The organism is Achromobacter arsenitoxydans SY8, assembly GCF_000236785.1.
In the GTDB taxonomy this organism is placed as follows: Bacteria; Pseudomonadota; Gammaproteobacteria; order Burkholderiales; family Burkholderiaceae_B; genus Achromobacter; species Achromobacter arsenitoxydans.
The window spans coordinates 113,226-168,052 of the sequence record NZ_AGUF01000040.1; the positions used below are offsets into that span (position 1 = coordinate 113,226).

The 54,827-nt window shown below is 67.9% G+C and carries 54 protein-coding genes (1 of these 54 only partly in view); 22 read left to right on the plus strand and 32 right to left on the minus strand.

The window, feature by feature from the left end; genetic code table 11:
* On the minus strand, positions 1-1,451 hold the 5' portion of the coding sequence (locus tag KYC_RS10025; RefSeq protein ID WP_008161582.1) for a phosphoenolpyruvate carboxykinase (GTP). 406 nt of this gene lie to the left of the window's left edge; only the first 1,451 of its 1,857 coding nucleotides appear in the window; the start codon lies at positions 1,449-1,451; its stop codon lies off the left edge, out of view.
* Between the two features lie 141 nt (positions 1,452-1,592).
* Positions 1,593-3,212, minus strand: coding sequence for an acyl-CoA synthetase (locus KYC_RS10030; RefSeq protein ID WP_008161584.1), 1,620 nt, complete (start codon positions 3,210-3,212; stop codon positions 1,593-1,595).
* Positions 3,213-3,377: 165 nt separating this feature from the next.
* Between KYC_RS10030 and KYC_RS10035 the strand changes: the two genes are divergently transcribed.
* A complete protein-coding gene (locus tag KYC_RS10035) occupies positions 3,378-4,103 on the plus strand; it encodes a TetR/AcrR family transcriptional regulator (RefSeq protein WP_043518042.1) in 726 nt (241 codons plus the stop codon).
* Here the strand turns inward: KYC_RS10035 and KYC_RS10040 are convergent.
* Positions 4,067-4,978, minus strand: coding sequence for an SDR family oxidoreductase (locus tag KYC_RS10040; RefSeq protein ID WP_008161592.1), 912 nt, complete (start codon positions 4,976-4,978; stop codon positions 4,067-4,069). The two genes, KYC_RS10035 and KYC_RS10040, sit on opposite strands and share 37 nt — an antisense overlap.
* Positions 4,979-5,115: 137 nt before the next feature.
* On the opposite strand from KYC_RS10040, the gene KYC_RS10045 reads away from it, so the two are divergent.
* The 5 genes from KYC_RS10045 (at position 5,116) to KYC_RS10065 (ending at position 10,023) form a co-directional block, all read left to right on the plus strand.
* Positions 5,116-5,910: an enoyl-CoA hydratase/isomerase family protein gene (locus tag KYC_RS10045; RefSeq protein ID WP_008161593.1), complete on the plus strand. Its 795-nt coding sequence runs from the start codon at positions 5,116-5,118 to the stop codon at positions 5,908-5,910.
* A 113-nt stretch (positions 5,911-6,023) separates the two neighbouring features.
* Entirely contained in the window at positions 6,024-7,301 is a 1,278-nt protein-coding gene (locus tag KYC_RS10050) for a Zn-dependent hydrolase (RefSeq protein ID WP_008161594.1), read from the plus strand.
* A 13-nt stretch (positions 7,302-7,314) separates the two neighbouring features.
* The gene (locus tag KYC_RS10055; RefSeq protein ID WP_008161596.1) at positions 7,315-7,650 is read left to right on the plus strand and encodes a YbbN family protein; all 336 of its coding nucleotides are present in this window, start codon (positions 7,315-7,317) and stop codon (positions 7,648-7,650) included.
* Between the two features lie 53 nt (positions 7,651-7,703).
* Positions 7,704-8,588: a DMT family transporter gene (locus tag KYC_RS10060; protein WP_050814859.1), complete on the plus strand. Its 885-nt coding sequence runs from the start codon at positions 7,704-7,706 to the stop codon at positions 8,586-8,588.
* Positions 8,589-8,652: 64 nt separating this feature from the next.
* Complete coding sequence (locus KYC_RS10065; protein WP_008161599.1) at positions 8,653-10,023, plus strand: carotenoid oxygenase family protein; 1,371 nt, start codon at positions 8,653-8,655, stop codon at positions 10,021-10,023.
* On the opposite strand, the gene KYC_RS10070 is transcribed toward KYC_RS10065, so the two are convergent.
* Both KYC_RS10070 and KYC_RS10075 read right to left on the minus strand, forming a co-directional pair.
* Complete coding sequence (locus tag KYC_RS10070; RefSeq protein WP_008161600.1) at positions 10,008-10,892, minus strand: DMT family transporter; 885 nt, start codon at positions 10,890-10,892, stop codon at positions 10,008-10,010. The two genes, KYC_RS10065 and KYC_RS10070, sit on opposite strands and share 16 nt — an antisense overlap.
* Positions 10,883-11,611: a GNAT family N-acetyltransferase gene (locus KYC_RS10075; protein ID WP_008161601.1), complete on the minus strand. Its 729-nt coding sequence runs from the start codon at positions 11,609-11,611 to the stop codon at positions 10,883-10,885. The genes KYC_RS10070 and KYC_RS10075 overlap by 10 nt, the downstream gene beginning before the upstream one ends.
* Positions 11,612-11,734: 123 nt before the next feature.
* Between KYC_RS10075 and pdxR the strand changes: the two genes are divergently transcribed.
* Positions 11,735-13,243: a MocR-like pyridoxine biosynthesis transcription factor PdxR gene (gene pdxR / locus KYC_RS10080; RefSeq protein ID WP_008161602.1), complete on the plus strand. Its 1,509-nt coding sequence runs from the start codon at positions 11,735-11,737 to the stop codon at positions 13,241-13,243.
* A gap of 7 nt (positions 13,244-13,250) precedes the next feature.
* Here pdxR and KYC_RS10085 read toward each other — a convergent pair whose 3' ends face one another.
* From KYC_RS10085 to KYC_RS10105, 5 genes are read right to left on the minus strand one after another with little or no spacing between them, the layout of a single operon-like run.
* Positions 13,251-13,757, minus strand: a complete 507-nt coding sequence (locus KYC_RS10085) for a MaoC family dehydratase (protein WP_008161603.1) — start codon at positions 13,755-13,757, stop codon at positions 13,251-13,253.
* A gap of 46 nt (positions 13,758-13,803) precedes the next feature.
* Entirely contained in the window at positions 13,804-14,991 is a 1,188-nt protein-coding gene (locus tag KYC_RS10090; RefSeq protein WP_043518044.1) for an acetyl-CoA C-acyltransferase family protein, read from the minus strand.
* 14 nt (positions 14,992-15,005) lie between these two features.
* Complete coding sequence (locus KYC_RS10095; protein ID WP_008161606.1) at positions 15,006-15,926, minus strand: SDR family NAD(P)-dependent oxidoreductase; 921 nt, start codon at positions 15,924-15,926, stop codon at positions 15,006-15,008.
* 27 nt (positions 15,927-15,953) lie between these two features.
* The gene (locus KYC_RS10100) at positions 15,954-17,210 is read right to left on the minus strand and encodes a CaiB/BaiF CoA transferase family protein (RefSeq protein WP_043518046.1); all 1,257 of its coding nucleotides are present in this window, start codon (positions 17,208-17,210) and stop codon (positions 15,954-15,956) included.
* A gap of 11 nt (positions 17,211-17,221) precedes the next feature.
* Positions 17,222-18,199, minus strand: coding sequence for a Bug family tripartite tricarboxylate transporter substrate binding protein (locus KYC_RS10105; protein ID WP_008161612.1), 978 nt, complete (start codon positions 18,197-18,199; stop codon positions 17,222-17,224).
* A gap of 127 nt (positions 18,200-18,326) precedes the next feature.
* Here KYC_RS10105 and KYC_RS10110 point away from each other — a divergent pair, with 127 nt between their 5' ends.
* Positions 18,327-19,247 (plus strand): LysR family transcriptional regulator, encoded by a 921-nt coding sequence (locus KYC_RS10110; protein WP_238531908.1) that lies wholly within the window; start codon positions 18,327-18,329, stop codon positions 19,245-19,247.
* A gap of 18 nt (positions 19,248-19,265) precedes the next feature.
* On the opposite strand, the gene KYC_RS10115 is transcribed toward KYC_RS10110, so the two are convergent.
* On the minus strand, positions 19,266-19,562 hold the full coding sequence (locus tag KYC_RS10115) for a hypothetical protein (RefSeq protein WP_008161615.1): 297 nt from the start codon (positions 19,560-19,562) through the stop codon (positions 19,266-19,268).
* Positions 19,562-20,194 (minus strand): LysE family translocator, encoded by a 633-nt coding sequence (locus tag KYC_RS10120; RefSeq protein ID WP_008161618.1) that lies wholly within the window; start codon positions 20,192-20,194, stop codon positions 19,562-19,564. Before KYC_RS10120 ends, KYC_RS10115 begins: the two co-directional genes overlap by 1 nt.
* Positions 20,195-20,346: 152 nt before the next feature.
* Between KYC_RS10120 and KYC_RS10125 the strand changes: the two genes are divergently transcribed.
* Complete coding sequence (locus KYC_RS10125; RefSeq protein WP_008161619.1) at positions 20,347-21,174, plus strand: DUF72 domain-containing protein; 828 nt, start codon at positions 20,347-20,349, stop codon at positions 21,172-21,174.
* An 18-nt stretch (positions 21,175-21,192) separates the two neighbouring features.
* Here the strand turns inward: KYC_RS10125 and gorA are convergent, their stop codons facing one another.
* Positions 21,193-22,551: a glutathione-disulfide reductase gene (gorA, locus tag KYC_RS10130; RefSeq protein ID WP_008161621.1), complete on the minus strand. Its 1,359-nt coding sequence runs from the start codon at positions 22,549-22,551 to the stop codon at positions 21,193-21,195.
* A gap of 172 nt (positions 22,552-22,723) precedes the next feature.
* On the opposite strand from gorA, the gene KYC_RS10135 reads away from it, so the two are divergent.
* The gene (locus KYC_RS10135) at positions 22,724-23,347 is read left to right on the plus strand and encodes a LysE family translocator (RefSeq protein ID WP_008161623.1); all 624 of its coding nucleotides are present in this window, start codon (positions 22,724-22,726) and stop codon (positions 23,345-23,347) included.
* Positions 23,348-23,359: 12 nt separating this feature from the next.
* Here the strand turns inward: KYC_RS10135 and KYC_RS10140 are convergent, their stop codons facing one another.
* Positions 23,360-23,686, minus strand: coding sequence for a c-type cytochrome (locus tag KYC_RS10140; protein ID WP_008161625.1), 327 nt, complete (start codon positions 23,684-23,686; stop codon positions 23,360-23,362).
* A 74-nt stretch (positions 23,687-23,760) separates the two neighbouring features.
* On the minus strand, positions 23,761-24,843 hold the full coding sequence (gene nirK, locus KYC_RS10145) for a copper-containing nitrite reductase (RefSeq protein ID WP_008161627.1): 1,083 nt from the start codon (positions 24,841-24,843) through the stop codon (positions 23,761-23,763).
* A 191-nt stretch (positions 24,844-25,034) separates the two neighbouring features.
* Here nirK and KYC_RS10150 point away from each other — a divergent pair, with 191 nt between their 5' ends.
* Positions 25,035-25,814: a Crp/Fnr family transcriptional regulator gene (locus tag KYC_RS10150; RefSeq protein WP_008161629.1), complete on the plus strand. Its 780-nt coding sequence runs from the start codon at positions 25,035-25,037 to the stop codon at positions 25,812-25,814.
* 12 nt (positions 25,815-25,826) lie between these two features.
* Here the strand turns inward: KYC_RS10150 and KYC_RS10155 are convergent, their stop codons facing one another.
* The 4 genes from KYC_RS10155 to KYC_RS10170 form a co-directional block, all read right to left on the minus strand.
* Positions 25,827-26,663, minus strand: a complete 837-nt coding sequence (locus tag KYC_RS10155; RefSeq protein ID WP_008161631.1) for a formylglycine-generating enzyme family protein — start codon at positions 26,661-26,663, stop codon at positions 25,827-25,829.
* 111 nt (positions 26,664-26,774) lie between these two features.
* Entirely contained in the window at positions 26,775-29,060 is a 2,286-nt protein-coding gene (locus KYC_RS10160; RefSeq protein WP_008161634.1) for a nitric-oxide reductase large subunit, read from the minus strand.
* Positions 29,061-29,282: 222 nt separating this feature from the next.
* Positions 29,283-29,639: a hypothetical protein gene (locus KYC_RS10165; protein WP_238531909.1), complete on the minus strand. Its 357-nt coding sequence runs from the start codon at positions 29,637-29,639 to the stop codon at positions 29,283-29,285.
* A 206-nt stretch (positions 29,640-29,845) separates the two neighbouring features.
* On the minus strand, positions 29,846-30,517 hold the full coding sequence (locus KYC_RS10170; RefSeq protein ID WP_238531910.1) for a hypothetical protein: 672 nt from the start codon (positions 30,515-30,517) through the stop codon (positions 29,846-29,848).
* Between the two features lie 255 nt (positions 30,518-30,772).
* On the opposite strand from KYC_RS10170, the gene KYC_RS10175 reads away from it, so the two are divergent.
* Positions 30,773-31,483, plus strand: a complete 711-nt coding sequence (locus KYC_RS10175; protein ID WP_008161641.1) for a hypothetical protein — start codon at positions 30,773-30,775, stop codon at positions 31,481-31,483.
* Positions 31,484-31,528: 45 nt separating this feature from the next.
* On the opposite strand, the gene KYC_RS10180 is transcribed toward KYC_RS10175, so the two are convergent.
* On the minus strand, positions 31,529-32,431 hold the full coding sequence (locus KYC_RS10180) for a LysR substrate-binding domain-containing protein (RefSeq protein WP_008161643.1): 903 nt from the start codon (positions 32,429-32,431) through the stop codon (positions 31,529-31,531).
* A gap of 86 nt (positions 32,432-32,517) precedes the next feature.
* On the opposite strand from KYC_RS10180, the gene KYC_RS10185 reads away from it, so the two are divergent.
* From KYC_RS10185 to KYC_RS10210, 6 genes are all read left to right on the plus strand, one after another.
* A complete protein-coding gene (locus tag KYC_RS10185; protein ID WP_008161645.1) occupies positions 32,518-33,375 on the plus strand; it encodes an HpcH/HpaI aldolase/citrate lyase family protein in 858 nt (285 codons plus the stop codon).
* A gap of 12 nt (positions 33,376-33,387) precedes the next feature.
* Positions 33,388-34,596, plus strand: a complete 1,209-nt coding sequence (locus KYC_RS10190) for a CaiB/BaiF CoA transferase family protein (RefSeq protein WP_008161648.1) — start codon at positions 33,388-33,390, stop codon at positions 34,594-34,596.
* Between the two features lie 94 nt (positions 34,597-34,690).
* The gene (locus tag KYC_RS10195) at positions 34,691-35,692 is read left to right on the plus strand and encodes a cyclase family protein (protein ID WP_008161649.1); all 1,002 of its coding nucleotides are present in this window, start codon (positions 34,691-34,693) and stop codon (positions 35,690-35,692) included.
* A gap of 98 nt (positions 35,693-35,790) precedes the next feature.
* On the plus strand, positions 35,791-36,765 hold the full coding sequence (locus KYC_RS10200) for a tripartite tricarboxylate transporter substrate binding protein (protein WP_008161651.1): 975 nt from the start codon (positions 35,791-35,793) through the stop codon (positions 36,763-36,765).
* 94 nt (positions 36,766-36,859) lie between these two features.
* Positions 36,860-37,318: a carboxymuconolactone decarboxylase family protein gene (locus KYC_RS10205; RefSeq protein WP_008161653.1), complete on the plus strand. Its 459-nt coding sequence runs from the start codon at positions 36,860-36,862 to the stop codon at positions 37,316-37,318.
* A gap of 35 nt (positions 37,319-37,353) precedes the next feature.
* Positions 37,354-38,061, plus strand: coding sequence for an aspartate/glutamate racemase family protein (locus KYC_RS10210; protein WP_008161655.1), 708 nt, complete (start codon positions 37,354-37,356; stop codon positions 38,059-38,061).
* Positions 38,062-38,067: 6 nt separating this feature from the next.
* Here KYC_RS10210 and KYC_RS10215 read toward each other — a convergent pair whose 3' ends face one another.
* Positions 38,068-38,778, minus strand: a complete 711-nt coding sequence (locus tag KYC_RS10215; RefSeq protein ID WP_008161657.1) for a Crp/Fnr family transcriptional regulator — start codon at positions 38,776-38,778, stop codon at positions 38,068-38,070.
* Between the two features lie 161 nt (positions 38,779-38,939).
* On the opposite strand from KYC_RS10215, the gene KYC_RS10220 reads away from it, so the two are divergent.
* Together KYC_RS10220 and KYC_RS10225 are read left to right on the plus strand one after the other, a co-directional pair.
* Entirely contained in the window at positions 38,940-40,595 is a 1,656-nt protein-coding gene (locus KYC_RS10220; RefSeq protein ID WP_008161660.1) for an acyl-CoA synthetase, read from the plus strand.
* A 36-nt stretch (positions 40,596-40,631) separates the two neighbouring features.
* Positions 40,632-42,401: an acyl-CoA dehydrogenase gene (locus tag KYC_RS10225; RefSeq protein ID WP_008161663.1), complete on the plus strand. Its 1,770-nt coding sequence runs from the start codon at positions 40,632-40,634 to the stop codon at positions 42,399-42,401.
* 76 nt (positions 42,402-42,477) lie between these two features.
* Here the strand turns inward: KYC_RS10225 and KYC_RS10230 are convergent, their stop codons facing one another.
* Complete coding sequence (locus KYC_RS10230) at positions 42,478-43,698, minus strand: MFS transporter (RefSeq protein WP_008161665.1); 1,221 nt, start codon at positions 43,696-43,698, stop codon at positions 42,478-42,480.
* 118 nt (positions 43,699-43,816) lie between these two features.
* On the opposite strand from KYC_RS10230, the gene KYC_RS10235 reads away from it, so the two are divergent.
* Positions 43,817-44,299: a winged helix-turn-helix transcriptional regulator gene (locus KYC_RS10235; RefSeq protein ID WP_008161666.1), complete on the plus strand. Its 483-nt coding sequence runs from the start codon at positions 43,817-43,819 to the stop codon at positions 44,297-44,299.
* A 17-nt stretch (positions 44,300-44,316) separates the two neighbouring features.
* On the opposite strand, the gene KYC_RS10240 is transcribed toward KYC_RS10235, so the two are convergent.
* The 4 genes from KYC_RS10240 to KYC_RS10255 all read right to left on the minus strand — a co-directional run bounded on the left by KYC_RS10240 (position 44,317) and on the right by KYC_RS10255 (position 47,929).
* Entirely contained in the window at positions 44,317-45,288 is a 972-nt protein-coding gene (locus tag KYC_RS10240) for a pyridoxamine 5'-phosphate oxidase family protein (RefSeq protein WP_008161668.1), read from the minus strand.
* Positions 45,289-45,308: 20 nt separating this feature from the next.
* Complete coding sequence (locus tag KYC_RS10245) at positions 45,309-45,938, minus strand: glutathione S-transferase family protein (RefSeq protein ID WP_008161670.1); 630 nt, start codon at positions 45,936-45,938, stop codon at positions 45,309-45,311.
* Between the two features lie 105 nt (positions 45,939-46,043).
* Positions 46,044-46,931 (minus strand): LysR family transcriptional regulator, encoded by an 888-nt coding sequence (locus tag KYC_RS10250; RefSeq protein WP_008161673.1) that lies wholly within the window; start codon positions 46,929-46,931, stop codon positions 46,044-46,046.
* 47 nt (positions 46,932-46,978) lie between these two features.
* Positions 46,979-47,929, minus strand: coding sequence for a LysR substrate-binding domain-containing protein (locus tag KYC_RS10255; protein ID WP_008161675.1), 951 nt, complete (start codon positions 47,927-47,929; stop codon positions 46,979-46,981).
* A 112-nt stretch (positions 47,930-48,041) separates the two neighbouring features.
* Here KYC_RS10255 and KYC_RS10260 point away from each other — a divergent pair, with 112 nt between their 5' ends.
* Complete coding sequence (locus tag KYC_RS10260) at positions 48,042-48,716, plus strand: NAD(P)H-dependent oxidoreductase (RefSeq protein WP_043518054.1); 675 nt, start codon at positions 48,042-48,044, stop codon at positions 48,714-48,716.
* Here the strand turns inward: KYC_RS10260 and KYC_RS10265 are convergent.
* The 6 genes from KYC_RS10265 to hmpA form a co-directional block, all read right to left on the minus strand.
* Positions 48,632-49,492 (minus strand): helix-turn-helix transcriptional regulator, encoded by an 861-nt coding sequence (locus KYC_RS10265; protein WP_008161679.1) that lies wholly within the window; start codon positions 49,490-49,492, stop codon positions 48,632-48,634. The genes KYC_RS10260 and KYC_RS10265 overlap by 85 nt on opposite strands.
* A 20-nt stretch (positions 49,493-49,512) precedes the next feature.
* Positions 49,513-50,472, minus strand: a complete 960-nt coding sequence (locus KYC_RS10270; RefSeq protein ID WP_008161680.1) for a proline dehydrogenase family protein — start codon at positions 50,470-50,472, stop codon at positions 49,513-49,515.
* A gap of 90 nt (positions 50,473-50,562) precedes the next feature.
* A complete protein-coding gene (locus KYC_RS10275; RefSeq protein ID WP_008161683.1) occupies positions 50,563-51,471 on the minus strand; it encodes a DMT family transporter in 909 nt (302 codons plus the stop codon).
* 157 nt (positions 51,472-51,628) lie between these two features.
* Positions 51,629-52,876, minus strand: coding sequence for a D-amino acid dehydrogenase (locus KYC_RS10280; RefSeq protein ID WP_008161684.1), 1,248 nt, complete (start codon positions 52,874-52,876; stop codon positions 51,629-51,631).
* Positions 52,877-52,983: 107 nt separating this feature from the next.
* Entirely contained in the window at positions 52,984-53,421 is a 438-nt protein-coding gene (locus KYC_RS10285; RefSeq protein WP_008161686.1) for an Rrf2 family transcriptional regulator, read from the minus strand.
* A 58-nt stretch (positions 53,422-53,479) separates the two neighbouring features.
* Positions 53,480-54,697, minus strand: a complete 1,218-nt coding sequence (hmpA, locus tag KYC_RS10290; RefSeq protein ID WP_008161687.1) for an NO-inducible flavohemoprotein — start codon at positions 54,695-54,697, stop codon at positions 53,480-53,482.
* Positions 54,698-54,827 lie beyond the last annotated feature (130 nt).

Below are 54,827 nucleotides of genomic sequence, written 5' to 3' on the forward strand. Positions count from 1 at the left end.
CTCATGTTGTAGCCGCAGAACGGCAGCATGGCGAACGGATCGCGGCGCACCACGCCTTGCTGGCCGGCAGCGGCGGCGGTGGTTTCCGAGCCCATCGTGGCGGCCATGTAGACGCCTTCGACCCAGTTGCGAGCCTCGGTGACCAGCGGCACGGTGGTCGAGCGGCGGCCGCCGAAGATGAAGGCGTCGATGACCACGCCCTTGGGGTTTTCCCATTCGGGGTCGATGGACGGGCACTGCGCGGCCGGCGCGGTGAAGCGCGCGTTCGGGTGCGCGGCCTTGCGGCCGGTTTCGCGCGCGATTTCGGGCGTCCAGTCCTTGCCCTGCCAGTCGACCAGGTGCGCGGGCGGGGTGTCGGTCATGCCTTCCCACCAGACGTCGCCGTCGTCGGTCAGCGCGACGTTGGTGAAGATGACGTTGGCCTTGAGCGTGGCCATGGCGTTGAAGTTGGTCTGCTCGCTGGTGCCCGGCGCCACGCCGAAGTAGCCGGCCTCGGGGTTGATGGCGTGCAGGCGGCCGTCCGGGCCCGGCTTGATCCAGGCGATATCGTCGCCGATGGTGGTGACCTTCCAGCCGTCCATGCCCTGCGGCGGGATCAGCATGGCGAAGTTGGTCTTGCCGCAGGCCGACGGGAAGGCGGCGGCGACGTGGTACTTGCGGCCCTTGGGCGAGGTGACGCCCAGGATCAGCATGTGTTCGGCCAGCCAGCCCTGGTCGCGGCCCATGGTGGACGCAATGCGCAGCGCGAAGCACTTCTTGCCCAGCAGCGCGTTGCCGCCGTAGCCCGAGCCGTAGCTCCAGATTTCGCGGGTCTTGGGGAAATGGACGATGTACTTGGTGGGGTTGCACGGCCAGGCCACGTCGGCTTCGCCGGCGGCCAGGGGCTTGCCCACGGTATGCAGGCAGGGCACGAAGTCGCCGTCCGTGCCCAGCACGTCATAGACCTGCTTGCCCATGCGCGTCATGATGCGCATGTTGACCGCCACGTAGGGGCTGTCGGACAGTTCCACGCCAATGTGCGCGATGTCCGAGCCCAGCGGGCCCATCGAGAACGGCACCACATACAGCGTGCGGCCGCGCATCGAGCCGTCGAACAGGCCGTTGAGCGTGTCGCGCATTTCCGCGGGATCGGCCCAGTTGTTGGTGGGGCCGGCGTCTTCCTCGCGGTCGGAACAGATGAAGGTGCGGTCTTCGACCCGCGCCACGTCGGACGGGTCGGACCAGGCCAGGTATGAATTAGGGCGCTTCGCGGGGTTCAGCCTGCGCATGGTGCCGGCCTGGACCATTTGTTCGCAAAGGCGGTCGTACTCTTCCTGCGAGCCGTCGCACCACACGACATGGTCCGGCTTGGCCAGCGCGACGAAACTGGCGACCCAGTCGATCAGTCCGCGGTGCTTGACGTACGCGGGTACGTTCAAGGCTGCCAGTCCCCCGTCCAAAGGCTTATTCATTGGGGTTATCTCCATACTAAGGCTAATGGGCATACGGCCCCAATTGCGTGGGGCCGTATACAGTTTGCGCCATCATACTTGCAGCGCCGGGCAACCCGTCAACCCATCCTCATGGAGGAGATTGTCACCGGGTGAGACGATTCAGGCCGCGCTTTCATCGCGCAGCGCCTTGCGGATAATCTTGCCGGTCGCGGTGGTCGGCAAACTGGTTACAAAGCGGATGACGCGCGGGTACTCGTGCGCCGCAAGACGCGTGCGCACGTGCTCCTGCAGCGCCTTGACCAGCGCGTCGTCGCCCTCGTAGCCCTCGTTCAGCACGACGAACGCCGCCACGACCTCGGTTCGCTGGGCGTCCGGCAGGCCCACCACCGCCGCCATCCGGACGGCCGGATGCCCGATCAGGCAGTCCTCGATGGGCGCCGGGCCGATCCGGTAGCCGGCGCTGGTGATGACGTCGTCGTTGCGGCCGACAAAGCGGATGAAGCCCTGCGCATCGCGCACGCCGATGTCGCCGGTCAGCAGGTAATCACCGACGAACTTGTCGGCGGTCGCCTGCGGGTTGTTCCAGTAGCCCAGGAACATGACGGGGTCCGGCCGCTTTACGCCGATGTTTCCCTCTTGTCCATCCGCCACCTCGGCGCCCGTGTCATCCACAATAGCAACGCGATGGCCGGGCGCGGCCCGCCCGATCGCCCCGATGCAGGGGTCGAACAGCGACGAGCACGAGGACACCAGCATGTTGCATTCGGTTTGGCCATAGAACTCATTGATGGTCACGCCCAGGACGCGGCGGCCCCAGTCGATCAGCTCGGCGCCCAGAGACTCGCCGCCGCTGGCCACCGACCGCAGCGCCCGGGGGCCGGCCGCCTCGGGCCACTCGCAGCCGCGCATCATCTTCAGCGCGGTGGGCGGCAGGAAGGTGTGCGTCACGCCGTGGCGCGCCATGAGTTCCAGCGCCGAGGCCCCGTCGAATTTCTCGAAGCGCCGCGCCAGCACCGGCACGCCGTGGTGCCAGGACGGCAGCAGCACGTCCAGCAGGCCGCCGATCCAGGCCCAGTCGGCCGGCGTCCACATCAGGGCGGCGTTTTCCGGGAAGAATTCGTGCGACATTTCGACGCCCGGCAGATGCCCGAGCAAAACGCGATGCGCATGCAGCGCGCCCTTGGGCTTGCCGGTGGTGCCCGACGTATAAATGATGACGGCCGGGTCGTCGGCCGAGGTGGACACGGGCTGATAGGCGTCGGATTCCCGGGCCAGCGCCGGATGAAACGGCACGGTCCCGTCCTCTTCCCCGTCGATGCAATAGATCACCTTCAAGCCGGGCAGGCTGGCGCGGATCTCGCGCAGCTTGCGGCAACCTTCCGCGTCGGTGATCAGCGCAGCCGCGCCGCTGTTGGCCAGCCGGTACTGGATGGCGTCCACGCCGAACAGGGTGAAGAGCGGCACCGCCACCCCGCCCATCTTGTAGACGGCGATATGCGCGACTGCGGTTTCAGGCGCCTGCGGCAGGTAGATCGCCACGCGGTCGCCGCGCTGGATGCCGTGGCGCTCCAGGCTGTTGGCCAGCCGGTTGGACTGCGCCTTGATCTGGTCGAAGGTATAGCGCGTCTGGGCGCCGTCGCTCTTTTCGTAGATCAGCGCCAGACGGCCGCTGCCGTCGGCCCATTTATCGCAGGCGTCGACGCCGATGTTGTAGGCCGCCGGCACCTGCCATTGGAACTGGGACACGAGCTGCGTGTAGGAATCGGCTCTGGACAGCATGGTTTGTCTCTGATGTTGTTTTGGATAATCCAGGACTGCTCAATCCGTGGCGCGGCCGGCGGGCAGCGCCGCCTGGGCCGCCTTGCCACGGACTTGACCCTGGCTCAATAATAAAGGTCCCTGTCGTCGGCGAGAACCCGCGCCGCCCCCAATCTTCCGGCCCGAATGGAAAAAGCCTCCGCCGTCCCGATGCGCCGCCCGCCGGCCAGCGCCAAATCCGAACAACGCATCCGCGACATCCTGCGCGTCGCGCGGCTTGTCTTCTCCGAATCCGGCTTCCAGGCGGCCACCACGACCGAAATCGCGCAGCGCCTGGGCGTGTCGGAAGCCACCATCTTCACCTACTTCGGCGGCAAGCGGGAACTCTGCGTGCGGGTGATCAGCGACTGGTACGACGAAATCATCTCCAAGGTGGAAGACAACCTGCCGCACGTCCACGGGGCGCGCGCCCAGCTTCATTACCTGGTCCACACGCATCTGCGCCACCTGCTGGCCGAGGGCCCCGGCCTGTGCGCCTTCATCCTGTCCGAAGGACGTGCGCGCAACGACGACTTCGGCGAAATCTACGCCGACCTGCAGCGCCGCTACACCGCCCCGCTGATGCGCATCCTGGCCCAGGGCCAGGCGGATGGCGACATCCGCGGCGACATGCCGCTGCGGCTGCTGCGGTCGGCGGTTTACGGGCCGATGGAACACGTGCTGTGGGACGCGATGCTGCGCGGCGCGCGCGGCGACATTGCCGCCACCGCCGACCACCTGGTCGGCTTCCTGTGGCAGGCCCTGCAGCCGCCACGCCGGGACACGCTGGCGCTGGCGCAGTTCCGCGGCGAGGTGCAAAACGCCCTGCACCGCCTTCAGGCCTCTGAAAACAGCGACGGCGGCGCGTACTGAGGAAAGCCGTTGTAGGTCTCGCCGCGTTCGGCGGGCGCAAGCCGCCAGGAATGGCGCGCATTGGGCACGCCGCCGTCTACGCGGATCACTGTGCCATTGATGAACGCCGCGGCCGGCGACAGCAGGAAGACCACTGCCGCGGCCAGTTCGGCCTCGGTGCCGAAGCGCTGCAGCGGCACCTTGGTCTTGAGGTCGCGCAGCACGCTGCGGTACTCCTCGTCATAGCTGTCCATGCCGCTGGAGGCGATCCAGCCCGGCGCGACCGCGTTGACGCGCACGCCGGCATGCGCCCATTCGCAGGCGGCGGTCTCGGTCAGGTTCCAGACCCCGGCGCGAGCGGCCCCGGAATGGCCCATGCCCGGCATGCCGCCCCAGATGTCGGCCAGCATGTTCACGATGGCGCCGCCGTGCTGGCGCATGTGCTGTGTGTAGACCTCGCGCGACACCAGGAAAGTGCCGTGCAGATTGTTCTGCACCACAGCATTCCAGCCGTTGAAGCTGATGCGGTCCAGCGGGGCGGGAAACTGGCCGCCGGCGCAGTTGAACAACCCGTCGATGGCGCCGTGCTCGGCCAGCGCCTGGGCAACCAAGGCGCGCACGCCGGCCTCATCCCGGATGTCGCAGGCGTGCTGGCTGATGCGGCCGGCGGCCTCGGGGTAGATCCGGGCGATCTCCCCGGCTGTCGCTCGCAGCTTGTCGGGGTTGCGGCCCACCAGGGCCAGGCCGGCGCCCAGGGCGGCCAGTTCGTGCGCCGTGCAGCGGCCCAGTCCGCTGCCGCCGCCGGTCACCATCACGGTCTTGCCGTCGTACAGCCCGGGGCGGAAAACCGATGCGTAGCGCTGATCGGCGGCCGGGCCGCCTGCCTGCTCGTTCATGTCTCTCTCCATTATTTTTTTGAGGATAACTCAATACTGTTGACGACTGTATCGCCGAACCTCGCTTTTACCCATAAAATCAGCCCATCAGATGGACATATCCGTTGAGCCATAGTCAATAAATCGAGAGACACCCCATGACGCTGCAAGCACCGCTGGACCTCGCCCTGGACGGCCCCATCGCCCGGCTGACGCTGAACCGGCCCGACATGCGCAATGCCTTCGACGATACGCTGATCGCCGCGCTAACGGCGGCCATCAAGACGGCCGCGGACGCCCCGCAGATCCGCGTCCTGCTGCTGACCGGCGCGGGCAAGGCCTTTTGCGCGGGCGGCGACCTGAACTGGATGCGCAAGATGGGCACGCTGACCGACGCCGACAACCGCGCCGACGCGGCCCGCCTGGCCGGCATGCTGCACGCGGTCTGGGCCTGCCCCAAGCCGGTCGTGGCGTGCGTCAACGGCGACGCCTACGCCGGCGGCATGGGGCTGGTCGCCGCCTGCGACATCGCCATCGCGGCGGACAGCGCGCACTTCTGCCTGTCCGAAACCCGCCTGGGCCTGCTGCCCGCCACCATCAGCCCCTACGTCATCCGGGCCATGGGCGAGCGCGCCGCCAACCGCTACTTCCTGACGGCGGAACGCTTCGATGCCGCCACGGCACTGCGCTTGGGGCTGGTGCACGACGTCGCGCCGGCGGCGCAGGCGCTCGAAGCCGCCGAGTCCATCTGCCGCACCCTGTGCGCCAACGGGCCCGGCGCCGTGCAGGCCAGCAAGCGCCTGGTGCGCGACTTTGCGGGGAAGTCCCTGGACGACGGGCTGATCGCGGACTCGGTGGCGCGCATCGCGGCTATCCGCAGCACGGAAGAAGCCCGGGAAGGCGTAACCGCCTTCCTGGAAAAGCGCGAACCCGCCTGGCGCAAGACGGCGTAGGCGGACGGCGGCGCAGCGCGGGGCGCGGCGGGGCGGCGCTTTGATGTCGCACGCCCCGTCCCGGCAAGCCGCGCCATTGATGCCATAATCCAGGGCGATCTTCTGGAAGTCTCATGCCGCAAGCCACACCGCCCGCCTTTCCCCCCCTGAACGCCGAACGCCTCTGGTCCCGCGTCGAAACCCTGTCCACATTCACGCTGCCGGACGTCCCCTGGACGCGCCGCGCCTTTTCGCCGCTGTTTGACGATGCGCGCGCCTGGCTGCGCAGCGAATTCGAGGCCGCAGGCCTGGCCACGCGCCTGGACGCGGGCGGCAACCTGATCGGCACGCGCGCCGGGCGCGACGCGGCGCGCAAGCCCATCGCCACCGGCTCGCATTGCGACACGGTAATGAGCGGCGGCCGCTTCGACGGCATCATCGGCGTGCTGGCCGGCATCGAAGTCGCGCACACGATGCGCGAGCACGGCATCGAACTCGACCATCCCTTTGAAGTCATCGACTTCCTGTCCGAGGAACCCAGCGACTACGGCATCTCGTGCGTTGGCAGCCGCGCGCTGTGCGGCCAACTGACCGCCGACATGCTGTCCGCCCGCAACCCGCAAGGCGAAACACTGGCCCAGGGCATCGCCCGCATCGGCGGCGACCCGGCCGCGCTGGACGCCCCCCTGCGCCGCGCGGGCGAAACCGCCGCCTTCGTCGAACTGCACATCGAACAGGGCCCCGTCCTTGAAAGCCGCAAGCTGCCGATTGGCGTGGTCACCAACATCGTCGGCATCCGCCGCGTGCAGATCGTCGTGGAAGGCCAGCCCGACCACGCCGGCACCACGCCCATGGACATCCGGCGCGACGCCCTGGTGGGCGCGGCCCGCATCATCGACGCCGCCAGCCGCCAGGCCAGCGCCGCCAGCGGCAACCCGCATTACGTGGTCGCCACCGTGGGCCGCCTTTCCATGACGCCCAACGCCGCCAACGCCGTGCCCGGCCGCGTCGAACTCACGCTGGAAATGCGCAGCGACAGCAACGCCGTGCTGGACGCCTTCCCGGAGACCCTGATGGCCGGCGTGGAAGACGACCTGAAGGCGCTGCGCCTGACGGCCGGCTTCACGCAACTGAGCCGCGCCCAGCCCACCGACTGTTCGCCGCTGGTCATGGACGCCGTGAAGGCGGCGGCCGACCAGCTCGGCTACGCGTCGATGCGGCTGCCCAGCGGCGCCGGCCACGACGCCGTGTACATGGCGCCCACCGGCCCCATCGGCATGATCTTCATCCCCTGCCTGAACGGCCGCAGCCACTGCCCCGAAGAATGGATCGAACCCGCGCAACTGCTGGACGGCACCCGCGTGCTGTACCAGTCGGTGCTCGAACTGGACCGCGTGCTGCGCGGCGCCTGAGGACCCGGACCCCATGGAACAGATAGAACTCAACGACAGCACCGCCGACCGCTACCTGCTGGACGCCCCCGGCCTGTCGCTGCTGGTCTTCCACAGCCGCACCTGCGGCACCTGCCGCGTCGCGCGCGAACAACTGCCCGGGCTGGAACTGCCGGTGGAACGCGTCTGCTGGGTCGCCGCCGGCGACAATCGCGGCCTGGTCGAGCGCTACGAGGTCTTCCACCTGCCCGCCATGTTCGTCACCCGCGACGGCGCCTTCTTCGGCCCCGTGCAATCCACGCTGGCCGAATGGGACCTGCGCCAGCAGATCGGCCTGGCGCTGGACAGCTACCCCGCCGAACTGCCGTGAACGCCGCCGCCAAGCCGCAGCGCCTGCCGCTGGACGCGCTGGCCACCGGCTCCATGCTGCTGCTTTGCGTGTGCTGGGGCTTCCAGCAAATCGCGATCAAGCTGGTGGCGGACGACATCGCGCCCATCATGCAGATCGGCCTGCGTTCCACCTTCGCGGCGCTGGTGCTGGCCGCGGTGGTGTGGCGCGGCGAGGGCCGCCGGGCGTTCACCGATGGAACCGCCCTGCCCGGCCTGCTGGTGGGACTGCTGTTCGCGGGCGAATTCCTGTTCGTCGCCCAGGGCCTGGTCTATACCACGGCCTCGCACATGTCCGTGTTTCTCTACACCGCGCCCATCTTCGCGGCGCTGGGCCTGCATTGGCTGCTGCCCGAAGAACGCATGAAGCCGCTGCAGTGGCTGGGCGTGGCGGTCGCGTTCTGCGGCATTGCGGTCGCCTTCCTGGGCAAGGGCGGCGACCAGGCCGCCCACGCCGGCGCCCGCAACATGCTGCTGGGCGACGCCATGGGCCTGGCCGCAGGCCTGCTGTGGGGCGCCACCACCGTGGCAATCCGCAAGACCTCGCTGTCGGAAGCCGCCCCCGCCAAGACCCTGTTCTATCAGATGGCCGTGGCCAGCGTGGGCCTGCTGGCCTTCGCCGTCGCCACCGGCCATCACGGCGTCCGGTACACCCAGGCGGCGGTGCTCAGCGTGGCCTTCCAGGCGGTGGTCGTTGCGCTGTCCAGCTACCTGGCGTGGTTCTGGCTGCTACGCCGCTATCTCGCGTCGCGCCTGTCCATCCTGTCGTTCCTGACGCCGCTGTTCGGCGTGAGCTTCGGCGTGCTGATCCTGGACGAACCGCTGGACGCGGGCTTCGTGGCCGGGGCCGTCATGGTGCTGGCGGGGATCACCCTGGTCAGCGGCGCGGAAATAGTCAGGGAACTGCTGCGCAGGCGCTAGGCGTCAGGCTCGCACTTGCCGGCGCAGTCCGGGTAGCATGAACAAAACTCCCCCGGAGCCGCCCATGCAACCCTGGCACAGCGACAACCCCGCCCTGGCGCAAGCCTTCGCCCCCGTCTTCGACGAACGCGACGACACGGACCTGCAGGTCGACGGCGAACTACCCGCGGGCCTGAACGGGGTCTTCATGCGCAACGGCCCGAATCCGCAGTTCGAGCCGGTCCCGGGCTACGCCTACCCCTACGACGGCACCGGCATGGTCCATGCCCTGCACCTGGACGCGGGACGCGCGCGCTACCGCAACCGCTGGGTGCTCACCCGTGAATTACAGGAAGAGCGCCTCGCCGGCCGCCGGATCTACAACCCCACCTTCGGTCCGCCGCCGCAGGCCAACCTGGCCAACGCCAATGTGCTGCGCCACGCCGGCCGGATCTACGCGCTGTACGAAGGCGGCTGTCCCTATGAAATGGACGGCGCGCTGGCCACGCTGGGGCCCGAAACCTTCCAGGGCAGACTGACGGGCGCGTGCTCCGCGCATCCCAAGGTCGATCCCGCCACCGGCGAGATGCTGGCGGTGAATTACGACCTGATCGCGGGCACGCTGGAATACATGCGCGTGAACGCGCATGGCCAGGTCGACCGCCAGGTGCAATTCGCCTCGCCGTGGCCGGCGCTGGTCCACGACATCGGCCTGACGGCGACGCACGTGGTCGCGTTCGTGTGTCCGCTGGTGTTCGATTTCAGCCGGGGGCCGGCGGCGCCCGCCTGGGAACCGCAGCGCGGCACGCGCGTGCTGCTGATCCCGCGCGACTGCGCGGACCCGGCCCAGATCCAGTGGATAGAAGCGGATCCGTTTTTCAATTGGCACATCGCCAACGCCCACGCGGACGGCGCCGTGATCGAGGCCGTGATGCCCTGGCACGACGGCTACGGGCCGGGCGCGCGCAAGCGGCTGGAATTACACCGGGTGCGCATCGACACGGCCAGCGGCCGCGTGCAAGACCAGATGCTGGACGACCAGCCCTGCGAATTCGGCCGGGTCAACGATGCGTGGCTGGGCCGGCGGACGCGCTACTGCTATGTCGGCCTGCGCGACCCGCGCCCTGGCGAAACGCCGCAGCCTGGCGCTTTCGAGGCCTTTGCCCGCTACGATCTGGACACGGGCGCCAAGACGGTCTTTCGCCTGCCCGCCGGGCAGACCGCCTGCGAACCGGTATTTGCCGCCGATCCGCCAGGCGCGGGCGAAGCGGACGGCTACATCCTGTCGTTCGTGCATGCGGCCAACGACCCCGGCGGCCTGTTCATCGTGCTGGACGCGCGCGATCTGGCGGCGGGTCCGGTCGCGCGAGTCCGCCTGCCGCGCCGCGTACCGGCGGGCCTGCACGGTTCCTGGATGCCGACGCCCGCCTACGGCGCGGATCAGCCCCGGCGCTGACCCAGGTTCAGCACAATCATCCCCGCCCCGGCCAGCACAAAGGCAAAGCCCCACCAGTCCGCCGCGCCGGGGCGGTCGCCCACCAGCGCCATCGCGCCCAGCACGCCCACGACCGGCACCATCAGCGTCGTCAGCGCGGCAACGGTGGCGCTGACGCGCTCGCTCAGCACGAACCACAGCCAGTAGGCCACGGCCGTGCCCAGGATGATGTGAAACGACAGCGCGCCCGCGACGCTTGCGGTCCAGCCTTGCGTGGGAAACGATTCGCCGGCGATCAGCACGCCCGCCAGCGCGCAGCTTGCGCCAACCACCAGTTGCCAGGCCGTCACCACGATGCGGTTGCCGGCCACCGGCCAGCGCTTCAGGTAAACGGTGCCGGCAGCCCAGCCGAACGCCGCCACCAGCGGAAATATCAGCCCCTTGGCGGCGGCGATGTCGCGCTCCGCGAACACCGCGTGCAGCACCGGCCAGGCCAGCACCGCCACGCCGCACGCGCCCAGCAGCAGCGCCAGACCGCGGCGCCGGTCCAGGCGTTCGCCCAGCACCAGCCAGGCCAGCACGGCGGACATCATCGGCATGGTGAAAGTCAGCACCGCCGCGCGCGACGTGCTGGTGCTGAGCTGCGCCCACGCGACCGCCAGGTTGAAGACGGCCACCGCCAGCACGCCGCCGACCAGAATGCCCGGCCACGCGCTGCGCGGCGGCAGCAGCGGCAAACGCTTGGCGCCCGCCAACAGCAACAGCAGCAGCGCACCGCTGCCCAGGCCAAGCACGCGCAGCGTGAACGGCGGGAAGATCGACAGAATGATCTTCACCGCCGGCCAGTTCAGCCCCCAGAACAGGGCCAGCGCAACCGGGATCAGGCGCACGCGGCCTTTTCCTGGGCGGCCAGTTCGGCCAGGCCCTTGCGCTGGTTGCCTTCGGCGTCGAAGTTGTCCGGGCTGAGCCAGCGCTCATAGGCGGCGCGCAGGGCGGGCCATTCGCTGTCGATGATCGAGAACCACGCCGTGTCGCGGCTGCGGCCCTTGTACACCGTGGCCTGGCGGAACACGCCTTCGAACTGGAATCCCAGGCGCAGCGCGGCGGCGCGCGACGGCGCGTTCAGGCTGTCGCACTTCCATTCATAGCGGCGGTAGCCGAGTTCATCGAACGCGCGGCGCATCAGCAGGAACTGCGCCTCGGTGGCGATGCGGGTGCGCTTGAGCTGGCGCGAGAACGACACGAAACCGACCTCGATGACGCCGTTGGCCGGATCAATGCGCATCAGCGCCAGCGTACCGATGGCGCGGCCCGTTTTCAGGTCGATGATGGCGTGGTGCAGCGGGTCATTGCCCGCCTGCGCGCCCTCCGCGAATGCGCGGTAGGCGGCTTCGTCCGCAAAGGGTCCCACGCTCATGTAGGTCCAGTCGCTGTCGTCGGGCGCCTGGCTGAAAGCCTGGTACAGGTCCGCCGCATGGCGCTCGGCCGACAGGGGTTCCAGCCTGCAATAGCGGCCGGTTGCCGCTTCCAGCGGGGGACGCGGACGCGCGCTCCAGCCGGGCAGGTCCGGGCCGATGGGTTGTTGGAAAGCATTGGTGCGGGGTTGCATGCGACGTAGCCTCATCCAGGTTGGGGAGCGCCGCCGGCGGTGGCGGGCGCAACACGCAGGCCCTCACGATATCGGAATCGTGGCATCATAAAAAGCGCCACGAACCTCGGATTTAATAGGGCCATGATTGACACTCCCCTGAGCGGTCGCGCGGGCGCCTCGCTGCTGTCCAGCCCCCTGTCGCGCGGGCCCGGCGCCCTGCCCCGCCAGCGCCAGCTCATCCAGCGCCTGAAGCAGGCCATCCTGGCCGGCCAGCTGCCGGCGGGCGGCAAGCTGCCCTCCTCGCGCACGCTGTCCGAGGATCTTGAGATCTCGCGCAACACGGTGCTGATCGCCTACGAGCAACTGACGGCCGAGGGCTACGTAATCGCGGACCGGCAGGGCACGCGCGTGGCGCCCCTGTCGGCCGCCGCCCGCAGCGCGGCCAGCCAGGCCGCCGCCCCGGACGCGGCCCCCGCCCCGGCCACCGCCAGGCGGCTTGCCCGCATCGTGTCCACGCGCTACGCGCACGACGGCTCCTTGCCCATGACGCCCGGCACGCCGGCCCTGACCCAGTTTCCCATCAGCGCATGGCGCCGGGCGCAGGACCGCGCCCTGCAGTCCGCCCCGGCCACCGCCCTGGGCTACGGCCACCCCGTGGGCGAACCCGCGCTGCGCGAGGCCATCGCCCAATACCTGCGCGTGTCGCGCGGCGTGCATTGCGACGCGTCGCGCATCGTCATCACCGAGGGCGCCCAAGGCGCGCTGGCGCTGTGCGTGCAGTTGCTGACCAACCCCGGCGACACCGCCTGGCTGGAAGACCCGGGCTACCGCGGCGCCAAGTCCGCCTTCCATGCGGGAGACCTGAACGTGGTGGCGATGCGCGTCGACGCCGACGGCATCGTCATCCCGGACAGCGCCTGGACCGCACAGCCGCCCCGCCTGATCCAGACCACGCCGTCGCACCAGTACCCCACCGGCGCGGTGCTGTCCCTGACGCGCCGGCTCGATCTGCTGGAACGCGCGCGCCGCGCGGGCGCCTGGATCATCGAAGACGACTACGACAGCGAATTCCGCCACCAGGGAGAACCGATAGCCGCCATGCAGGGCCTGCTGCCCGACGCGCCGGTGCTGTACGTAGGCACGTTCAGCAAGACCATGTTCCCCGCCCTGCGGCTGGGATTTCTGGTGTTGCCCCAGGCCATCGCCGCGCAAGCGATGCCCTCCATCACAGAGATGCTGCGCGGCGGCCACCGGCTGGAACAGCTGACCATGGCCGCCTTCATCGAAAACGGCCAGTTCTCGCGGCACCTGGGCCGCATGCGGCGCCTGTACCGCGAACGCCAGGCCGCCCTGCGCGAAGCGCTGGCCGCGCATCTGGGGATAGACCACGAAGTGCTGGGCGGGCACAGCGGCCTGCATCTGACGGTGCGGCTGCCGCCGGCGTTTCCCGATGTGGCGATCGTGGAACAGGCGCGCAGGATGGGCATGAATCCCAGCGCGCTGTCGACGTTCGCACTGACGCCGCGCGAAGAAGACAACGGGCTGGTCATCGGTTACGGGAATACGGGCGCAGAACGGTTTCCGGCGCTGCTGCGCAGGCTGCGCGACGTGGCGCTGGCGGCTGCCGCGTCGGCCGCTACGCGGACGTGACGGCCGTCTACTCTGCCCGCGGCTCGCCGTAGCGCACCAGGATCAGCCAATCGGCATGCACCGATGGCCGCGGCGCGCCCTCGGCCTGGATTGCGACAGTCCAGGCGCAGCGCGCTTCGCCGGGTCTGGTTTCGACCACTTGCGTCAATGCAAAACTGGCCGATACGCGGGAACCAGACAGGACGGGCGACGTGAAGCGGACTTTGTCGAACCCGTAGTTCAGCGCCATGATCGCGCCCGGAAAAGCGATGCAGCTGGCCTGCCAGTCCGTCAGCAATGACATCACAAGGAATCCATGCGCGATGGTGTCGCCGTAGGCGGACTCCGCCCTTGCTCTTTCCCGGTCTACATGAATCCACTGGCCGTCGCGCGTGACCCGCGCGAACTGATCAATCATTTCCTGGGTGATCGCAATCGTCCCGGAAGCGATGGGCGGCTGCCCCACGAAGTCGATGAGCGACTGGACGGAGGGAAACGGGCGGATCACGGAAAGAGAATCTGGATTGCGCGACATGTGTTCAGAGGATCGAGAGAAAGGGAATGGCCGCGCTTCCCGCGCGTCAGATGCGTTCAAAAATGGCGGCGATGCCCTGCCCGCCGCCGATGCACATGGTGACCAGCGCATAGCGGCCGCCCACGCGGTGAAGCTCGTGCAGGGCCTTGACGGCGATGATGGCGCCCGTAGCGCCCACCGGATGCCCCAGCGCGATGCCGGACCCGTTCGGATTGAGCTTGTCCGGGTCCAGCTCCAGTTCGCGCGCAACGGCCAGGGCCTGCGCCGCGAACGCTTCATTGGATTCAATGACGTCCATGTCGGCCGCCGACAGGCCTGCCTTGTCCAAGGCGGCGCGCGTGGCGGGAATCGGACCGATGCCCATGTAGCGCGGATCCACGCCCGCGTGGGCATAGGCAACCAGCCGGGCCAGGGGCCGGGCGCCGCAGGCCTGGGCGCTGGCCCGCTCCATCAGCACCAGCGCGGCGGCGCCGTCATTGATGCCCGAGGAGTTGCCTGCGGTAACGGTGCCATCGTCCTGCGCAAAGACGGGTTTCAGGCCGGCAAGGTCGTCCAGGCTGATGTCGGCGCGGACATGCTCGTCCCGCACGAAAGGAATGCGGCCCCTTCGCGAGGGCGCCATGACGGGCGCCAGCTGGGAATCGAAACGTCCTTCGGCGATGGCCCGCGCGGCGCGGCGATGGCTTTCGACGGCGAGCGCATCCTGCGCCTCGCGCGTGATGCCGTACCGCTTGGCAATGTTCTCCGCCGTAACGCCCATGTGTATGCGGTGAAAGGGATCGTGCAGCGCGCCCAGCAGCATATCCACCATGGGCGCGTCGCCCATGCGTGCGCCAAAACGCTGCGACGCGCTGGCATAGGGCGCGCGCGACATGCTTTCCGCGCCGCCGGCGACCGCGACCGTGCAATCTCCCAGCAGGATGGCCTGCGCGGCGGAAACCACCGCCTGCAGGCCCGAGCCGCAAAGGCGGTTCACATTGAAGGCCGGCGTGTGCTCGCCGCAGCCGGCTTCGATGGCCGCCACACGCGACAGATACAGGTCGCGCGGCTCGGTGTTGATGACCTGGCCGAAGCAGACGTGTTCCACCTGCGCGGGATCAAGCGCCGCCCGCGCAACGGCGGCGCGGACGACTTCCGCCGCCAGGGCGACGGGCGGCACGTCCTTCAGGCCTTTGCCGAAACTGCCGATGGGCGTGCGCACGCCGGACAAGACAACGACTTCCCTGCTATGCATGGCGCGGATCCGGGTCAGATTGTCTGTTCAAGAACGGCGCGCGATTGGCGGCCTGCCTGCGCCTTGGCGATCTCGTGGCGCAATTGGTCAAAGCCCGTGACGGGAACGGTTTCCCCGCTGCGATCCGCGACCTCGTCCAGACGGCCGATCAGGGCGTTTGCCGACAACTCCGCTTCGTCCAGGAAGATGCCGCGGGTCATGGTGATATGGGCCTGCTCGAAGCTTCCCGCGCCCGCCATCAGCACCGTCCGGCTGGGCGCGCCTTCCGCCACCAGCGCGATCAGGGCCGGGCTGACTGTCTCGGGCGCAAGCAGTTCCAGCGCCTGCGGTTCCAGCAGGCCTTCGGTCATGGCCGTCGCCGCCGTCGGCGCAAGGCAGTTGACCCGCACGCCATGGCGTTCGCCTTCCAGCGCCAAGGTCTGCATCAAACCGACCAGCGCCATCTTCGCCGCGCCGTAGTTGGACTGACCGAAGTTTCCATAGAGGCCGGAGGACGACGTGGTCATTACGATGCGGCCATAGTTCTGCGCGCGCATGGTGTTCCACACCGCGTGAGTGCAGTGCACGGCGCCCATGACGTGGACTTCCATCACGAGCCTGAAATCCTCCAGGGTCATCTTGGCAAAGCTCTTGTCGCGCAGAATTCCCGCGTTGTTCACCAGGATATCGACACGCCCCCATCGTTCGATGGCCATCTCGACCATCGCCTGGACTTGCAGCGGGTCCGTGACGTCGGCGCCATGCACGCAGGCGTCGCCGCCCGCCGCGCAGATGGCGTCCGCGACGGCCTGCGCCGCCGAACCGGGCTGGTCCGCGCCCATGTCGTTGACCAGCACCTTAGCGCCATGGCGCGCCAGTTCCAATGCATGCGCGCGGCCTAGGCCGCGTCCGGCTCCGGTCACGATGGCGGTGCGCTCTTGTAGAAGTTGTGTCATGGATTCTCCGGGTGTCGATATATATAGTCAGTGTGCCGAAGGCGTGGCCGCCCCTGCCTGGGTCCGGATGATGCCGGCCCGCTCCAATTCAGCGATGCGCGCTTCGTCCAGGCCGGCCCTGGCCAGCACGGCGTAGGCGCCCTCGCCCAGCGCAGGCGCGCCGGCCGGCGTCGGCCCGCCATCCTGGCCAAAGGCGAATCCGATTCCGTGGGTCCGCACTTCGCGCCCGTCTTGGCGGAAGCGGTGGTCGGGCAGGTCCACGCAGCCGGTCGTGTCGACCTCGTGCAGGAATTCCTCCAGCTTCCTGACCCGGGCCGCCGGAACCTCCGCATGGCCCAGCAATTCCTCAAGCTGCGCCGCGCTCCGGCTAGAGAACGCCTGCCGCAGCCGTTCGGCGACATAATCTCGATCGTTCGGCACCACGAAGCCGTTGGGGCGGTTGAACGCGGCCAGATCCAGCGCCCGGGGGTCGCTGCACAGCGCCTCGATCCCGATGGCGGCGGTCAGCTTGCGGAACTGTTCCGGCGTATTTGCCGCCACCGCCAGCCACCCGTCCGAACAGCGGTAGGTGTCCGCAGCGGGGCTGCCCGTATAGCCGCGATTGCCGACTCGCCGCGTTGGCGTGCCATCGGTCAGATAGGCGCACGTGTTGGGATACATCAGCATCAGCGAGGCCTGGACCATCGACGCGTCGATATACTGGCCGACGCCGTCGCGGGACCGGCGGTGCAGGGACGATACGATGGACAATGCGCCCAGCATGCCGACCGCGACGTCGATCACGGGGAAGCCCACCTTCAGCGGAGGCGCATCGTCGCCCTCCCCCGACATCATCATCATGCCCGTCATGGCCTGGACCACGTGGTCATAGGCGCCGCGCTGCGACCAGTCTCCGTGCTGGCCGAAGCCCGAGATCGAGCAATACACGATGTCGGGCCGGACCGCCTGGATGGACGCGTAGTCAAGCCCGTAACGGGCGACCACGCCCGGCCGGAAGTTCTCGATGAAGACATCGGCCGACGCGGCCAGGCCGCGAAGCAGTTCGGCGCCTTGCCGTGTCCTGATGTCCAGCGCCAGCGACTGCTTGCCGGCGTTGATGGCCGCAAAGCCGGTGGGCGTGTCGGTATCGACGCCGTTGGTCATCGACCGCAGCACCTCGCCCGCCAGGGGCGGTTCCACCTTGATGACTTCGGCGCCCAGTTGGGCCAGGTAGAACGAGGTGAGCGGGCCTGCGATCACGTGCGACAGATCCAGCACGCGTATGCCTTCGAGTGGTTTAGCCATGAGTATCCAAGTCAGCCGGCGGAAACGCCGGCCAGTTTTATGATGTCGGCCCATTTCTGGTATTCGTCGCGGACGAAGGCGGCGGCGGCCCGGGGACTGTCGCTCTGGATCACGCGGATCCCCGCCGCCTCGAAATCGCGCCTGACCGTGCTGTCCTTGAGCGCCGCCGTCGTCGCGGCATAAAGCGTGTCGACCACGTCGGCGCCCGGCTTCCCCGGCAGCCACAGGCCAAACCAGAATTCCTGGACCGCCAGGTCGCTGTGCAGGAGCTCGTGCAGCGGGGGCACATCAGGAAGCTCGGCCATGGGCTCGCGGCTGGTCACGGCCAGGGCGCGCAGCCTTCCGCTCTTGACCTGGGGAATGGCGGTTCCCGCGATCGTGAACGCGAAATCGGTGTCCCCGCGCGTCAGCGAGATCGGAATCTCCACCGAACCCTTGAACGGCACATGCACCGCTTCCGCCCCGACCAGCGCGGCAAAGGTGGCGCCGCCAAGATGCGCCGCCGACCCCACGCCGCCGGACGCGTAGTTCATCTTGCCTGGACGCGCCCGCAAGGCGGCAATCAGGTCCTGCACGCTGCGGTACGGCGAACCGGCAGATACGACAAGCACGCTGGGCGACGTGCCGATGACGGTGACCGGCGCGAAATCGCCTGCCGGATCGAACGCCAGCGTCGGCTGCAACGCCTTCTGGATCAGGTGCGAGTTCGAACCCAGCAGCACGGTATAGCCGTCGGGAGCGGCCTGGGCGACATATTGCGCCGCCAGCACGCCGCCCGCGCCCACCTTGTTTTCCACCACGATGGGCTGTCCCATCGTCAGGCTGAGCTTGGGCCCGAACTGCCGCACCATGATGTCGGGCCCGCCTCCGGCGGCATAGGGCACGACGATGCGCACCGCCCTGGACGGATAGGTTCCCGCGGCTTGGGCGGCGAAATGCGACATCAGACCGGCGCCCAGGGCGCCCAGGCAGAAGGTGCGGCGTTGCATGCTGTCTCCTTGTTTTGCATGCAGAATACGGGATCGCAGCTAATAGAAAAATTGATATATTTTGATATCGCGATAACTTTAAGTTGTATCCCCGAAAAGGAGCCCACCCATCGAAGCCGACCATCTGGTGGCGAAATTGCGCTTTCGCCATCTGCGCATGCTGCAGGTGCTGCAAAGCACCGGCAGCCTTCGGGCGGCAAGCCAGGCGCTGAACCTGACGCAGCCGGCCCTGAGCAAAGCGCTGACCGAAATCGAAAACGCGTTTGGCTTTGTCCTGTTCCTGCGCACGGCGCGAGGCCTGGCGCCCACCGCGCAGGGGGCCGTGGTGCTGCGCGGCGCCGCGATGCTGCTTGAAGAACTTGCGCATCTGCGCACCGACGCCTCGACCGCCGATCGCTTCGCCGCCAAAATCCGGATCGGCGCGCCGCCCTTCGTGGCGCAGACCTATCTGAGCGGCGTGGTCGAAAAGCTGGTCAACCAGCCGTCGCCCCTGCGCGTGCAACTGATGGAAGACCGGGTTCCCGCCCTGATTCAGGCGCTACAGCAAGGGGAGATAGACGCGCTGATCACGACATTCCCCCTGCAATTACTGGAATCCGGCGCGGGCGCGCTTCGATGCATCAAGCTGTTCGAGGTGCAGTTCGCGGTGGTCGGGCCGGCAAAGCACCCGCTGGTCCGGTCGCGGCGCGTGGACTGGTCCCGTCTATCGCAGGAGCGCTGGGTGATGCCCGCAGAGGGATCAATGGGCCGCAAGCTTATCGAAGACTGTTTCACGCATGCCGGGCTGCCCGCTCCCCTGCCCGTGGTCGAATCGACCAATCCGACAACCGGCATCCAGTTCATCGCCGCCGGCCTGGGCATCGGCATCGTCCCGGACATGACGCTGCTGCGCCGCAGCCCGCTGCTGGCGGGGTCGGTCAAGCAGATACGCGTGCACCCGGAACCGCCCTCCAGCGTGGTGGCGCTGATCTTTCGGGAAGGGGCCGCCAACCCGCGCGTCGCCCTGCTGCAAGAAGCCCTGGCCCAGATATTTCACCAAGGCGCCTGAGCAAGGCCGGGTGCGGGCCTAGTCGACCAGCCCGCCCAGCACCAGCAGCGTCATCAACAGCCAGAACAGGAAGCCGATGATCGAGCGCCGCAGCAGCGCCTTCACGGCGGCCCACAGGAACATCAGTCCCAGGACCAGCAGCACCAGGTTGAAGATGGACGGGCTCATGCCCATCGCCCCGGCCAGACCCGCGTAGAAGTCGCCCAGGGCGCCGCCCAGTCCGCCCAGCAGCCATTTGATGCCCGCCACGATGGCGCGCAGGCCCTCGCCGAGCACGCCGCCCAGCGTTGCGAAGAAACCGTCCTGGTCCGGCATCAGCGGCGCGTATCGGCAAGCATGCGCACGGCCAGGCCGGCCAGCACCGTGCCCATCAGCCAGCGCTGCACCACCATCCACAGCGGACGGCCCGCGAGGAAGCCGGCGATGGAACCGGCCGTGATGGCGATCAGGGCGTTGACCGACAGGCTGATCGCGACCTGCGTCATGCCCAGCGCCAGCGTCTGCGTGAACACGCTGCCGTGCTCGGGCTGGATGAACTGCGGCAGCAGCGACACATACATGACGGCGATCTTGGGATTGAGCAGGTTGGTCACCAGCCCCATCGTGAAGAGCTGGCGCGGGCTGCTCTTGGGCAGGTCATACACCTGGAACGGCGAACGGCCGCCCGGGCGGACCGCCTGCCACGCCATGTACAGCAGGTAGATGGCGCCGCCAATGCGCAGCGCGTCGTAGGCGTAGGGCACGGCCATCAGCAAGGCGGTGATGCCGAACGCCGCGCAGGCCACGTAGAACACGAATCCGACCGCCACGCCCCCCAGGGAAATCAGGCCCGCCTGCGCGCCTTGCGAGATGGATCGGGACACCAGGTAAATCATGTTGGGCCCGGGCGTGAGCACCATGCCCAGCGCTACCAGGGCGAACGTCAGCAAATGAGTCAGATCGGGCATGATGAGCCGGCGCGCGCCGGACGGAAATCGGATCGGGAATGCACACCTTATCGCAAATCTGTACCGGAACAGCGGATTTTTGTGCCAGGGTTTACCGGCCAGTCGCGCGGGCGATACAGTTGACCGATCGTTCATCGCCGTGGAGCCCGGCCATGCCGAAACGCCATCCGTCCCCAGGTAACAAGTCCGCCGCCATCCGTATCGGCATCGGCGGCTGGACCTACGCGCCCTGGCGCGGGGTGTTCTACCCCGAAGACCTGCCCCACGCCCGCGAACTGGAATACGCCAGCCGCCAGCTCACCGCCATCGAGATCAACGGCACCTACTACAGCACCCAGAAGCCGGCCACGTTTGCCAAGTGGCGCGACGAAACGCCCGAGGAGTTCGTGTTTTCGCTAAAGGCGTCGCGCTACGCGACCAACCGCCGGGAACTGGCGGGCGCAAAGGAATCAATCGACCGCTTCCTGCACAGCGGCATCGCCGAACTGGGACCAAAGCTGGGGCCCATCGTCTGGCAGTTCGCGCCCACCAAGGTCTTCAGCCCGGACGACTTCGGCGCGTTCCTGGAACTGTTGCCCGCGACGCTGGACGGCCTGCCCTTGCGCCACGCGCTGGACGTGCGCCATGCCAGCTTTGCCTGCGAGGAATACGTCGAACTGGCCCGCCGCCACCGCGCCGCGACCGTCTACACCGACAGCGACGAATATCCCCAGATCGCCGACCGGACGGCTGGCTTTATCTATGCGCGCCTGATGCGCGCCAGCGATTCCTATAAGGCCGGCTACGCCCCCAAGGCGCTCGATGCCTGGGCCGAGCGCCTGCGCGCATGGTCGCGCGGCGGCGATCCGGCCGACCTGCCCCGCGTGACGCAGGCAAATCCCGCCGCCCACGCAGGGCCGCAGGACGTATTCGCGTACTTCATCAACGGGGAAAAAACGCGCGCGCCGGCGGCGGCGCGCGCGTTGATCGAACGCCTGTAGCGTCCGGGCCCGGCGGGCTTACTGCGCGACCGGGGTGCGCAGCGTCACGAACTCTTCCGCGGCCGTGGGGTGAATACCGATGGTTTCGTCGAAGACCTGCTTGGTCGCGCCCGCCTTCAGCGCCACCGCCAGCCCCTGCACGATCTCGCCCGCTTCCGGGCCGACCATGTGCACACCCAGCACGCGATCGGTCTTGGCGTCGACAATCAGCTTCATCAGCGTCTTTTCCTGCGACTCGGTCAGCGTCAGCTTCATGGGGCGGAAGCGGCTTTCGAACAGCTTGACCTCGTGGCCGGCCTCGCGCGCCTCTTCGGTCGTCATGCCGACGGTGCCGATGTTCGGCAGGCTGAACACCGCGGTGGGAATCAGCTTGTAGTCCACCTTGCGGTATTCCTCGGGACGGAACAGGCGGCGCGCCACGGCCATGCCTTCGGCCAGCGCCACCGGCGTCAGCGGCACGCGGCCGATGACGTCGCCGATCGCCAGGATGGACGGCTCGGCCGTGCGGTACTCGTCGTCCACCTCGATGAAGCCGTCTTTCTTGAGCTTGACGCCGGTATTCTCCAGCCCCAGATTGTCCAGCATCGGACGGCGGCCGGTGGCATAGAACACGCAGTCCGTCTCGATGACGGAGCCGTCCTTCAAGGTGGCGGCGAGCGAACCGTCCGCCTGCTTGTCGATCCGCGCAACCTCGGTGTTGAAGCGCAGGTCGATGCCCTTCTTGACGAGTTCGTCGCGCAGGTGCTCGCGCACGGCCTGGTCAAAGCCGCGCAGGAACAGCGGCCCGCGATAGGACTGCACGGTCTGCGCGCCCATGCCATTGAAAATCGACGCGAACTCCACGGCGATGTAGCCGCCGCCCACCACCAGCACGCGGCGCGGCAGGTCCTTCAGGAAGAAGGCCTCGTTGGAGGTGATGGCGTGTTCCTTGCCCGGGATGTCCGGCACCTGGGGCCAGCCGCCCGTCGCCACCAGGATGTGGCCGGCACTGTAGGTCTTGCCGTTGATCTCGACCTTGTGCGGGTCCACGATGCGGGCGTGGCCTTCCAGCAGCGTCACGCCGCTGTTGACCAGCAGATTGCGGTAGATGCCGTTCAGGCGTTCGATCTCGCGGTTCTTGTTGGCGATCAGCGTGGGCCAGTCGAAGGCCGGCTGTGCGGCGGACCAGCCGAAGCCATGGGCCTGCTCAAAGTCTTCGCTATAGTGCGCGCCGTAGACCAGCAGCTTCTTGGGCACGCAGCCCACGTTCACGCAGGTGCCGCCCAGGTAGCGGCTTTCCGCCACCGCCACGCGCGCGCCGAAGCCCGCGGCGAAACGCGCCGCGCGCACGCCGCCCGAGCCCGCGCCGATCACAAACAGATCAAAATCAAATGCCATGTTGTTTCCTTCGCGCAGCCTGCCGGCTGGCGTTCACTGTCCGGGAATACCGTATTTAACACCACCGGGCGGCGGCGCCCGGAGCGGCCCGGTTTTCAGACGGCAAGGGTTGGGATACATTGGCCGCAGACCGGCCCCGCGGGCCGCCCCCTTTATTACCGGAGCTGGACCCATGTCGCTTGAAACCTGGCTGGCCTTTCTGGGCGCTTCCGCCCTGCTGGTGATGCTGCCCGGCCCCACCATCCTGACCGTGATCAGCTATTCGCTCACTCATGGCAAGCGCGCGCGGCTGCCGCTGGTGCTCGCCGTGGCGCTGGGCGATTCCACCGCCCTGGTGCTGTCGCTGCTGGGGCTGGGCGCGCTGCTGGCCGCATCGGCCTTCTGGTTCACGGTGGTCAAGACCGTCGGCGGCCTGTATTTGCTGTACCTGGGCTACCGGCTGTTGCGCGCCGGCGTGGCGCCGGCCACCCTGCCCGTTGCGACGGCCGCCGGCTCGCGTTGGAAGCTCTTCGCCAACACCTACCTGGTCACCGCGCTGAACCCCAAGGGCATGATCTTCTTCGTGGCGTTCCTGCCGCAGTTCATCGACCCCGCGGGCGACGTGACGCGGCAGCTCTGGATGCTGTCGGCCACGTTTGTCGCCTGCGCCGGCGTCAACGCGGCGGCCTACGCCGTCTTCGCCGGCTCGGCCCGGCGCATGCTGGCGTCGCCCCGGGCCCAGCGCGGCTTCAACCTGGGCGGCGGCGCCCTGCTGTCGGCCGCCGGCGTCTGGGCCCTGCTGGCGCGCCGGACGTAACCGGGCTGGCCGTTAGCGCGCCGCGGCCATCATGTATTCGACGGCCGCGCGCAGCGTGGCATCGTCGGCCGCCGAGCCGCCGCGCGGCGGCATGGCGCCCTTGCCTTTCAGCACGGCGACCATCAGCGCGTCGGGGCCCTGCGCCAGGAATGGCGACCAGGCCTGCTTGTCGCCCAGCTTGGGGGCATTGGCCACGCCGCTGGCATGGCAGACCACACAGGCCGACTTATAGAGTTTTTCTCCGGTGGGATTGACGGCGGCCACGGAGTCCGCCGCAGCCTGCTGGAACGGCAGGCTGACCAGGGCGGCGGCAAAGGCGATTAGGGCGATTCTGGGCATGGCAAGGATCTCTGCTATGGGTTCGGGAATAAGAAGCCGGCAAGGCGCGCAGCGCGCGCCTTGCTGTCAGGCCATCAGCGGGGGATCGGACCCGGCGCCTTGATCTGCTTCATCAGGTCGTCGTTCCACTTGCCCTCGACCTTGATGTGCCCGGCCGCGCCCAGCTCAAAGGCTTCGATCAGGTTGTGGTTCAGGTAGGCGTAGACGCCCGGCTGCTTGAACGTATAGAGCGCCGCCCCCGCCGAACCGCCGCGGATGAACCAGGTTTCCAGGTCTTTCTCGGGCGGGTTGTTGAACTTGCCGGTTTCCCAGACCCAGTCGCCGTGGCCGCCGATCAGGTGCGGACGCGTGTCGCGGTTGGCCTGCGAATGGATCAGCAGCACGGTTTCGCCCACCTTCGCGGTCAGGGCGTTGTCGCCGGTCAGCGCGCCCACCTTGCCGTTGAAGACGATGTGCGACGGCGTCAGCTTGCGCATGACTTCCACGGTGTCGCCATAGCTTTCCGCCAGGGTCGCGTATTCCTTGTACTTGCCGTTGGCGTCCTTGGGGATGTACAGGTCGAATTCGCCGATCGTGTAGGCGCGGTCATAGCGCAGCGGCTTGCCTTGGGGGTCTTTCAGGCCGTCGCGCGGCAGCACCATCAGCGTGCCGCTCATGCCCGACACCACATGCCAGGGCACCATGCCTTCCGGGGCACAGTGATAGACGAAGGTGCCCGCGCGGTCCGCCTTGAAGCGCAGCGTGGCCTGTTCGCCCGGGTTCACGTTGGTGAGCTTGGCCCCGCCCAGCGCACCCGTGGCCGCGTGAAAGTCCACGTTATGGGGCATGGCATTGGTGGCCGGATTGACCAGCGTCACCTCGACGTAGTCTCCTTCGTGCACCACCATCGTCGGGCCGGGCATGGAGCCGTTGAAGGTCATGGCCTGAAGGGTGGTGCCCTTGCCGTCGATGACCATCTTCTTTTCCTCGATGGACATGGTGAATTCGACCACCTTGGGCCCCGACTTCGCCGTCTGCTCATGCGGGTGGACCATCGGCGGGGCGACCAGGGTGACTTTGGCGCGCGGCAGCTTGTCGGCATCCTGGGCGAAAGCCACGCCGCCAGCCATCGTGAAAGCCAGGGCGGCGGCAAGCAAGGTTGGGCGCAACGCGTTCATGTGCAACTCCTCTTTCGGTTTCTTCAAAGCCGAGTCTGTCGGCAACTCCATTGAAGTACCGCGGGAGTTCGCGTTCTTTGTCGCAGCGCAAATTCGGGATAACCCTGCAGCCGCTCGCGCATTGTCAGCGGGCACTCGCGATGTCACCATCGGCTCGTGGAAAACTTCTCCACGGCCACACGCGGATCGCCATGCCATCGCCTTTATGCCATGCCCTGCTGCGCAACCTGGATCTCTTCAGGCCCTTGTCCGATTCTCAGCTGGACGCCGCGCTTCGGGAAGCAGTTCCCTGCCGCCTTGAAGCCGGCGAAGCCGCCTACCGCCAGGGCGCGCCCGGCGCCCATTTCTTCGTGCTGCTGCACGGCTGCCTGAAAGTCTCACAACTTACATCGGAAGGCGATCAAGTTGTCGTGAGATATGTCAATCCCGGCGACATGTTCGGCCTGGCCTGCGCCATGCGGCAGTCCTGTTATCCCGCCAGCGTGGTGGCCGTGCAGGAAAGCGTGTGCCTCGCCTGGCCCGCGTCCGCCTGGGAAGGCTTCACGGCCGCCCATCCGCAACTGAGCGCCATCGCCCTCCAGACCATGGGACAGCGCCTGCAGGACGCGCACCTGCGCATCCAGGAGCTGTCCACCGACGAAGTCGAACAGCGCGTAGCGCGCGCGATTTTGCGGCTGGTGCAGCAATCGGGCCAGCCCATGCAGGACGGCATCGGCATCAGCTTTCCCATCACCCGCCAGGACGTCGCCGAAATGACCGGCACCACGCTGCACACCGTCAGCCGGCTGCTCAGCGACTGGAAGCAGCGCGGCATCGTCAGCAGCGGACGCAAGCGCATCGTGCTGCGGTCGCCGGCCGCGCTGGAGCGGCTGTTCGAAAACGCGCAGCCCGCCATGGATTGCGCGTCTTGCCTGTCGTGCCGGGATGGCTCGCCCGCAGTTCAAGCGCAGGAAGCAATCGCCGCGCACTAGCGGCGACGGCCCCTATCCCTCTTCCAGCACCAGGCGCAGGCCCAGGTTGGCCGGCGGCACGCCCACCGAGCAAGCGCCGCTCTTGGGGTCGCGAATGAAATCGGGCAGATAGGCGATATGCCGGCCCGCCGCGACGCGGATGCCGCAATTTCGGGTCAGCGCCGCATCGTCGTCGGCGCCGCCCGCCGGTGCGTCCAGCAGCCGCCGCGTGTGGCAGTCCGAGGTCCAGTCCCACACGCTGCCCGCCATGTCCTGCAGTCCTGCCGCATTGACGCCATGGGCGCCAAACGGCCGCACCGCTGTGTCGGCGCCCTCTCCGCCGCGGCGGCTCTGCGCTTCGTACTCGGCCAGCCAGCGCTGGGCGGGATCGCCCGCCTCGGCTCCGCCGTCGCCGGCAAGGGCCACCGGCGCTTCCTCGCGGTAGGCCTCGCCCGCCGCGTAGACCCATTCGGCGTAACGGGGCAGCCGGAAACGTTGGCCGGTGGAGCCCGACAGCCACGCCGCATAGGCCGTGGCGTCCGACCAGCTGATGCCGGTGGCCGGCAATTGCGGCGAATAGTCCTCGCGATGCGCCGCATCCAGCGGCTTGCAGGCGCCGGCGCGCACGCACGCCGCGTACTCCGCCTGGCTGACCTGGCGCGTCATGATGGCCACGCCGCGCGTGTGGCGCGCGGTCACTGGCGCGGGCGTGACCGGGTAGCCATTGCGCAGCGCCTCGCCCGGCTGCTGATAGCTCACCTCGCCAGGCGGCAGCCGCGTGAGTTCCGGCAATGCAACGCGGGCCCGGTCTGCGGGCCCGCAAGCAGTCAACAATAAGGAAATGGCGGCGGCGATCGGCAGGAAGCGCATGCGGAGTTTCTCCGGAGCGCCCGCGCCAACGCGGCGCGGGCTCTGCTTCCATTGGACAGGCCGCAGGGCCCGGCCTCGTTGCGCTGGCGCAAAGAGGCCGGCGGCTCGACGTCAGCCGCGCGCGGTCCTGGCCTGCAGGCGCGGCTCGACCAGCGCGGGCTTCGCGCTCAACAGGCCCAGGATCACCTGCATGACCATGGCAAGCGCGCCCAAAAGGAACACCACGTCGCCAAAGGTGCGGCCCCAGCGCAAGGTCTTCAGGAGGTCCTGCTGCATGAAGGCTTCGCTGCGGGCGTACCACATGCCTTCGCTCACGCTGGCGTGGAACTGGATCAGGCCCACCGGCAGCAGACTGGTGAAGATCATCAGTACCAGGCCCGCGTTCATGCCCCAGAACGCCAGCTTCATCAGCCCAGGGCTAAGCGCGTATTGCGGACGGATGTAGCGCAGCACCAGCAAGGTGAAGCCCAGCGCCAGGAACCCGTACACCCCGAACAGCGCGGCGTGCGCATGGACCGGCGTGGTATTCAAGCCCTGGATGTAATACAGCGAGATCGGCGGGTTGATCATGAAGCCGAACACGCCCGCGCCCAGCATGTTCCAGAAGGCCACGGCCACAAAGCACATCAGCGGCCACTTCAGGTCGGCCATCCACGGCGCGCGGTTCTTCAGGCGCCAGTTCTCCCAGGCCTCGTAGCCCAGCACGATAAGCGGCACGACTTCCAGCGCCGAGAAGCTTGCGCCCACCGCCATCACGGGCGTCGTCGTGCCCGCGAAGTACAGGTGGTGGAACGTGCCGGGAATGCCGCCCAGCATGAACAGCGAAGCCGAGGCCAGGCTGGCCGTGGTCGCCATGCGGCGCGACACCAGACCCAACGTCGAGAAAATGAAGGCCAGCGCGGTCGTGGCGAACACTTCAAAGAAGCCTTCGACCCACAGGTGGACGATCCACCAGCGCCAGTACTCCATCACGGTCAGGTGCGTGCGTTCACCGTAGAAAAAGCCGGCGCCGTAGAACAGGCCAATGGCGCCGACAGACGAAGTCAGCAGCGCCAGGAGGTTCTTGTCGCCGCCCGGCGTGCGCAGCGCGGGCACGATGCCGCGCAGCATCAGCACCAGCCAGAAGCAGATGCCGGCGAACTTGCCGATCTGCCACAGGCGGCCCAGATCCACGTATTCATAGCCTTGATGGCCCAGCCAGAAATTCCACTCCGGCGGCATGATCTGTGCAATAGCCAGGTAGTTGCCGGTAAACGATCCGACCACCACCAGCACCAGCGCCCAGAAAAGAATGTCGACCCCGGCCTTCTGGAACTTGGGATCGCGCCCGCCGTTGATCAGCGGAGCCAGGAACAGGCCGGCGGCCAGAAACCCGGTTGCGATCCAGAACAGGGCGCTCTGGATATGCCAGGTGCGCACCAGCGAATAGGGGAACCACTGGGATACGTCGATGCCATAGAACGTCTGCCCTTCGACTGTGTAGTGGGCGGTAAAGCCGCCCAGAAGTACCTGGAAGCCGAACAGCGCCACGATCAGGAACAGGTATTTGCCCAGGGCGCGCTGCGACGGCGTCAAGGCAAAAGTGGTGAGCGGGTCGCGCGCGGGCGGCTGCGGCTCTTCTTCTTCCTCGCCGCGCAGGAACGCCCAGGCCCATACCAGGAAGCCGATACCTGCCAGCAGCACCACGACGCTGATGATGGACCACATCACGTTTTCAGCGCTGGGGCGGTTGTCGATGAGCGGCTCGTGCGGCCAGTTATTGGTGTACGTGACCGACATGCCTTCGCGCTCGGTCGCTGCAACCCACGCTGTCCAGAAGAAGAACTGCGACAGTTGCGTGCGGCGCGCTGCGTCGGGCAGCGTGTTTTCCTTCATGGCGAAGCTTTCGCGGCTGCCGTGCAGGGCCGGCGCGTCCGAGAACAACTGGTCGTAGTAGGCCGCCGTCTGCTCGATGGCGAGCGCGCGGCGCGGCGTGATGGTCAGCGTGTCGGTGGCCGCATCGCTGCGGTTGCCGCGGTACTCGGCCTTGAGCGCTGCGCGCAAGGCCGCCTGCGCCGGCGCGGGCAGCTTGTCATAGGCCTGGCCGTGCTCGTCGCGCGCGGCCAGGTCCAGCCAGGCCATGAGCTCGCGATGCAGCCAGTCCGCCGTCCAGTCGGGCGCCTGGTACGCGCCGTGGCCCCAGACCGAGCCGAGCTGCATGCCGCCCACGGACTGCCAGGCGGTCTGCCCGTCCAGGATGTCGTCGCGGCCGAACAGCGCACGGCCTTCGGTCGTGACGACTTGTCCGGGAATGGGCGGGGCCTGACGGTAAACCTCGCCGCCGTAGAAGCCCAGCAGTGCAAATGTGATCGCCAGCACGGCAATCAGCGTGAACCATAATTTCCGATACGGACCCATGATGGGAACGCCCTCCTGTGTTGCGGTTGGTTGGGGTGCGTTTCCTCATGCGAAATCCGTGCCAGAAAAAAGGGTCGGAAAATCAGAGGGTTGGAAATTGGACGGTGATTTTTACTGCGGCAGTGGTGGGTGGAAAAGACCGTTGCGGGGTGGATTTAACCCTGGTGCAGAGGGTTGAACGACCCCTTGATTTCGCTCTGAGCAATCCCAGAACGCTTCCCGCTACAACGTCGGTTGGGGAATCGGCGTGTCTTTCGGAAGCGTGCCCGAAATGCGATCAGGGCAATCCGAAATGCCCCACTTGGTCACCATGCCCTTTTCAATCATGAATTTCTCTGCGCATACGTGATAGGCGGACATAGGGCCCCAGATGTCTTCGTACGACACGATTTTTGCTCCGCTTTCAAGCGTGTAGCTCTTCTTGGGAGGGCCCCACTTGGAAATCAGCTGTTCTTCCGTCCTGCCGACCCAGACTGCATTGACATCGTTGTAGGTCTTGTTCCGCGTGCCCATCAGCATGTTCATCTGTCCGGTAGTGCATCCCGCGAGCAGTGACGGCAGGACGACAAGCAGTGCCAACTTTCTCATTTTGACCATTACCCCAAAGGTTTCATTGTTGAGAGATGGGTGTTTTGGCGCGGCAAGTCATTGAAATGACTTATTGCGCGCCTCCGACATGCCCGATGCAACCTGGCCGCGAAGCGGCCCAAGCCTGTTTTATTTTGGGCGTCACTGTAACTCAGAAACCTTGGCGCCAGGCGCTTCGGTTGCATCAGGCCGGCCATTCACCGGCCTTGAACGTCGCCCGCGATTTTCCTGGACGTCAATGTCATGACGAAAAACTCGCCGCGCCTGTCGGCCGGGACGGCGTCGAGCTGATCGCGGCCGTAGTCGGTATGTCGCCGCTGCTCGAAGCTGGGGTAATACCCTTTCCAGAAATAGCGCGCCTGTGTGCCGGCAGCGAGCACCTTTTGCGCTGGCAGGCCTGCGACGAAGCGTGAATCAGCGCTGTCTGTTTGCGCGCTCACGGCGACGCGGGCTTCAGTCAACTGCCAATGGCATACCCCTCGCCCGTAATAGTCTTCGTCGAGCAGCATGTCGGCGTATACCGTGCCTATATATTCGGTGGCCGATATGCGGGAAAGGCGGAATGGTTCATGGCTGGAAAGCGTGGGCACGTTGCCCGCCAGGGCATTGGATCGGCCGCAGCGGGCCGCGTTGCTGGCGTCGAACTGCGCGACGCCCTCGACCACCGTAAATGGCGATTTGCCGTCGGCCGCGCTTGAAAGGTCGGAGGCATTGGAAAGGGTCAGCCGTATCTCGTAGGCGTGTGTCGGGGCGGGGTTCAGCTTGCGCAACGCCGGGGCGGACGTATTTGAGGCGGCGTCAGACTTGGCCGGCGTGTCGGCGAGACTTGGGCCGCTGCTTGCTGCGGCCAGCAGCGCCAGCAGCGGCACTGCCCGGCGCAAGGCCGGCGCAGAGAAAAATCGAACGCGTTGCGACAAGATGGATGTTTCCTTATATATGCGAATAAAGGGTTATTCCACGGCCGGCGAATACTCGTGCGTCGTCGACCCGCCAAAGGCGGATTATTGCATCGTCGGAATAGCGGCCTGGCGCGGCTTGCGCTCGCCCCTATCGGTGGCTGCGCGGCGAGTCTCCCACTCCAATTGCGGTACCCTCTGTCGCTGGCAAATCCTGGATCGCACAATATGTGGCGCACGTTCTTCAAAATGTCGCTAGTGACGGGTTGGGCGCTTTGGCTGGCCGCCATGGCGTGGTTCACGGTGGGCATGCTGCGGTATGTGCCGTCCGCCGATGCGACGCTGACGCCGATCACGCTTACGGCCGGTCAGACGGCGCATGCCGAGGTTTATCGCATCCGCGAGGCGCCACTGTGGATGGAGGCGCGTTTTGGCGGCCCGATGGGCAGGGAGCGGCCCGAATTGGGGGAATACACAACGCGTGTGGGCGCGCCGGACGCGAAGCGGGGCTTGATCAACCCCGGAGAGCCGGTGCGGATTCGGGTGCGCGATGGCAAGGGACTGGACGTCGTGCTAGCCGCGGCTCCGCGCAGCGGCGCCAGCGCCACGCATTTCTACCGCAAGCTCTGGCCTGAAAGCCATATGGATGGCGCGCTGCCAGCAACCGCGCCGCCCTATCCGAAGCTGGCGGAGGGGACTTCGCAGCTCACGTTCACGGTGGAAGAAGCCGGGCCCGCGCTTCAGGGCGAACAGATCGAACTGGAAATCAGCGCGCCCATCGGGCTGAAACGTACCGCGCCCGGCTGGGAGGATGTCTCCACCTTTATCTTCTGGCCCTTCATGGGCGCAATCCTTGGCGCCTGGGCGCTGGTGTGGGCGGGGCTCACCTGGTGGTATCGCCGCCGGGTTCGGCGGGCTGCCCGGAAGGCGTACGCCTGAGTTCAAAAGCAGAAGGCCCATGCGATTACATGGGCCTTCTGCATTTCATGAAGCGGACGCATCCTGAGAGTCCCCCACCCTCCCATACTCCCCAATCGCAATCTCCCGAAACGCCTGGATCAGCGCCAGCCGCGACGACCCGCGCGGCCAGATCAGGCCGAAGCGGCGCGGCTCGCAGGGCGCGGGCAGCGGCAGCACCGCCAGGCCCAGCCGCTCGATTGCGCCGTTGGTCGCCAGCGGCAGGATGGCTACGCCGAGGTCGCGGCTGACCATTACCGCAATGGCTTCGATGGCGTTGAGTTCAAAACGGTCGCGCGGCGCGATGCCGACCCGCTTCAGGTAGTCGTCGACGTGGCGGCCGCCCCAGTCGTTGCGTTGATAGCGGATGAAGGGCTCGCTGGCGAGCAAGGCATGCGGATCGCGTCCGGCCAGCCGTGGCGCCACCGCCAGCACGTAGGGCTCTTCGCGCAGGAGTTGCCAGCCCAGGCTCTTGGCCAGCGGATACGGGGCTTCCAGGGCGATTGCCGCGTCCAGTTCGCCAGCCTCCACCGCGGGGTAGAAGCGCGCGGAGTGGCCGGGGGTGAGCGCGACGTTCACCAGCGGATGGCGCGCTACCAGACGTTCAAGAATGGCCGGCACCATGGAGTTGAGCGCGGTGTTGCCCGCGCCCAGCCGCAATTCGCCCATCACTTCGCCGGACCGCGCCAGGTAGCGGATCTGTTCCAGGCTCGCCAGAACCTCCTGCACAGGGGCCAGCAGTTCGGCCGCCTTGGCGGTGAGGTGGACGGTGCGGCCGGCGCGCGCCACCAGTGGCGCGCCCAGTTCCTGTTCTAGCGCGCGTATCTGCTGCGCGACCGCGCCATGCGTCAGGCCAAGCCGGCGCGCGGCCTCGGCCATGGAGCCGTGGCGCGCCACGGCGACCAGCGTCTGGAGGAAGTCGGTGTTCATAATGATAGATATTCTATCGTTTAATCGCATCCCGCCTCGCCCCACCGAGCTTGCTCCCGCGCCACAATCCGGCTCAGGAGACAAGCATGAAAAGCAAGCTGTTCGTTCCGGCGTCACGCCCGGAATTGTTTGATAAGGCCATGGCCAGCGCCGCCGACGCGATTTCCTTCGACCTTGAAGACGCCGTCGCGCCGGAACGCAAGGCCGAGGCGCGCGCCATCCTGGCCGATTGGCTGGGCAAGCAAGCAGGCGCCGCACATGCCAAGAAAATTATCGTCCGCATCAATGCGCCCGACACCCCCTATTACGCCGACGACTTGGCCATGCTGGGCGGCGTGCCGTTCGACATCCTGAATGTGCCGAAGACCCAGGACGCCGCGTCGGTGCAGGACGCCGTGTCGCGCGCCAGCGCCGCCGGGTTCCAGGGCAGTTTCCTCGTCACCATCGAAACCCCGCAGGCGCTTGCCCGCGCCGCCGAGCTGGCGGCCGCGCACGAGCGCGTCTGCGGTCTGCAACTGGGACTGGCCGATCTGTTCGAGCCGCTTGGCATTGCGCGCTACGAGCCTGAGACGCTGCGCCCGATCCTGCTGGCGCTACGCCTGGCCGCCGGCGCGTCCGGCAAGTTCGCGCTGGACGCCGCCTATGCCCGCGTGAAGGACGCCGACGGCTTTCGGGCGGAGGCGCGCCTGGCCCGGTCGCTGGGCTTTCTGGGCAAGTCGTGCATTCACCCAAGCCAGATCGCCATCGCCAATGAGGAATTCGGTTTCTCGGCCGACGAGGTCGATCAGGCCCGCCGCGTGGTCGCGGCCAGCCGCGAACACGCGGGCACGGGGGCGTTCCTGCTGGACGGCCGCATGATCGACGCGCCTTTCGTGCGCCGCGCCGAGGACGTGCTGCTGGCCGCCGGCCACGCTTCTGCCCCATTCCCGAATCTGCAAGACTGAGTGACACGCACGATGCAACACCCTGCCGTATCTTCCCTGCCCCTGTCCGGCGTCAAAGTGCTGGACCTGAGCGCCTACATCGCCGGCCCCTATGGCTGCGCGCTCTTGGGCGACATGGGCGCCGAAGTGATCAAGATCGAGCCGCCCGAGGGCGACAACCTGCGCAAGTATCCGTCGACGCTGGCCAGCGAAAGCCGCGCCTTTCTCGGCATCAACCGCAACAAGCGGGGGCTGTGCCTGAACCTGAAGGACGAGGCCGGCTACGAAGTGCTCACGCGTCTGGTGCGCGAGGCCGACGTGCTGGTGCACAACTTCCGTCCGGGCGTGCCCGAGCGGCTGCGCATCGACTTCGCCACGCTGGCCGCGATCAATCCGCGCCTGGTGTATTGCGCCATGACGGGCTACGGCGCGGCCGGCCCAATGGCGGGCCACGCCGGCTACGATCAGGTGCTGCAATCCATGACGGGCATGTGCGCCTCGCAAGGCAAGGCCGACGGCCCGCCCGAGATTCTTTATGGCTCGGTGGTCGACTACTACGGCGCCGCCCTGATTTCCAACAGCGTGGCCGCCGCGCTGTATCAACGCGAGAAAACGGGCCGCGGCCAGGCCATCGAGGTGTCGCTGCTGGGCAGCGCGCTGGCGATGCAGTCGGCGCGCCTGGTGTGGGCCGAGGGTGAACCGCGCCGCGTCGAACGCGATATGCGCTCGGGCGGCATCACCGGCATCCATCCCACGCGTGAAGGCCATCTGTACATCTCGGCGAACACGCCGCACTTCTGGCGTTCGCTGTGCGGTCACTTGGGCCTTGCCGAACTGGCGGAACACCCCGACTACGATACTGTCAAGAAACGCGCGGCCCAGGCCGCGGTGCTGATTCCGCTGGTGCGCGAAGCGCTGGCTCGGCGTGGCGCCGCCGAATGGGCCGAGCTGTTCGGCCAGAGCGTGCCCTGCGCCGTGGTCAATCGTGTCGAGGACATGTTCGACCATCCGCAGGTGCAGGCCATGGGGTTCATGCAACCCCTGTCCAACACGGCGGCGGGCAACTATGTCGGGCTGGCCCAGTGGGCGCATTTCGCCCCCGACGGCACCGTGCACGACACGGCCGCCCCGGCCCGCATCGGCGCGCCGTCGCTGGGCGAACACAGCCGGCAGATTTTGGCTGGCCTGGGCTACGGCAAGGACGACATCGACGCCCTGATGGGCCGGGAGGCGGTGCGCTGAGCGCGCCGTTGCAACAAAGAAAGACGCCGGCGGTTCAGCCGCCGGCCTGAAAACAAAGCGCGCCATATAAAGCGCGGCGCGAGGAGACATGGCGATGAGCCAGCAGCGATACCACCAGCGGCCCGCCGGGTCGAACTGGGGAGATTTTGGCGACGACGACCAGCTCGGCACGCTGAACTATCTGGATGCGCAGACGCGCCTGGCCGCGATTGCCGAAGTGCGCGAAGGCATTTCGTTTTCGCTCAGCCTGCCCCTGACGGTGCCGCGCGCGCCGGTGCTGAACCCGCGCCGCAAGGGCCCGGTGATCCGCCCGGCCGAAAAGAACGGCGTGCCCGTCTACCGCTATCCGCTGGCCACCGACGTGCCCGGCGCGACCGACGTGATCAGCGACGACAGCGTCACGCTCTCTCCGCAATATTCAACGCAGTGGGACGCGCTGGGCCATGTGGGCTCGCTCTTTGACGCCCAGGGCGACGGCGATGCGCGGCCCACCGGCTACAACGGTTTCACCGTAAGCGAACCTGTCTCCGAAGGCTTCATCGGCACCCGCGACCTGTCGATCGCGCCGATGGCGCGCCACGGCATCCAGGGCCGCGGCGTGATGGTGGATCTGCGCGCGCATTTTGGCGACGAACAGCGCAAGATCGGCCTGGCCGAACTGCAGCGCGTGATGCAGGCCGACGGCGTAAGCGTGCGGCCCGGCGACGTGCTGTGCCTGCACACCGGCCTGGCCGACCTGGCCCTGACCCTGCCCGACGATGAACAGCACCGGCTCAAGACCAGCTGCTGCGTGCTGGACGGCGACGATGCCGACTTGCTGGCCTGGATCAAGGACAGCCGCATCGCGGCCATCGCTGCCGACAATCACGCGGTGGAATTGCGCAACCACAGCCTGGCCGCCGAGCGCGGCCCGCTGCTCCCCTTGCACGAACAGTGCCTCTTCAAGCTGGGCTTGCCGCTGGGCGAGCTCTGGCACCTGACCCCGCTGGCGCATTGGCTGCGCCAGCGCGGCCGGCATGCTTTCTTCCTGACCGCGGCGCCGATGTATGTGCCCGGTCTGGTCGGCGCGCCGGTCAACCCCATCGCGACCGTCTGATTGCTTCCGGCCTGCCGGGCCGGACCGGCAGCGGTCGCGCGATGCACGACTATTCCAATTATTTTTTGTACGCCCTTGCACGGGAGAAGTGAGAAGACATGAAAAACAAGACAACCCTGATTCGCGCCGCGCTCATCGCCGGCTTCAGCCTGGGCTTCGCAGGCGCCGCCGTGGCGGCCGACTATCCGTCGCAGGCGATCACCGTGGTCGTGCCCTACTCGGCCGGCGGCGGCGCGGACAACGCCGCGCGCATCATCGCCCAGGGCATGGGCGAGGTGCTGGGCCAGAGCGTGGTCATCGAAAACAAGGGCGGCGCCAGCGGCTCGATCGGCGCCGCCTACGTGGCCCGCGCGAAGGCCGATGGCTACACGGTGCTCTACGACGCCTCGGCGTTCTCGATCAACCCGGTGCTGCGCAAGCTGCCCTATGACGCGCAGAAGGATTTCATCCCCGTGTCGCAGGCCATCAGCGTGCCCAACATCGTGGTGGCTGCGCCCGGCTCGGCCTTCAACACGCTGCCCGACTTCATCAAGGCCGCGCAGGCCAGCCCCAACCGCTACACCTACGCGTCGTACGGTCCGGGCAGCCTGGCGCAGATGGCGGGCGAACTGCTGAAGAAGGACGCGAAGATCGAAGCCGTGCACGTGCCCTACAAGGGCGGCGCCCCCGCCATCGTGGACGTGATGGGCGGCCAGGTCGACGTCTACTTCGCCAACGCCGCATCCAGCCTGAACTACGTCACGACCGGCAAGCTCAAGGCCCTGGCCGTGTCGTCGGCCAAGCGCATGCCTGAACTGCCCAACGTGCCCACCGTGGCCGAAGCCGGCATCAAGGACTTTGACGTGGTCGAATGGAACGGTTTCTTCCTGCCGGCAGGCACCCCGCCCGACGTGGTCGCCAAGCTGCAGGACGTGATCCAGAAGACGCTGCAGCGTCCGGACACCCGCGAAAAGCTGGGCAAGCTGGGTCTCACGCCCGTGGGCAGCAGCTCGGCCGACTTCACTGCGTTCGTGAAAGACGAGCAGACGCGCTGGGATGCGGTGGTCAAGTCCAACAACATCAACGTGAACTGATCGCGGCTTACCCGCCACCCGCAACGCCGGCACGCGAAACGCGCGCCGGCGTTTGCGTTTATGCTCACCCCGGATAATCAATGCAGGAGACACCATGAGCCGTAAAGACGATTTCGACCAAGGCCTGGCCAACCGCCGCGCCGTGTTGGGCGACGCCTGGGTGGAACGATCGCTGTCGCGCGCGACCGGCTTTACCGCCGAATACCAGAACATGATCACGCGCTACGCCTGGCACGACATCTGGAGCCGCGACGGCCTGCCGCGCAAGTCGCGCCGCATGATGGTGCTGGCGGTTACGCTGTCGCTGTCGCGCTGGGAAGAATTTGAACTGCACGTGCGCGCCGCCCTCACGGCCCCCGACGACTCGCGCCTGACGCCGGACGAACTGAAAGAGGTGCTGCTGCAGAACGCGATCTACGCTGGCGTGCCCGCGGCGAATACCGCCTTCAATCTTGCGCAGGCGATCTTGCGCGAGGTCGCCGCAGACATCGGCTATGACCTGACCGCGGCGGACCCGCGCCAGGCCGACCCGTTCGGCGCCGGCCCCGCCTGAACGGAACGCCCCCTCCTGAACAAGGAACCACCCGGATGAACCCCGCCCCGCTGCACATTGGAATCGTCGCCTGCTCCGCCGAAGGGGCCGCGCTCTGCTACCGCACCCTGTGCGCGGAAGGCGCCGGGCGCATGGGCCCGCATGCGCATCCCGAGATCTCGCTGCACACGCATTCGCTGGCGGATTACGTGGCCTGCCTGGACCGCCGCGATCTTGCCGGCGTCGGCGCGCTGATGCTGTCGTCGGCCGGCAAGCTGGCCCGCGCCGGCGCGGATTTCCTGATCTGCCCGGACAACACCATCCATCAGGCGCTGGACCACGTCCTGCCGCATTCGCCCCTGCCATGGCTGCACATCGCGCAGGAGGTCGCCCTGGTGGCGGCGGCGCGCGGGTATCGGCGCGTCGGCATTCTGGGGACGCACTGGCTGGTGGACAGCGAGGTCTACCCTGCCGGGCTGGACGCACAGGGCCTCGGCTGGGCACGGCCCGCGCACGAAGACCGGCTGCTGCTGGGCCGCATCATCATGGACGAACTGGTGTATGGCGTCTTCAAGCCCGATTCGGTGGCGCGCCTGCAGGGCATTGTCGAGCGGCTGCGCGACGAAGGCTGCGATGCGGTGGTGCTGGGGTGCACCGAACTGCCGCTGGTCCTGAACGACGGCAACTGCGTGCTCCCCACGCTGGACTCCACGCGCATCCTGGCGCGCGCGGCGCTGGACCGCGCCTTGGGCGGCCCCGCCTGACGCCCGTCAGATCTGGTCCAGCCCGTATTGCCGCAGGCGTTCCAGGTCCAGCACCTTGATCTGGTTGTAGGCCAAGGCAAGAATGCCCAGGTCGGCCAAGGCCTGGAGCGCCTGGTTGACCCGCTGGCGCGACAACCCCGTCAGGTAACCCAGTTCTTCCTGAGAGATCGCCAGGGTCAGGTCGGTGGACGGATAGAGCTGCGGGTTGAAAAGCTGGGCCAGCGATTGCGCCACCCGCGCGTCGGCATCCAGCAAACGGTGGTTCTGGATGGACGCGATGAACTCGCCCATGCGGTTATTCAACTGGCCGATGACGAAATGCGAAAAAGGCAGGCTGGCCGCCAGCAGCGCATGAAACGTGGCCGCCGGCACCAGCATCACCAGCGACGGCTGGATCGCCACCACATCGTATTTGCGCAGCTCGCGCTTGATGACGCTGCCCTCGCCGAACCAGCCGCCCGGCGGCACGCCGGAAAAGGTGCAGCTGCGGCCGGACTCGTTATAGATCGCCAGCTTCAGCAGGCCGCGGCTCACGCCCAGCCAGTAGTCGGACGGGGCATTGCGCCGCGCAATCCACGCGCCGTTGCCCACGTGCTCGGCGCGCGAGGTGGCCAACACCAGGTCCTGGTGGCGGGCGTCCAGCGCCCCGAACCACGGACAGGCGCCATACAGCGCCGGCAGTTCGTCGGAGGAAACTGTGTTTGAAACATCGGACATGGGAAGAACCGTGTAAAACTCGGGTATGCGCGGCTGTCTGGCCGTCTGTCATGCAGGCGACAGACGCCATTTTCCCGCCGGCCATAAGCTAGAGCAAGCGACGGGGATCAAACACCCCGCAGACGGATAAGAGGCGCCCCGCGCCCCATTGGAGACTAAGCATGAGCGGCATGTTCGATCACGGCCTTGCGCGCCGCGAGGCCAATTACGAAGCCCTGACCCCCGTGGATTTCATTGCGCGCGCCGCGCAGGTCTACGGGAACCGGCTGGCCATCGTCCACGGCAAGACGCGCCGCACCTGGGCCCAGACCTACGAACGCGCCCAGCGGCTGGCCGGCGCGCTGGCGCAGGCCGGCATCCAGCGCGGCGACACCGTTGCCGTCATGCTGCCCAACATACCGGCGATGGTCGAAGCCCACTTCGGGGTGCCCATGCTGGGCGCCGTGCTCAACACGCTGAACACGCGCCTGGACACGCCCAGCGTGCTGTTCATGCTGGGCCACGGCGAAGCCCGCGCGCTCATCGTCGACACCGAATACGCCGACATCGCCCAGCGCGCCCGGGCCGAGTTTCCCCACCTGAAGGTCATCTCCGTGCACGACCTGGAGGGCGCCCCCGCCACGCTGCCCGGCGCAACCGACTACGAAGCCTTCCTGGCGGCCGCACCGGCCGCCTACGACTGGAAGCCGCCCGCCGACGAATGGGACGCCATCGCGCTGAACTACACGTCCGGCACCACCGGCGATCCCAAGGGCGTGGTCTACCACTATCGCGGCGCCTACCTGAACGCGGTCAGCAATATCCTGGAATGGGACATGCCCAAGCATCCCGTTTACCTGTGGACGCTGCCGCTGTTCCACTGCAACGGCTGGTGTTTCGCCTGGACCGTCGCCGCGCGCGCGGGCGTAAACGTGTGCCTGCGCAAGTTCGATCCCAAGACGGTGTTCGACCTGACCCGCGACGAAGGAGTCACCCACTACTGCGGCGCGCCCATTGTGCAGAGCGCGCTGGCCAACGCCCCGGCCGACATGCGCGCCGGCATCACGCACACGGTGCGCACCATGGTGGCGGGCGCGGCCCCGGCGCCGGCCGTCATCGACAAAATGCGCGAAATCGGCTTCGAGCTGACCCACGTGTACGGCCTGACCGAGGTCTACGGCCCGGCCGCCGTGTGCGCCCACCAGGACGCCTGGGACGCGCTGGATCCCGAGCGCCGCGCCCTGCTGACCGCTCGCCAGGGTGTGCGCTACCACCTGCAGGCCGGCGTATCCGTGCGCAACCCGGAAACCATGCAGGAAGTGCCGCCCGACGAAGAGACGATTGGCGAAGTCATGTTCCGCGGCAACATCTGCATGAAGGGCTACCTGAAGAACGAACGCGCCACCGAAGACGCCTTCGCCGGCGGCTGGTTCCATACCGGCGACCTGGGCGTGATGACGGCCGACGGCTATGTCCGCATCAAGGACCGCAGCAAGGACATCATCATCTCCGGCGGCGAAAACATCTCCAGCATCGAGGTCGAGGACGCCCTCTACCGCCATCCCGCCGTGGCGGCCGTGGCGGTGGTGGCGATGCCCGATCCCAAGTGGGGCGAAACCCCGTGCGCCTTCGTGGAACTCAAGCCTGGCTGCTCGGCCACGGCGGATGAGATCATTGCGCACTGCAAGCTGCTGCTGCCGGGCTTCAAGGTGCCGCGCGCGGTGCGCTTCGGCGAACTGCCCAAGACATCCACCGGCAAGATCCAGAAATTCGAGCTGCGCGCCGCCGTCGGCGCCACGTCCGCCATCGACGTGGCCAACCCCGGCAAGCCGGCCTGACCCCTCTTATCCGATAACACCAGGAGCGCATACGCCATGACGTACCAAGCCCCCGTGAAAGACATGCTGTTCGTGCTGAACCACCTGGCGGGCCTGCCCCAGGTGGCTGCCCTGCCCGGCTTCGAGGAGGCCACGCCCGACACCGCCCAGGCCGTGCTGGAGGAATCCGCCCACTTCGCCGCGGAGGTGCTGGCGCCGCTGAACCACCCGGCCGACCGCGAGCCCAGCGCCTGGCGCGACGGCGCCGTCACCACCGCGCCGGGCTTCAAGCAGGCTTTCCGCCAGTACGCCGACGCCGGCTGGCAGGGTATGTCGCATCCCGTGGAATACGGCGGCCAGGGGCTGCCCGGCCTGATCGGTTCGCCTTGCTCTGAAATGCTGAACGCGGCCAATCTGTCGTTCGCGCTCTGCCCGCTCCTGACCAACGGCGCCATCGAGGCCCTCATGGTCGCCGGCTCGCCCGAACTGCGCGAGCGCTTCATCGGCCCCATGATCTCGGGCCAGTGGACCGGCACCATGAACCTGACCGAGCCGCAGGCGGGCTCCGACCTGGCCATGATCCGCACCCGCGCGCAGCCCGTGGGCGACGGCACGTACCGCCTGTCCGGCACCAAGATCTTCATCACCTATGGCGAACACGACCTGGCCGAGAACATCCTGCACCTGGTGCTGGCCCGGCTGCCCGACGCGCCCGAGGGCGTGAAGGGCATTTCCCTGTTCCTGGTGCCCAAATTCCTGGTCAACGAGGACGGCTCGCTGGGCGAGCGCAATGACGTCGCCTGCGTTTCGATCGAACACAAGCTGGGCATCAAGGCCAGCCCCACCGCCACGCTGCAGTTCGGCGACGCGGGCGGCGCGCTGGGCTATCTGGTCGGCCAGGAGAATCGCGGTCTGGACGCCATGTTCATCATGATGAACGCCGCCCGCTACGCCGTGGGCGTGCAGGGCATCGCCATCGCCGACCGCGCCTACCAGCATGCGATCGCCTATGCCGCCGAACGCGTGCAGAGCCGCCCGGTGGATGGCTCGTCGCGCGACGCCGTCCCCATCATCCAGCATCCGGACGTGCGCCGCATGCTGGGCACCATGCGCGCGCTGACCGAGGCCGGCCGCGCGCTGGCGTATGTCACCGCCGGCCATGCGGACCTGGCCCACGCCAGCCCCGACGCCGGCGAGCGCAAGCGCCAGCTCGCCATCCAGGAATTCCTGGTGCCCATCGTCAAGGGCTGGTGCACCGAGATGTCGATCGACGTCGCCAGCCTGGGCGTGCAGGTGCACGGCGGCATGGGTTTCATCGAAGAAACCGGCGCCGCGCAGTACTACCGCGACGCCCGCATCCTGACCATCTACGAAGGCACGACTGCAATCCAGGCCAACGACCTGGTGGGCCGCAAGACCCTGCGCGACGGCGGCGCCGTGGCGCGCGCCCTGCTGGACGCGGTCCGCCAGACCGAAGCCGACCTGCAAGCCCGCAGCGAGCCCGCCGCCGGCCGCATGCTCAAGCCGCTGCGCGAAGCCCGCGAGGCCCTGGCCAGCGCGGTCGAATTTGTCCTGGCCAACGCGGCCGGCAATCCGAATGCGGTGTTCGGCGCGGCGGTGCCCTATCTGCTGCTGGCGGGCACCACGCTGGCCGGCTGGCAGATGGCCCGCGCAATGCTGGCCAGCCTGGACCTCCGGGCGCAGGATCCGGCCTTCCACGACGCGAAGATCGCCACGGCGCAGTGCTACGCGCTGCACAAGCTGACGCAGGCGCCGGGGCTGGCGGCCGTGGTGCTGGGTTCGGGCGAATATGCGGTGCAGCCGTAAGGTGGCGATGAAGGGTTGAGCCGGGGCCGGCCGTGCAAGGCCGGTTCCATTCGGCCCGATCCGACATGGCCGGACCTTACGCGGCCCTGCTCTCCCGCGCCTGGCGGATGCGCGGCGCCGTCGCCATCCAGAACACCAGCGCCGCCACGCTCAGGCCCGCGCCCAGCACGCATACCCCCAACCAGCCCGTCCGCGCATACACCGCAGTCGCCGCGATGGATCCCAGGCCGCTGCCCACCGCATAGAACATCATGTAGCCCGCCACCAGGCGGCTGTGCGCCTGCGCGCTGATGCTGAAGATCATGGCCTGGTTGGTGACGTGCAGCGCCTGCAAGGCCAGGTCCAGGACCAGCACGCCGAAGGCGAGCAGCCACAGGCTTTGCTCCAGGAAGGCGATGGGCGCCCACGCCAGGCACAGCAGGGCCAGACCCGCGGCGGTGGTCCGCTGGCCGTGGCCGCCGTCGGCCAGCCGGCCGGCGCGCGCGGCCATCAGCACGCCCACCACCCCCACCAGCCCGAAGGCGCCGACCGCCGTGTGCGACAGCGCATGCGGCGGCGCGCTCAGCGGCAGCACCATCGCCGTCCAGAACGCGCTGAACGCCGCAAACATCAGCAAGGCGATCATGCCCCGCACCCGCAGGACGCGTTCGGTGGCAAGCAGGGTGAAGACAGAACGCAGCAGCGCGCCGTAGCGTAGTCCCGCCGTGGGCAGGCGCCGCTGCGGCAGCCATCGCGCCAGGGCCAGCGCCAACAGCGCGGACATGCCGGCCGACACCAGATACACCGCCCGCCAGCCCCACAGATCGGCCAGCGCGCCAGCCAGCGTGCGCGCCAGCAGCAGGCCGATCACCACCCCGCCCTGGGCCGCGCCCACCACACGTCCGCGCTCGGACGGCGCGGCCAGCGCGGCCGACAGCGCCAACAGGCCCTGCGTCATCGCCGTGCCCAAGAGGCCCAGGGCCACCATGCCCGCCAGCAGCCAGGGCGCATTCACGGACAACGCCACGGCGCCCAGCGCCAACACCAGCAGGCCCAACTGCACCAGCATCAGACGGCGGCGATCCACCAGGTCGCCCAGCGGCACCACGAAAAACAGTGCAAGCGCACAGCCCAACTGCGTGGCGCTGACGACGATGCCGACCGCGGCCTCGTCCATCCGGAATTCCCGCGCAATGGCGTCCAGGAGGGGCTGCGCGTAATACACGTTGGCGACGCTCAGGGCGCAAGCCGCCGCCAGCAGCAGCACCAGGGCGGTGGACATCGGACGCGCGGCGTCGGATTGAGCGGGAAGTTTCATGATGAATCCAGTTTTATTACGAAACCAGAATGCTAGGCCGATAGGTTTTATAATGCAACCACGTTCGCCCCCTTCCCGGGAAATCGCCAGCCACCCGCAACCCCGCTCAGGAACCGACATGGTCAAACGCACCAGCCTTGAAGGCGCCGCCTGCCCCGTGGCGCGCTCGCTCGACGCCATCGGCGACTGGTGGTCGCTGCTGATCGTGCGCGACGCCTTCGACGGGCTGCGCCGCTTCGGCGAGTTCCAGAAGAACCTGGGCATGGCCAAGAACATCCTCAGCGACCGCCTGCGCACCCTGGTCGCGCACGGCATCCTGGCCGTCGCGCCGGCGTCCGACGGCAGCGCCTATCAGGAATACGTGCTGACGGAAAAAGGCCAGGCCCTGTTTCCGGTGATCGTGGGCCTGCGCCAATGGGGCGAGGAGCATTACTACGGCCCCGACGAGCCGCATTCGGCGCTGATCGACCGCAAGCGGGGCCAGCCGGTGCGCCCGATCGAGATCCGCGCCCAGGATGGCCGCCTGCTTGCCGCGGGCGACACGGTCGTGCGCAAGGTCGCATCGTCAGGTCAGGACCCGCGGGCGGACACCGCCGGCTGACCGGATAACGGCTCGTTCTATGCCGCGGCCGGCCACCGTCCGGTCGCCAGCGCGGTCGGCGACCAGGCATCGAACCTCCACCGCAAGGCCAGCGCGCCCGGCCGCCTGACCGCCCTGCGCACGTGCACGCGCCACAGGCGTTCGGCCCCCTGGAACGTGGCGATCTCGGGATCGTCCAGCACCACTTCCGCGCGCCCGCTCAGCTGCAGCACGTCGCCGCGCTCGAAGTCGATGAAAAGCAATCCGGCGACGGGGTTGGCCGCCAAGTTGCCCAGGGTGTTGAAGAAGCGGTTGCCGGAGAAGTCCGGAATGGTCAGCGTGTCGCCATCCACCCGCACGAAACCGGGCTTGCCGCCGCGGTGCGAAACATCCACGCCGCGGCCGCCGGCGCTTTCCTCGCGGTCCACGTAGCTGGCGACAAAGAAAGTGTCGGACTCCGAAATCAAGACGCGCGACGCGGCATCCAGACCAGTCTGCTCGGGCAATGCGGCGGCAAAGCGCAGCGACGGCGAGCGCGAGAAATAGAAGTCGCGCGACTGGATGTACTGCGGGCAGTTTCCGAAGGACTGCGCCACCGTCACCTCGAAACGCTTGCCGTCCCAGCCTGAGATGCGCCCGTTCATGCGATTGCGCCGCCGCGTATGCAGTTCGATGCCCAGCAAGCCCACCGGCTTGCCCGGCCCCAGCCCTGCCCGCAGCGGATCGTCTGCGTCCGGCATCGCCGAAATGCGCAGGGTGTGCGGATCGGGCGACACGGCAAAGCCGGGCTCCGCTTCCAGGACACCCGCCCAGGGATCGCCCTGCGCGTCGACCGCGCCGGCCACCAGGAACGGAAGCTGCGCGAAGAATTCCCGATGCTGGTCAGGCATGAAGCCGCGGATGACCTTGCGCCCCACCAGATCCATGCGCGCGGCGACACCCGCGTGTTCCTGCAACTGCAGCTCGCCGGCATGCCAGGGCGACGGCGCGGTGTTTTCTGGAAGGGTCATGGCGGTCTCCTTGGACGCTTTCAGGCGGCCAGCAGGCCCACGGGCGATGACGCCATGGGCACGAAGCGCGGCAGGTTTTCGATGCTGGCGAGCCAGGCCCGGATCCGCGGGTACTCCGCCAACGACACGTTGCCCTCCGGCGCATGGGCCACGTAGGCGTAGCAGGCCACATCGGCGATGGTCGGCGCATCGCCCGCCAGGAAGCGGCGCCGGCCCAGCTCGCCTTCCATGACGCCAAGCAAGGCATGGGCGCGCGCCAGCGTGGCGTCGGCATCAAGCGGCGCGCCGAACAGCGTTACCAGGCGCGCCGACGCAGGCCCGGCCGCCAGCGGACCGGACGCCACCGACAGCCAGCGCTGGACCGCCGCGGCGCCGACGGGATCCTGCGGCAGCCACGCCTCGCCGCCATAGCGCTTTGCGAGATACACCAGGATGGCCGTCGAATCGGCGACCACAGCGCCGTTGTCGTCGATCACCGGCACCTGGCCGAAAGCGTTGAGGGCCAGGAACTCGGGGAGCTTCTGTTCGCGGCGGCGCAGATCCACGTCGATGCTTTCGTGGGGCACTTCCAGCAGGGACAGCATCAACTCGACGCGATGCGCATGGCCGGACAGCGCATAGCGGTAGAACTTCAGGGGGGTGGCGGGCATTTGGGGGCTCCGGGTGGAATCGAGGTTCCATCTTGAGCCGCCCGCCGCACAAAGAGAACGGCCGGCGCGGGCAAGACACTCTTGCCGTACATGAAATAAAGCCGGTCAGGCCGGCAGCGCCGCCAGGTCGCGCCGCAGGGCGTCGACGCAGAACTCCACGAAGCTGCGCACCTTGGCCGAGCTTTTGCGCCCTTCGGGATACACCACATGGACCGGCAGCGGCGGCAGCTCGAAGTCGCGCAGCACCACCTGCAGAGCCCCGCTGGCCAGGTGCGGCGCCACCTGGTAGGACACCACCTGCGTCAGTCCCCAGCCCTCGCGCGCCGCCATGACCGCCGCCTGGAACGACGTCACCGTCAGCTGGGACTGCACGTTCAGCCGCCGGATCTGGCCGTCCTGCAGAAAGCGCCATTGCGGCCCCCTGCCCTCCATGGCGGCCGTGATCGTGCAGAAGCGATGCAGCGCCTCGGGGTCTTCCGGCACGCCATTGACGCGCAGGAAATCCGGCGATGCGCAGACCACCCGCCGCACGTGCCCGACCGGCACCGCGGTCAGCGAAGAATCCGGCAAGGCCCCGATCCGGACGGCGACGTCGATGTCCTCATCCAGCAGGTTCACCACGCGGTCCACCAGCAGCGTGCGGACCGACACCTGGCGATGCTGGCGCAGGTAGCCCAGCACCGCCGGCATTACGTGCAATTCGCCGAACAGCGCGGGCGCGGTGATGGCCAGCGCGCCGCGCGGCGCGGCCATGGCGCCTGCGGCGGCGTCGTCGGCCTGCTCGACCTCTTCCAGGATGCGCCGGCAATCGGCGGCATAGCGCTGTCCGGCTTCGGTAAGGCGCAGGCTGCGGGTCGTGCGCACCAGCAGCAAGGCGCCCAGGCGGCGCTCCAGCGCGGCCACGCTGCGCGTGACGGTGGGCGCGGACATCTCCAGCCGCCGCGCGGCCGCGGCGAAGCCGCCCGCATCGGCCACCGCCAGGAATACCGTCATTTCATGGAATCGATTCACGGCCGGAAGGCTCCGCTGAGTTTCCCTGACTATAACTGGCGGGTCTTGCCGAGCGACGCCTGACGCCCGGCCGATCCCGGCAAGGATCCGCGCTGGCCGGCTTGGAATTCCTTGCGCAGCCACGCCAGAAAAGCCCTGACGGGCGGATGGCGTTCGCGTCCCGGCGCGCACAGCGCGGTGTAGGCGGATCCGGGCACCTGGACCTGCGGCCGGTACGGCGCCAGGGTCCCGGCGGCCACGCTGTCCGACACCATGACCGAACTGGCCAGCACCAGGCCCTGACCCGCGATGGCGGCCTGCAGGGCGTAGTGCTCTTCCTCATAGGCATGCTCGGAAACAGGCCGGCGCCACGCCGGCAGGCCGGCCGCCTGGCACCAGGCCTGCCAGCCCTGGTCGTACAGATCTGAATCCCGCCAGCGCACGGTCACCAGCGCGGGCGCGCGCCGGCCCGCCAGCGCCACCTGCGCCGGCGCCCCGTACACGCCGAACCATTCGGGCAGCGTGCAGGCGGCGTGCAGGGCCGGATAACGCTGGCTGCTGTAGCGGATGGCGACATCCACGCTGGCGTCCTGCAGCAGATCCACGGTGTCCGCGGCTGCGTCCAGCCTCAACTGGTACTGCGGGCAGGCCTGGTGGAAACGCCCCAGCCTGGGCACCAGCCACAAGGCGGCGAACGAATGCGTCGTGGATACCGTCAGCGCGCCCGACACGGGCTCGGGCCGCAGCGCGTCCAGCGTCTGCGCCACGTCCAGCAAGGCGCCATGCACGCCGGCGAAAAGGCGCGCGCCCTTGTCGGTCAGGCGCACGCCGCGCGGCACGCGGTCGAACAGCGCGCATCCCACATGACGCTCCAGCGCCTTGATCTGGTGCGAGACCGCCGTTGGCGTGACGGACAGTTCGGCCGCGGCCAGCTTGAAACTGCGCAGCCTGGCGGCCGCCTCGAACGTGCGCAGCGCGGTGACGGGGAGCGTGGCGAACATGGCCGGATTCCTGGGATGAATTCAGTTCATCTTAATGAAGGAATCGTCATTTGTCGCGGGTCTTCCCAAAGCTCAATATCGTGGCTTATTCATCCATTCCAAGGACCCAGACATGAATTCAAGTCAACAATCAAAGCGCCTGCTCATCCTGGTGGGCAGCCCGCGCCGCGACGGCAACAGCGCCGCGCTGGGCGAGGCCGCGCGCCGCGGCGCCGACGCGGCGGGCACGCTGGCGACGCTGCTGTTCCTGGACGACTACATTCAGGGATTCCTGCCGGACCTGCGGCGTGCGGGCGCACCCGCCGACCGTTACGCGGAGCTGTTTCTGGAGCATTTCCTGCCGGCCGACGGCGCGCTGATCTGCACGCCCATCTATTGGTATGGCATGTCCGCGCAGACCAAGGCGTTCTTTGACCGCTCATTCACCCACTACGCCGGATCCGGCCCGGAACCGGAGCGGGTCATGGCCCGCATGACCGGCAAGCGGCTGGGCCTGGCCGTCGCCTCGGAAGAGACCTATCCGGGCGCGGCGCTGGGCATCGTTCACCAGGTGCAGGAGTACGCGCGCTACACCCATTCCGACTTCGTCGGCTACGTGCACGGCGCCGGCAACCGGCGGGGCGAAGTCGCGCGCGATCCCCGGCGGCCGCTGGAAGCGGCGGAGCAGCTGGGCCGGGAATTCTTCACGCGCACGTACTCGGACTACCGGATCGAGACGCCCCGCAGCCGCACCGTCTGGGAATCCGAGGCGTCGGCCCTGGCCAGCACGCCGGGCGTGCTGCCGTAGATCTGCTTGAACACGCGGGTCAGGTGCGCCTGGTCCGCGAAGCCCACCGCCTGCGCCGCATCTGCAAGCGGCAAGCCCGCGCGCAGCAGCGCGCGGGCCCGCGCCACCCGCCAGTTGCGCAGCCAGGCCTGCGGCGGCAGGCCGTAGCGCCGGGCGAACTGCTTGACCAGCGTCGTGCGGTGCCGGTCCTGCGCCTGGGCCAGCGTTTCCAGGTCCGGCGCGCAAGCGGGATCGGCGGCCATGCGCTGGCGCAGCAAGGCGCAGACGTCGTCCATGTCGGCGGATTCGCTTGCGGATTCATCGGCGGGCATGGCTTCCCGCGCTTTGGCGTGCGCGGCCAGCAGGCCGAACAGGGCGGCCGAAATGCGCTCGCGCCCCCGTGCGGGCGGGATGTCTTCGGGCGCCAGCGCTTCCAGCCATCGGCCACAGAGCCCGGGATCGGCGATGACCGGCCCGGCGAACCGGGCGCCCTGGGCGTACAACGCGCGTTCATGGTCCTGGAACCAGGCGGGGTCGATGTAGGCCATGCGGTATGCCAGCGGTCCGGCGGACGTGCCGCCGGTATGGACCTGGCCCGGTGCGATCACCACCAGGTCGCCCGCGTTCGCAGCGTGGGATTCCCCCTGCACCGTGAAATCGCAGCGCCCCTGCTCGACGGCGCCGATGGACCAGGCGTCGTGAAAGTGCGGCGCATAGCGGTAGGCGCGCAGGTCCGCGATCAGGACGTCGCCGGGCAGGCCGGCGCCGCAATGCCAGATATGTTGAGAAACCGCCATGTTGGGCCAGCCCTTCGCGGCTATCCGAAGTAGCGCCCGTCCGACTTGAGCGAACGGGCCAGCAGCCACGCGTTGCGAGGGTTTTCTCCCACGCGGCGGATGGCGTACGGCCACCAGTCCGCGCCGAACGGGAGATAGACCCTGACGTTATAGCCCAATCCCCGCAGCGCCAGCTGCCAGTCGGGCCGCACGCCATAGAGCATTTCAAATTCAAAGTCGTCCGCGGACCAGCCGCGTTCGCGGGCCAGATCCATGATGGCGCCCGCCAGCCGGTCGTCGTGGGTGCCGAAGACCGGATAGAAGCCCGATTCCCGCGCCTCGCGCGACAGCATGATGGACGCCGCGTCCAGATAGGCCTGGTCGATGCGGGCGCGGCCCGCGTGATCCAGCGCGCGCTCGGGAAACGCGCCCTTGACCAGCCGCACGGACGTGCGCTGGCGAATCGCCCAGGCCAGGTCCTCGGGCGTGCGCCGCCGCCGCGCCTGCAGCGTGAGCGCCGCGGGAAGACCGGCTTCAAGCAGGTTCCGATGCAGCGCGCAGGTGCGGTCCCGGATGCCTGCGTCTTCCATGTCCAGCATCATCCCGTCGCGCCCGCCTGTCGCCGCCGGCCGCAGCGCCGTGGCGATGCGGCGCGCGTTGTCCTCGCCCAGCGCGTCGCTGTGCATGTAGCCGATGGCGGTGGGATCGACGGACACATGGACATCCAGGCCGGCTTCGGCCAGCCCGCGGCACGCGCCAATCGCCTGCGCCACGTTGTGCTCGATGGCGCCCCGGTCCGCCACGTATTCGCCCAGGTAGAACAGCGAGACCCGGATGCCATGCGCTTCCCGCAGGCGGACGGCGGTGCGCAGCGCGGCCGGCAGGTCGGCGCCGCCGACGAAACGGCGCGCCAGCGAGCTGCGGTCCGCAATCGCCCGCATCGCCCTGCCGGCTGCCGGGCTGCGCGCCAGCGCAATCGTGGTTCTCTGGAAAATGCTCATGGCCATCCCGTTCAAAGATGGCCACTATGCGGTCGCGGCGGGCGAATGTCTTGAACGCCCGTGAATCGCCCCCGCGTCTATGGCGGCGCGCTAGGCCCTGCCTGCCGCCAGGGCGCGGCCCGCGCCGAACAGCGGCCGCTGCACCGTCTGCGCCAGCAGCACCCCGGCCAGGGTGACCGCCCCGCCGATCAGGTGATAGCCATGCAGTTGTTCGCGCAGCATGAGGAACGCGGCCAGCGCGGTAAAGAGCGGCAGCAGGTTGATGAAGATGCTGCAGCGGTTGGGCCCCAGCCGCTGCACGCCTTCGATCCACAGGTACGACAGCAGCACCGACGAGAAAATGCCTGCGTAGAGGATCAGCGGCACGGTGTTTACGTCCAGCGCCGCCTGCGCCGCCGGCACGCGCAAGTACAGCGGCAGTATGTAGATCAGCGCAAAGATGGACTGGACGAACGTGGACTGCCAGGCCGGAACCGGCACCTTCCAGTGCCGCAGCAGCACGCCGTACAGCGCATAGGACAACGCCGCCAGCAGCATCAGGCCGTCGCCCACATGGACGCCGTGCTGGAACACGCTCAGCATGTCGCCCTGCCCCACCAGGTACAGCAGGCCCACGAACGACAGCGCTCCGCCGGCGGCCATGCCCAGCGTGAGCGGATCGCGCAGGATCACGACGCTGAGCAGCATGCTGAGCAGCGGGATCAGGGCCGTCAGGATGGCCATGTTGGTGGCGGTCGTGGTTTCGGCCGCGCGGTAGGACAGCGCCTGGAATACGGCCGCCGACAGCGCGCCGTACAGCGCCAGCTTGGGCCAGTGCCGCAGAATGACCTTGCGGTTGCGCCACGCGGGCCGGGCCGTGAACAGGCCCATCAGGAACAGCGCCAGCAGCAGCCGATAGAACGTGATGGCGGTTGGCGAGATGGCGCTGGCGGCCATCTTGGACACGATGACGTTGCCCGCCCAGAACAGGATGGCGAACAGGGGAAACAGATAGGACATGGCGGTTTCGCTCGAAGGATGCGGATGGTTCCCCCTCGCCCGAGCCGCTGAAAAGCGGCTTCGCGCGGGGGGATGACCGCTATCCTATTGAGCCTCGGCCAGCCCGTCTGCCGACGAAAAGGCAGACGCTATCGCAAAATGGACATTCCCCGCGCCGTCAGGGTTTGAACGGCGCGGCGTCCAGCGGCAATTCCATGCCGCCCATCTGCGCGGTCAGCAGCGCCGCGCTGCCGCAGGACAGCGTGAATCCCAGCGCGCCCTGGCCGATGTTCAGCCAAAGGTTGTCGGCCGCGTGGCTGCGTCCGATCAAGGGCTTGCCCGTGGGCGTGGCCGGACGCAGCCCGGCCCAGGGAATGGCCTGGCGCAGATCCAATCCGGGGAAGGCTTCGAGCACCTGGCGCTTGAGCAGGCCGATGCGCGCCGAGTCGATGTCGGCGTTGTCGCTGCCGATGTCGACCATGGCCGCAATCCGCAACACGCCGCCGACGCGGGCGTAGACGATGCGCCGCTCGTAGTCGGTCACGCTGATGCGCGGCGCGATCGTGTCGTCGTCCGCCAGCGGCACGCTCAGGCTATAGCCCTTCAGGGGATACAGCGGCACGTCGTGGCCCAGGGGATTGAGCAGCGCGCGCGTGCCGACGCCAGTGGCCAGCACCACCGCGTCGGCGCCGATATCGCCGTCCCGGCTGTTGACGGCGACAATGCGGCGGCCTTCGCGCTGCAGGCCCGACACCGGGTTGGACATGACGCACTGCACGTTGCCCATGGTCTGCAGGCGGTCGAACAGCGCTTCGGTGAACTGGCGGCAGTCGCCCGCTTCTTCACTGGGGGTATAGATGGCGCCCGCCAGGCTGGCGCCCATGCCGGCCAGCGCGGGTTCGCGCGCCACCGTCTGCGCCGCGTCCAGCACCTGCTGATCGGCGCCGTGCGCAGCCTGGTAGGCCACCAGGGCGCGCGCCTTGTCCAGCAATTCGGCGCTGCGGTACGCGATGAGCTTGCCGTTCTTGAGATGGCCGAAATCCAGGTTTTCCTGTTCCAGCAGCGAATGCATCACATCACGGCTGAGATACGACAGGGTCAGCAGCTGGGCGGTGGACGCGTTGGCCACGGACGCGCGGCAGGCCAGCGCGAACTGCAGGCACCAGCGCCACTGGTGGGGATCCAGCCGCGGCCGGAAGCGCAGCGGCGAATCGTGCCGCAGCAGCCAGCCCGGCACACTGGGCAGCACCCCGGGGCCGGCCAGCGGCGCAACGTAGCTGTAGCTGAGCTGGCCGCCATTGGCGTAGCTGGAGACCTCGGCAGGACGGGCCTGGCTGTCCACCAGCACCACGTCATGTCCCTGACGCGCCAGGAAATAGGCTGACGTGACACCCACGACGCCGGCGCCGATTACGCAAACGCGCATACCGTTATCCAAATGAAACCGCGAAGGCGTTAATTTTGTAACGTGCGCGGCCGCGCCGGCAAATGCCAATCGGCGCAGGGGCCATAACCAAACTTCATGTGCCTGGATCAGGCGACCCGATGCAGCTTGATGATGGCGGCGGCGGTCGGTTCGCGCACCAGGTCGGCCAGCGTGTAGCCATTGAGCGCGTCATAGAACGCCTGCAGCGTCTGCGCCAGCACGCCCGACAGCCGGCACACGCCGTCCAGCGCGCAGGGAGGCTCGCGGCAATCAATGAGCGGCCCCTGCTGTTCGAGTTCGCGGACCAGGTCGCCCACCCGGTACTCCGTGGCCGGACGCGCCAGGCTCAGCCCGCCGCCCTTGCCGCGCGACGTGCTGACCCACCCGCGCTGCGACATGAAATGCACCACCTTCACCAGATGGTTGCGCGACAGGGCGAAGCGGTCCGCGATCTCGGGGATCGTGACGGCGGCGGACCGGTCGCGGCATTGCGTCAGGTACATCAGGACGCGCAGGCCGAAGTCAGTGAATCGGGTCAGTTGCATGGCTGGGTGGAGGGCGGACCGGGCGGCCCGGAAACATCAGGCCGCCAGGATACACCTGTCAGGCGGCGACGCCGCCGGTGCCGAACGCCTCGGCGTGGATGCGGTCTTCGGCCACGCCCAGGCCCAGCAGCGCCTCGCGCTGAGCACGCATGAAGGCGGCCGGACCGCACAGGTAGTAATCCGCGCCCGGCACGATGGCCTCGTCGCGGATGGCGTGCAGGTCGACCCGGCCCGCGTGGTCGTAATCGCGGCCGGCCTGGTCGCCATGGCCGATTTCCTCGTAGAACACCGCCTTGCGCACATTGGCGCGCGTAGCGGCGATCTCGTTCACGTGGTCCCGCATGGCGTGGACCGAACGATTACGGCAGCCGTGCACGAAGCGGATCTGGCGGTCGTCGTTGGCGCTCACCAAGTGGTTCAGGATCGACACCATGGGCGTCAGCCCCACGCCGCCGCTCAGCAGCACGACCGGCGCCTCGCCGTCTTCGCGCAGGAAGAAATCGCCCTGCGGCGGCGCCACGTCCAGCACGCCGCCCTCTTCCAGGCGGTCGTGCAGGGCGTTGGACACGCGGCCCGCCGGCGTCTGGTCGCCCGCCGCTTCGCGCTTGACCGAGATGCGCAGGCGATGCTGGCCGGGCGCGTCCGACAGGCTGTATTGGCGCGGCTGCATCAGGCCCAGTTCCGGCACATAGACGCGCACCGACACATACTGGCCGGGACGGTACGCCGGAACCTCGCCGCCGTCGGCCGGAGCCAGGTAGAAAGACGTGATCTCCGCGCTTTCCGGCTGCTTGCCCACCACCTTGAACGCGCGCCAGCCCGTCCAGCCGCCCGGCTTGTTGGCGGATTCCGCATACAGACGCGCCTCTTCGGCGATCAGCAGGTCGGCCAGCTGGCCGTAGGCCGCCGCCCAGGCGTCCACCAGTTCGTCCGTGGCGGCCTCGCCCAGAACTTCGCGGATGGAGGCCAGCAGGTGCTTGCCCACGATGGCGTAGTGCTCGGGCCGGATGCCCAGGCTGACGTGCTTGTGCACGATGCGCGTCACCACCGGCATCAGCACAGAGGGATCGTCGATATGTTCGGCATAGGCCGTCACCGCGCCGGCCAGCGCATGCTGCTGCGCGCCGCCGGCCTGATGGGCCTGGTTGAAGATGTGCTTGAGTTCAGGGTTGTGCTGGAACATGCGCGCATAGAAATGCTTGGTCAGCGCGACGCCATGCGTCTTCAGGACCGGGGCGGTGGCCTTCACCAGCGCGCGGATTTGGGGGCTCAACATCAACTGCTCCTTGGTATTGCGATCGTGCTCGCTTTTAAAGATATATTTATAATACATCTTTAAGCGCAGACATCAAAACACCCGCGCGCCGCCTCCCGGCGCGCCCGGTTTACACTTCCCGTTTACCGCA

What these genes read in the sequence shown, in the direction of transcription:
- KYC_RS10185 (WP_008161645.1), top strand. Translation starts at nt 32,518, where the DNA reads ATGAAAAGCAAGCTGTTCGTTCCGGCGTCACGCCCGGAATTGTTTGAT.
- gorA (WP_008161621.1), bottom strand. Translation starts at nt 22,551, where the DNA reads ATGGCATTTGATTTTGATCTGTTTGTGATCGGCGCGGGCTCGGGCGGC.
- KYC_RS10150 (WP_008161629.1), top strand. Translation starts at nt 25,035, where the DNA reads ATGCCATCGCCTTTATGCCATGCCCTGCTGCGCAACCTGGATCTCTTC.
- KYC_RS10255 (WP_008161675.1), bottom strand. Translation starts at nt 47,929, where the DNA reads ATGTTCGCCACGCTCCCCGTCACCGCGCTGCGCACGTTCGAGGCGGCC.
- KYC_RS10030 (WP_008161584.1), bottom strand. Translation starts at nt 3,212, where the DNA reads ATGCTGTCCAGAGCCGATTCCTACACGCAGCTCGTGTCCCAGTTCCAA.
- KYC_RS10095 (WP_008161606.1), bottom strand. Translation starts at nt 15,926, where the DNA reads ATGACACAACTTCTACAAGAGCGCACCGCCATCGTGACCGGAGCCGGA.
- KYC_RS10045 (WP_008161593.1), top strand. Translation starts at nt 5,116, where the DNA reads ATGACGCTGCAAGCACCGCTGGACCTCGCCCTGGACGGCCCCATCGCC.
- KYC_RS10220 (WP_008161660.1), top strand. Translation starts at nt 38,940, where the DNA reads ATGAGCGGCATGTTCGATCACGGCCTTGCGCGCCGCGAGGCCAATTAC.
- KYC_RS10205 (WP_008161653.1), top strand. Translation starts at nt 36,860, where the DNA reads ATGAGCCGTAAAGACGATTTCGACCAAGGCCTGGCCAACCGCCGCGCC.
- KYC_RS10180 (WP_008161643.1), bottom strand. Translation starts at nt 32,431, where the DNA reads ATGAACACCGACTTCCTCCAGACGCTGGTCGCCGTGGCGCGCCACGGC.
- KYC_RS10225 (WP_008161663.1), top strand. Translation starts at nt 40,632, where the DNA reads ATGACGTACCAAGCCCCCGTGAAAGACATGCTGTTCGTGCTGAACCAC.
- KYC_RS10050 (WP_008161594.1), top strand. Translation starts at nt 6,024, where the DNA reads ATGCCGCAAGCCACACCGCCCGCCTTTCCCCCCCTGAACGCCGAACGC.
- KYC_RS10235 (WP_008161666.1), top strand. Translation starts at nt 43,817, where the DNA reads ATGGTCAAACGCACCAGCCTTGAAGGCGCCGCCTGCCCCGTGGCGCGC.
- KYC_RS10280 (WP_008161684.1), bottom strand. Translation starts at nt 52,876, where the DNA reads ATGCGCGTTTGCGTAATCGGCGCCGGCGTCGTGGGTGTCACGTCAGCC.
- KYC_RS10055 (WP_008161596.1), top strand. Translation starts at nt 7,315, where the DNA reads ATGGAACAGATAGAACTCAACGACAGCACCGCCGACCGCTACCTGCTG.
- KYC_RS10135 (WP_008161623.1), top strand. Translation starts at nt 22,724, where the DNA reads ATGTCGCTTGAAACCTGGCTGGCCTTTCTGGGCGCTTCCGCCCTGCTG.
- KYC_RS10105 (WP_008161612.1), bottom strand. Translation starts at nt 18,199, where the DNA reads ATGCAACGCCGCACCTTCTGCCTGGGCGCCCTGGGCGCCGGTCTGATG.
- nirK (WP_008161627.1), bottom strand. Translation starts at nt 24,843, where the DNA reads ATGAACGCGTTGCGCCCAACCTTGCTTGCCGCCGCCCTGGCTTTCACG.
- KYC_RS10040 (WP_008161592.1), bottom strand. Translation starts at nt 4,978, where the DNA reads ATGAACGAGCAGGCAGGCGGCCCGGCCGCCGATCAGCGCTACGCATCG.
- KYC_RS10200 (WP_008161651.1), top strand. Translation starts at nt 35,791, where the DNA reads ATGAAAAACAAGACAACCCTGATTCGCGCCGCGCTCATCGCCGGCTTC.
- KYC_RS10230 (WP_008161665.1), bottom strand. Translation starts at nt 43,698, where the DNA reads ATGAAACTTCCCGCTCAATCCGACGCCGCGCGTCCGATGTCCACCGCC.
- KYC_RS10210 (WP_008161655.1), top strand. Translation starts at nt 37,354, where the DNA reads ATGAACCCCGCCCCGCTGCACATTGGAATCGTCGCCTGCTCCGCCGAA.
- KYC_RS10100 (WP_043518046.1), bottom strand. Translation starts at nt 17,210, where the DNA reads ATGGCTAAACCACTCGAAGGCATACGCGTGCTGGATCTGTCGCACGTG.
- hmpA (WP_008161687.1), bottom strand. Translation starts at nt 54,697, where the DNA reads ATGTTGAGCCCCCAAATCCGCGCGCTGGTGAAGGCCACCGCCCCGGTC.
- KYC_RS10075 (WP_008161601.1), bottom strand. Translation starts at nt 11,611, where the DNA reads ATGCAACCCCGCACCAATGCTTTCCAACAACCCATCGGCCCGGACCTG.
- KYC_RS10085 (WP_008161603.1), bottom strand. Translation starts at nt 13,757, where the DNA reads ATGTCGCGCAATCCAGATTCTCTTTCCGTGATCCGCCCGTTTCCCTCC.
- KYC_RS10250 (WP_008161673.1), bottom strand. Translation starts at nt 46,931, where the DNA reads ATGACGGTATTCCTGGCGGTGGCCGATGCGGGCGGCTTCGCCGCGGCC.
- KYC_RS10285 (WP_008161686.1), bottom strand. Translation starts at nt 53,421, where the DNA reads ATGCAACTGACCCGATTCACTGACTTCGGCCTGCGCGTCCTGATGTAC.
- KYC_RS10120 (WP_008161618.1), bottom strand. Translation starts at nt 20,194, where the DNA reads ATGCCCGATCTGACTCATTTGCTGACGTTCGCCCTGGTAGCGCTGGGC.
- KYC_RS10125 (WP_008161619.1), top strand. Translation starts at nt 20,347, where the DNA reads ATGCCGAAACGCCATCCGTCCCCAGGTAACAAGTCCGCCGCCATCCGT.
- KYC_RS10190 (WP_008161648.1), top strand. Translation starts at nt 33,388, where the DNA reads ATGCAACACCCTGCCGTATCTTCCCTGCCCCTGTCCGGCGTCAAAGTG.
- KYC_RS10265 (WP_008161679.1), bottom strand. Translation starts at nt 49,492, where the DNA reads ATGGCGGTTTCTCAACATATCTGGCATTGCGGCGCCGGCCTGCCCGGC.
- KYC_RS10270 (WP_008161680.1), bottom strand. Translation starts at nt 50,472, where the DNA reads ATGAGCATTTTCCAGAGAACCACGATTGCGCTGGCGCGCAGCCCGGCA.
- KYC_RS10090 (WP_043518044.1), bottom strand. Translation starts at nt 14,991, where the DNA reads ATGCATAGCAGGGAAGTCGTTGTCTTGTCCGGCGTGCGCACGCCCATC.
- KYC_RS10065 (WP_008161599.1), top strand. Translation starts at nt 8,653, where the DNA reads ATGCAACCCTGGCACAGCGACAACCCCGCCCTGGCGCAAGCCTTCGCC.
- KYC_RS10175 (WP_008161641.1), top strand. Translation starts at nt 30,773, where the DNA reads ATGTGGCGCACGTTCTTCAAAATGTCGCTAGTGACGGGTTGGGCGCTT.
- pdxR (WP_008161602.1), top strand. Translation starts at nt 11,735, where the DNA reads ATGATTGACACTCCCCTGAGCGGTCGCGCGGGCGCCTCGCTGCTGTCC.
- KYC_RS10035 (WP_043518042.1), top strand. Translation starts at nt 3,378, where the DNA reads ATGGAAAAAGCCTCCGCCGTCCCGATGCGCCGCCCGCCGGCCAGCGCC.
- KYC_RS10115 (WP_008161615.1), bottom strand. Translation starts at nt 19,562, where the DNA reads ATGCCGGACCAGGACGGTTTCTTCGCAACGCTGGGCGGCGTGCTCGGC.
- KYC_RS10160 (WP_008161634.1), bottom strand. Translation starts at nt 29,060, where the DNA reads ATGGGTCCGTATCGGAAATTATGGTTCACGCTGATTGCCGTGCTGGCG.
- KYC_RS10060 (WP_050814859.1), top strand. Translation starts at nt 7,704, where the DNA reads ATGCTGCTGCTTTGCGTGTGCTGGGGCTTCCAGCAAATCGCGATCAAG.
- KYC_RS10275 (WP_008161683.1), bottom strand. Translation starts at nt 51,471, where the DNA reads ATGTCCTATCTGTTTCCCCTGTTCGCCATCCTGTTCTGGGCGGGCAAC.
- KYC_RS10140 (WP_008161625.1), bottom strand. Translation starts at nt 23,686, where the DNA reads ATGCCCAGAATCGCCCTAATCGCCTTTGCCGCCGCCCTGGTCAGCCTG.
- KYC_RS10260 (WP_043518054.1), top strand. Translation starts at nt 48,042, where the DNA reads ATGAATTCAAGTCAACAATCAAAGCGCCTGCTCATCCTGGTGGGCAGC.
- KYC_RS10155 (WP_008161631.1), bottom strand. Translation starts at nt 26,663, where the DNA reads ATGCGCTTCCTGCCGATCGCCGCCGCCATTTCCTTATTGTTGACTGCT.
- KYC_RS10240 (WP_008161668.1), bottom strand. Translation starts at nt 45,288, where the DNA reads ATGACCCTTCCAGAAAACACCGCGCCGTCGCCCTGGCATGCCGGCGAG.
- KYC_RS10195 (WP_008161649.1), top strand. Translation starts at nt 34,691, where the DNA reads ATGAGCCAGCAGCGATACCACCAGCGGCCCGCCGGGTCGAACTGGGGA.
- KYC_RS10245 (WP_008161670.1), bottom strand. Translation starts at nt 45,938, where the DNA reads ATGCCCGCCACCCCCCTGAAGTTCTACCGCTATGCGCTGTCCGGCCAT.
- KYC_RS10215 (WP_008161657.1), bottom strand. Translation starts at nt 38,778, where the DNA reads ATGTCCGATGTTTCAAACACAGTTTCCTCCGACGAACTGCCGGCGCTG.